The organism is Pandoraea anhela (genome assembly GCF_902459655.1).
Lineage (GTDB): Bacteria > Pseudomonadota > Gammaproteobacteria > Burkholderiales > Burkholderiaceae > Pandoraea > Pandoraea anhela.
Window position 1 is genome coordinate 1 of the sequence record NZ_CABPSB010000028.1, and the last position, 50563, is coordinate 50563.

Sequence of the window (50563 nt, forward strand, 5' to 3'; positions counted from 1 at the left end):
CGCTGTCGTTGCGAGAGACGAGATATTAGTGAAAACCCCGAACCTTGGCAAGCGCTTTGTGAAAATAATTTGAAAAGCTATGAAAAAGCCCCGTCGCGACGGGGCTTTTTCATTTCACACGGCACCTGCCGGCGCCGTGTCGTGCCTGGCATCAGGACTTCTTCTTGCCGAAGTAACGCTCGTAGATCGCGTCATAGGTGCCGTCCGCCTTCACCGCGTCGATGCCCTTGTTGATCTTGGCCAGCAGTTCGGCGTCACCCTTACGCACAGCGATGCCGTAATACTCCTTCGGGAAGTTGCTGTCGGCGACCGTGCGAAGCTTGGCATTCGGATTATTCGCAATGAAATTCACCACGACACCGTTATCTGCGACCACCGCATCTACCCCCCCCGCCTCAAGCTCCTTCATCGCGAGCGGCGTGCCTTCGAAGCGCTTGACCGACGGATTGTTCTTGCCCATCAGCTTCTGCACGACTTCATCGCCGGTCGTCGCCGTCTGTACGCCCACCTTCATCGACTTGAGGTCGTCAAACTTCTGCACCGTGGAATTCGCCGGCACGGCGATCAGCTGCGACGCTTCGAAGTACGGCGTCGAGAAATCCATCTGCTTGCTGCGCTCGTCCGTAATCGTGATCGCCGAGATGAGGATGTCGCGATCGCCCTGCACGAGCGAATTGAAAATGCCCTCGAACGGCGTATTGATGAAACGGATGGAGATGCCCGCCTTATCGGCGACCGCTTTCATCACGTCGATATCGAAGCCGGCGATCTGACGATTATCGGTTTCGTATTCGAACGGCGCATAGGCGGCGTCCGACCCGACGACGTACACAGGTTGCGAGCCATCAGGCCCCACAGACCGGCCCGCAGCCGATTCTTCCTTTTTCCCGCAGGCACTTAACAGCAGCCCGGAGGCCATCACCAAGGCCAGCGCAAATGCACGTCGTTTCATCGACATCGTTTCGTCCCTTGCGTAAAAAACCGGCAGACTATCATAGGACGGCCTCCTCGCAGCAGGCCGTCCCGGTTTTTTCCAACAGATCAACGATGTTTGAAAACCGGCTTGCGCTTCTCGACGAACGCCGCCATGCCTTCCTTCTGATCTTCCAAAGCGAACAGCGAATGGAACATGCGGCGCTCGAATTGCACGCCCTCGTCGAGCGTCGATTCGAAAGCGCGGTTGACGGACTCCTTCGCGGCCATGACAACCGGCAACGAGAATTCGCAGATGGTGTTAGCCGCGCCGATCGCTTCGTCGAGCAGTTTCTCGAACGGCACGATGCGCGACACCAGGCCTGCGCGCTCGGCTTCGGTGGCATCCATGAAGCGCGCCGTCAGGCACATATCCATCGCCTTGGCTTTCGACACTGCGCGCGTCAGGCGCTGCGTGCCGCCCGCCCCCGGAATCACACCGAGTTTGATCTCCGGCTGACCGAACTTCGCGTTGTCGGCCGCGATGATGAAGTCGCACATCATCGCCAGTTCGCATCCGCCCCCAAGGGCAAAACCCGACACAGCCGCGATCACCGGCTTGCGGATGCGGCGCACCGTCTCCCAGTTACGCGTGATGTAGTCGCCCTTGAAAACGTCGGCAAAGGTGTACTTCGACATCATGCCGATGTCTGCGCCCGCCGCGAACGCCTTCTCGCTCCCGGTGATCACCATGCAACCGATGGCTTCGTCCGCATCGAATGCGGTGAGCGCTGCGCCCAGTTCGTCCATCAGCGCGTCGTTCAGCGCATTGAGCGCTTTCGGACGATTCAGCGTGATCAGACCGACGCGGCCGCGCGTCTCCACCAGAATGTTCTCGTACGTCATCCTTTTACTCCTCCAGTCAAAGTCTCGTCTTGTGGTTCGGGGGCAGGCGCACCTCCCGGCACGACAGCATCGTGCCCGGACGAGCGCCGGAAACGGTTAAGGCGATGGACACGCCATCGGTTCGCAACGGCGCGGCGGCGCACACGGCAGCCAGGGTAGACGGCTCGCCGGGCGTCGACTGTAGTGGTTAGGCATGATGCCATCGATCCCCAGGGCACGCACCTTCCGTTCCGCCACGCAGATCGACCACCGTAGCGCGCGTCGACACGGCAACACCACGCTGAATATTCTTATATAGAGGGACCCTCCAATCGGCCAGACCGGCCGCCAATCTCAAGTCCGTTCTCAAGCCAGTTCATCCGTCCGGGAAAACCCGGCGTCGTCGTGCGCCACGCCCGGAAGATTTGGTGCTATATTAACAAACCAACCGGTCGGTCAATTAATGTCGACAAAACCTGATTGAGACGAACCGGTGCCGTCTCCTGCGTCTTGCCGCGCGAGCCACGAACTTGCCCGCAGGCACAGACAGCGAATCCGCCAGCCGCATCCCGATACGGACAGATCCACGACCATGACTCATCCCCTCTTCGCCAAGCACCAAGAGACTCTCGAGCGCGCCCTTCAGGCCATCGCCACGCGTGGTTACTGGAGCCCGTTCACGGAAATGCCGAGCCCCCGTGCTTATGGCGAGACGGCTGCCGCCGACGGCGAAGCCGCTTTCCAACAGTATCTGAACGCCGCTTTCCCGCTGGAACAGCGCGGCAGCACGGGCAACGTCGGCCAGGAGGCGTCGCCGTTCGGCTTCGCGCTCGGCACGACGTACCCCGGTTTCGAAATCGACGCCCTGCTCGCCCGCGTGAGCGACGCCCACAAGTCGTGGCGCGCCGCGACCCCTGACGCCTGGGTCGGCGTCTCGCTCGAAATCCTCAAGCGTCTGAACGCGCGCAGCTTCGAGATGGCCAACGCCGTGATGCACACGACGGGGCAGGCATTCATGATGGCCTTCCAGGCAGGTGGCCCGCACGCCCAGGATCGCGGCCTCGAAGCCGTCGCCTATGCGTGGGACGAACTGCGCCGCATCCCCGCAAACGCCTACTGGGAAAAGCCGCAAGGCAAGAACCCGCCGCTGGCGATGGAAAAGCGTTACACCGTGGTGCCGCGCGGCGTGGCGCTGGTGCTCGGTTGCTGCACGTTCCCAACGTGGAACGGCTACCCCGGCCTGTTCGCCAGCCTTGCGACCGGCAACGCTGTCATCGTCAAGCCGCATCCGGGTGCGATCCTGCCGCTCGCCATTACCGTGAAGATCGCCCGTGAAGTGCTGAAGGAAGCCGGTTTCGATCCGGACGTCGTCACGCTCGCCGCCACCGATCCGAACGACGGCGCCATCGTTCAGCAACTGGCGACCCGTGGCGAAGTGCGCGTGATCGACTTCACCGGCAGCACCGCCAACGGCGACTGGCTCGAGACCAACGCCCGTCAGGCGCAGGTCTACACGGAGAAAGCCGGTGTGAACCAGATCGTGATCGACTCGACGGACGATCTCAAGGGCATGGCCCGCAACATCGGCTTCTCGCTCGCGCTGTATTCCGGCCAGATGTGTACGGCGCCCCAGAACATCTACATTCCGCGTGACGGCATTCGGACGCCGGACGGCGACGTGTCGTTCGACGAAGTCGTTGCGGCCATCGTAGGCAGTGTGCAAAAGACATGCAGCGACCCGGCCAAGGCCGTCGAACTGCTCGGCGCGATTCAGAACGAAGGCGTACTCGCCCGGATCGACGAAGCGCGCAAGGTCGGCCGCGTCGTACTCGACAGCCAGACGCTTCAGCACCCGGCGTTCGCCGAGGCTCGCGTGCGTACGCCGCTGATCGTTGCCCTGGATGTCGCCGACAAAGCCACGTATACCCGCGAATGGTTCGGCCCGATCACGTTCGTGATCGCCGTCGACAGCAGCGCGCAAGCGTTCGCACTGGCCGGACGTACCGCCGCCGAGCATGGCGCCCTCACGCTGTCGGCCTACACGACGTCCGCACAAGGCGAAGCACAAGCGCTCGACGCCGCCGTCGAAGGCCGTGTCGCGCTGTCGCTGAACCTGACGGGCGGCGTGTTCGTGAATCAGTCGGCGGCGTACTCGGACTACCACGGCACGGGCGGCAACCCGGCCGCGAACGCCAGTCTGGCCGACGCCGCATTCGTCGCGAACCGTTTCCGCGTAGTGCAAAGCCGTCATCACGTGCCGGCCAAGTCCGAAGCGGGCGCCGCCTGAGTCCGACGTCAGATCCAACATCCAGATAGAGAGGACGGGAAACCCCTCACGCCAGCGCGACGGTAAGTCACTACTATAGTCACTCGCCGTCGCCGGTCGCTTCGCATCATCACGCTGCGGCCATCGTGCCGCCCGGCCACGCGACCGGCCTTCCCGCCCCAACGCCAAGACAGGAAAACGAAACACCATGACCGAAGCCTTCATCTGCGACGCGATCCGCACGCCCATCGGCCGTTACGGCGGTGCACTGAAAGACGTTCGCGCCGACAACCTCGGGGCCGTTCCCCTCAAGGCGCTGATGGCGCGCAACCCGAACGTCGACTGGACGCTGATCGACGATGTCATCTACGGTTGCGCCAATCAGGCAGGTGAAGACAACCGCAACGTGGCCCGCATGGCGTCGCTGCTCGCCGAGTTGCCGATCGACGTGCCGGGCGCCACCCTCAACCGCCTGTGCGGTTCGGGCATGGACGCCATCGGCACCGCCGCGCGCGCCATCAAGGCCGGCGAAGCGGGTCTGATGATCGCCGGCGGCGTGGAGTCGATGACGCGCGCACCGTTCGTGATGGGCAAGGCCGACAGCGCGTTCTCGCGACAGGCCGCGATCTTCGATACGACCATCGGCTGGCGCTTCATCAACCCGCTGATGAAAGCCCAATACGGTGTGGACTCGATGCCGGAGACGGCCGAGAACGTGGCCGACGACTTCAAGATCAACCGCGAAGACCAGGACCGCTTCGCGCTGCGCAGTCAGGAGAAGGCCGCACGCGCACAAGCCGACGGCACGCTCGCCCAGGAAATCACGCCCGTGTCCATCGCCCAGAAGAAGGGAGATCCGGTCGTCGTGGAACATGACGAACACCCGCGCGCCACGAGCATGGAGGCACTCGGCAAGCTCAAGGGCGTGGTGCGCACGGACGGCACCGTCACCGCCGGCAACGCCTCGGGCGTGAACGACGGCGCGTGCGCCCTGCTGCTCGCGAGCGAAAGCGCCGCCCGGCTGCATGGCCTCACGCCGCGCGCGCGCGTGCTCGGCATGGCGACCGCAGGTGTCGCGCCGCGCATCATGGGCATCGGCCCGGCGCCGGCCACGGTCAAGCTCCTCAAGCAACTGAACATGACGCTCGACCAGTTCGACGTGATCGAACTGAACGAGGCGTTCGCCAGCCAGGGGCTGGCGGTGCTGCGTCAACTCGGCCTCGCCGACGACGACGCCCGCGTGAATCCGAATGGTGGCGCGATTGCGTTGGGCCACCCGCTGGGCGCGTCGGGCGCGCGTCTGGTGACCACGGCGATGTATCAGTTGCACCGTACGGGCGGCCGCTTCGCGCTGTGCACGATGTGTATCGGCGTGGGTCAGGGCATCGCCATCGCCATCGAACGCGTCTGATCTCACGTCCCCCAGAGGAAACCCCGCCATGACGACCACCGCCACGGTTCAACTCACGCACCAGGATAACGTCGCGACGATCACGCTCAACCGTCCCGAGAAGCTCAACAGCTTCACACGGCAGATGCATGCGGAACTGCGTGACGCCCTCGATACCGCGCAGGCGCAAGGTGCCCGCGCCATTGTGCTCACCGGGGCCGGACGCGGCTTCTGCGCCGGTCAGGACCTGGCGGACCTCGACTTTACCCCGGGCGCGTCCACCGATCTCGGCGCACTGATCGACGAGAACTTCAATCCGCTCGTCCGAAAGCTGCGCGCCCTGCCGATGCCGGTGATCGCTGCCGTGAACGGCATCGCCGCCGGCGCGGGCGCGAATCTGGCGCTCGCCTGCGACATCGTGCTCGCAGGGGCGTGCGTCAACTTCATTCAGGCATTTGTGAAGATCGGCCTCGTGCCCGACACCGGCGGCACGTGGTTCCTGCCGCAACGCATCGGCATGGCCCGCGCGATGGGCCTGGCGATGCTCGGCGACAAACTGTCGGCCGAGCAAGCGCAGCAGTGGGGCCTGATCTGGCGCTGTGTCGACGACGACGCCCTGCTGCCCGAAGCCCAAAAGCTCGCCGCGCAACTGGCCACGCAGCCGACGAAGGCGCTCGCGACCATCAAGCATGCGCTTTACGCGTCGACGACCAACACGCTCGATCAGCAGCTCGACCTCGAGCGCGACGGACAACGCTCGCTGGGCGCGTCCTACGACTACGCGGAAGGCGTGAACGCGTTTTTCGAAAAGCGGGCGCCGAAGTTCGAAGGCCGCTGATCGGCACAAGCAGTGCAAGCAGTGCAAGCAGTACAAGCAGCTAAAGCGGCACAAAGGACGTACACGACAGCAGGACCAGGGAAAAGCAAGACAACGCAGCGACGACGCACATCAGATGCCAAAACCACGCGCTGCGCGAGAGACGCACAACATAACAAGACGAGAGACAACGAGGAGCCCCCGATGAGCCAGACCTCCACCGCCGCCAAGGCCGTCAGCGAGATGACACCGGAAGAACTCGCCCATGCCACGGGCGCGGCCATGTACAGCACGGACCGCGCGAGTCAATGGCTGGGCATGGAGTTGCAGGAAGTGCGCCCCGGTTATGCCCGCATGACCATGCGCATCCGCGACGAATTCCTCAACGGTCACGCCATCTGTCACGGCGGCCTGATGTTCACGCTGGCGGATTCGACCTTTGCGTTTGCCTGCAACAGCTACAACGTCGTCACCGTGGCCGCAGGGTGCAGCATCGAGTTCCTCAAACCCGTCTCGGGCGGCGACACGCTCACCGCAGAGGCGCAGGAGCAGGTGCGCTCGGGACGCCACGGCATCTACGACATCCGTTTGACGAACAATGCCGGTGAAGTCGTGGCGATGTTCCGCGGCAAATCCGCACAGATCAAGGGCACGGTCGTCTGACGTGACCCGGCAATACGCGCGTCCGGGCACGGACATGCGAGACAGAAACGTAACAAGCGTAAGCAGCAAGCCCCAAGGAGACAGTCATGACCACCGCCCTGCCGCTCGAGCCGATCGAGAAAGCGAGCCTCGACGAATTGCGCGCCCTTCAGCTCGACCGTCTGAAGACGACGTTGCGGCATGCCTATGAGAATTCGCCGGTGTATCGCCGGAAGTTCGAAGAGGCCGGCGTCCATCCGGACGATCTGACCTCGCTGGCCGACCTGGCCCGGTTCCCGTTCACGACGAAGCAGGATCTGCGCGACAGTTATCCCTTCGGCATGTTCGCGGTACCGATGGAACAGGTCTCGCGCGTGCATGCGTCCTCGGGCACGACCGGCAAGCCGACGGTCGTGGGCTATACCGCCAACGACATCAGCACGTGGGCCGATCTGGTCGCCCGCTCGATTCGCGCCTCAGGTGCGCGCCGCGGCGACAAGGTGCACGTCAGCTACGGTTACGGTCTGTTCACGGGCGGGCTCGGCGCGCATTACGGTGCGGAGCGCGCGGGCCTCACGGTCATTCCTTTCGGCGGCGGTCAGACGGAAAAGCAGGTCCAGCTGATTCAGGACTTCAAGCCGGACATCATCATGGTGACGCCGAGCTATATGCTCGCGATTGCCGACGAGCTTGAGCGCCAGGGCGTCGTGGCCGCCGAATCGTCGCTGCGCATCGGCATCTTCGGCGCCGAACCGTGGACGAACGACATGCGTACGGCCATCGAGAAGCGCATGGGCATCGATGCCGTCGATATCTACGGTCTGTCGGAAGTGATGGGGCCGGGCGTGGCGTGCGAATGCGCCGAGACAAAGGACGGCCCGACCATCTGGGAAGATCACTTTTACCCCGAAATCATCGATCCGGAGACCGGCGAAGTGCTGCCCGACGGCGAATTCGGCGAACTGGTGTTCACCTCGCTCACGAAGGAAGCGCTGCCGATCATCCGCTATCGCACGCGAGACCTCACGCGTTTGCTGCCAGGCACCGCACGCACGATGCGTCGCATGGAGAAGATCACCGGCCGCTCGGACGACATGATGATCATTCGCGGCGTGAACGTCTTCCCGTCGCAGATCGAAGAACTGCTGCTGCGTCAGCCGGTGCTCTCCCCGCACTACCAGATCATTCTGGACAAGGAGGGCCCGATGGACACGATGGCGGTGGACGTCGAAGCCGCCGTCGGGTGCGACGACGCCGCCGCGCTGCAATCGGCCGGCAGCGAACTCAAGCGCGATATCAAGACACTCATCGGCGTGTCGTGCGCGGTACGCGTGAAACCGGTCGGCGGCATCGAGCGCTCGGTCGGCAAAGCGCGTCGCGTCGTGGACAAGCGTCCGCGCTGAGCGAGACCGACGTCGTAAAAAAGCCCGCGAATTCGCGGGCTTTTTCTTTGCCGTTCGGCCGGATCGCGCCCTCCATACCCGCCTGCCGGCGCAACGTCGCCGATGTCAGAGGCTCGTACCGCCGTCGACCTTCATGTTCGCACCGGTGATGAACTTGGCCTCGGGTCCCGCGAGAAACGCGGCCAGCGACGCGACATCCTCCACCTCGCCATAGTGCCCGAGCGCAATGGATGCGCTGAGCCGCCCGGCCATCGGACCGTCTGCGGGATTCATGTCGGTGTCGATTCGGCCGGGCTGAATGTTGTTGACGGTAATGCCGCGCTTGCCGAGGTCTCGCGCCAATGCGCGTGTCATGCTCGCCACAGCCCCCTTGGTCGTGGCATACACGCTCGCACCGGCAATCGGCACGTAGTCGCTGGTAATACTGCCGATATTGATCACGCGCCCGCCGTCAGGCATGAAGCGCAGCGATTCCTGGATCGCGACGAACACGCCGGCCACATTGACGGCGAGCATGCGTTGCATCGTTTCGATCGGGAAATTGTCGATGGTGTCGACGTGCAATATGCCGGCGTTATTCACCAGAATGTCGATCTTGCCGAAGTGCTGCGCTGCGAGGCGAATCGCGCTTTGGATCGCCGGCATATCGGCGCCTTCCGCCTGCAACGCGAGCGCCTGGCCACCCTCTCGTTCGATGTCGGCGACCAGCGATGCCGCCTCTTGCGAAGACGTCACGTAAGTAATGCACACCGCTGCGCCCTCGCGCGCGAAACGCCGGGCGATGGACGCACCGATACCTCGGCCGCCGCCGGTGATGAACGCCGTCTTGCCCGATAGCGAGGGGGGAGACACCGCGAGGGCATGAGCCTCGTGACGGGACACTTCGGGGAGATTTTGTTCTGACATTTGACGAAGCTTCGAGGAGGCGCGGAGGCGCGGACGACGGAATGAAATCGGGCAAGGGCGAGCGACAGTTCAAGCCAGGCTGGCCAGACGTCATCCCTCGTCCCGGATCCCGCTCTGCGCCGCGCTTGCTGCGGCCAATGTTGAATTGTTGTTTTTTTCCCGACGCCCGGGTAACGGCGATGCGAACCTGTTGCCGCAAAAGCACAGGAAAGCGCGTCAAGCTTCATGCGCTGCCGCGCTTCGGGATGGCCCCCCCCATCCAAGACATCGCCGCTCTGGCCCGGCGGGTCGTGACTAAACCTCAACGCATCGGCCGCGACGCACACATCGATGTCGACAGACGAAACAAAAAAATTCACGTGAAGTTGCGCGCAATGCAACCTTGAGGCAACTTGCCGTGCGCACGTGGCGCGCAAAAAAAAGCGCGGCCGCAGAGGGACACTGCGGCCGCGCTTTTCATCAGGAATCAGGCGTCGGAGCGTCGCCGACGCTTACTGGTTAGGCAAAAACACCCACATCCGGCCGCTCTGGCGCATGCGTCCGGCAAGATCGCCGGCGTCGTCGCCCAACCCCCAGAAGAAGTCGGCCCGCACGCCGCCCTTGATCGCACTGCCAGTGTCCTGCGCGAACATCAGACGGTTGATCGGCGCATTGGCCTGGGGTCCGAAAGGCGGACGCGTCGTCGACAGGAACACCGGGCTGCCCAACGGAATCGAGGTCGGATCCACGGCAATCGAGCGCTCCGCTGTGAGCGGCACGCCCAATGCGCCGATAGGTCCTTCGATGCCGCCCACGCCGTGATTCGGCATCTCGCGGAAGAAAACGAAACGCGGGTTCACGTCGAGCAGCGCATCGACGCGAGACGGGTTGGCCCTTGCCCACGCACGAATGCCTTGCATCGTCGCCTGTGCCGCCGTGATCTCACCGCGGTCGATCAGCCAGCGGCCAATCGACTTGTACGGCTGATCGTTGTTGCCCGCGTAGCCCACCCGCATGACGGTGCCGTCGTCGAGCAACACCTGTCCCGAGCCCTGCACTTGAAGGAAAAACGCCTCGATGGGGTCGTCCACATAGACCAGTTCGTAGCCGCGCAGCATGCCGCTGCGCATCAGTTCGGCGCGCGCCGGCAACGAGCCGGCGTTGCGGCCGGCGGGCCATTTGTAGAGCGGCGTCTGGTAGACCCCGCTTCGCACGCGCGAGCCATGCAGCAGCGGTTCGTAGTAACCGGTGATGAGGCCGGTCTGCGTGCCGTCGGAGTTCGCGATACGGAACGGCGTAAAGTACTGTTCGAAGAACTGACGAACGGAGGCGGCATCGAGGTCGTCGAGCTGTTCCGACGCGCGACAGGCGGGCTGCCACTTGGTCTGACGGCCCAGCTTCACGCAGGTTTGCGCAAGCGCCAGACGTGCGCCGATCAGGGAGTCGTCCTGCCAGCCGTCAACGTCGGCCCACGAGACGGCCTGCATGCGCCCCGTGCCCGACGGGGGGGTTGCCACATTCGAAGGCGGAACACCTGGACGCGGCGGGGTCGACGGAGGCACACTCGAACAACCATAGAGCAATACGGCAAACGCGGCGAGCGCCAGGCCCCGGCCGGCTCGCCACCGCCCGAACACATTCAGGAAGAGCGTCATGAGTAATCTGTTCGATGAATATCCGGCGTTGCTGGTCTTGCCGGAGGTGTTGCTGGCGATCGTGATCGTCGCCGCTATCGTCATTCTGCGACGCAAGCCGTCGCCAAGGCGCCGTGTCCGCCAAACGCGCGCAATCCGCCCGATGCCGAGCGATACCGTCGATCCGATCGACCCCTCCGGCACACCGTCCGACGATCCGCTCAAACGGGAAGACTGGTCGGACGACCGGCGCTGACGTTCCGGCGTTGCGCGCATGCCCCGGCTCAATGCAGCGTGCGCGGCATGGTGAGCGCGAACTCGGCAATCGGCACTTCGAAACGCGTGCCGTCTTCCGCCACGCAAAAATACTCGCCGCGCATGGTGCCGACAGGCGTGCCGACCATCGCCCAGCTCGTGTACTCGAACTGCTCGCCGGGCTGAAGGAACGGTTGATGACCGACGACACCCAGCCCGTTCACTTCCTGCACCTTGTTGTCGCCGTCGGTAATCACCCAGTGACGCGAAATCAACTGCGCCGGCACCTCGCCACTATTGCGGATCGTGATCGTGTAGGCGAAAGCAAACTGCCGCCGGTCCGGCTCCGACTGTTCCGGCAGGTACTGCGGGCGCACGGTCACGGTAAATTCGTACTGGCTCATCGGATGTTCCTGTTGCGCATGCTGGCTCTCTGATGTCGTTCTGGTCTGATAATGGGTTGGCTTTTCGTCCGATGCTGACGGGACGACGGCGCGCTCCGGCATGGTGACAGGCGTTAAACACAAGCGTTGTCCCGTTTTGCAAGGCATTCTGCGGCAAGTTGCGGCGGGTCGCAACCGGCAAACACCCCGGCAATCGCGACCGTAAGGCCCCCCGCCCCGACACCTGCGGCGGCCCGACGCGCGGGATTGCCGAAAGGTTTCCCGTCGCGGCAATCCGACACACTGCGGGCAGGTGTCATGTGAAAGCTTTAAAATAACGCTTTTGACGCCTTCCCCCCTGCCCCGCCATGACGCAATTCTGTATCGCCCCCAGTATCCTGTCCGCCGACTTTGCCCGGCTGGGCGAAGAAGTCCGTAACGTCGTGGCGGCAGGCGCCGACTGGATTCACTTCGACGTGATGGACAATCATTACGTTCCCAACCTGACGATCGGCCCGATGGTCTGCGAGGCGATCCGCCCGCATGTGGACGTGCCCATCGACGTGCACCTGATGGTGCGTCCGGTCGATCGGATCGTGCCGGACTTCGCCAAGGCCGGCGCGAACCTCATCACCTTCCACCCGGAAGCCTCGGAACACGTGGACCGTACGCTGGGCCTGATTCGTGACAGCGGCTGCAAGGCCGGCCTCGTCTTCAACCCGGGCACCCCGCTGCATTACCTCGATCACGTGATGGATCGCCTCGACATGGTGCTGATCATGTCGGTCAACCCGGGCTTCGGCGGCCAATCGTTCATTTCGGAAGCCCTCAACAAGCTGCGCGCCGTGCGCGCCCGTATCGACGCCTACACCGCCGAGACCGGCCGTGAGATCCGTCTGGAAATCGACGGCGGCGTGAAGGTCGACAACATCGCGGAAATCGCCGCAGCCGGCGCCGACACGTTCGTGGCCGGTTCGGCCATCTTCGGCAAACCCGACTACAAGGCGGTCATCGATCAGATGCGCGCCCAACTCGCGAGCGTCGCATGATCCAGAATCCCCACCTCCGGCTCGACGGCATTCGCGCCGTACTGATCGACCTCGACGGCACGCTCGTCGACACGGCAGGCGACTTCGGCGTGGCGCTCAACGCCATGCTGGCCGACCTCGGCGCCGAGCCGGTGCCGGTCGAGCGCCTGATGACGTTCGTGGGCAAAGGCACTGCCAATCTGGTGCGCAAGACGCTGGCCGAGCGCTTCCCCGAGGGTGAAATCGACGCCCTGTTCGCGCGCGCACAGGCCAGGTATGAAGCCGTCTACACGTCGATCAACGGCGAGAACACGGTGCTCTACCCGGAAGTCCGCGAGGGGCTGGCGGCCTTGCGCGAAGCGGGCCTGCCGCTCGCTTGCATCACCAACAAGCAGCATCGCTTCGCGGTGGCATTGCTCGAACACTACGGCCTCACGGATCGGTTCGACCTCGTGTACGGCGGCGACTCATGGCCCAAACGCAAGCCGGACCCGATGCCGCTCGTCAAAGCCTGCGAAGCGTTCGGCGTGACGCCGGCGCTAGCCGTCCTCATCGGCGATTCGGGTAACGACGCGCAGGCCGCACGCGCCGCAGGCTGCCGGTCGCTCACGGTGCCGTACGGCTACAACCATGGCGAATCTATACAAACGATCGACACGGATGGTATAGTCGGCTCAATTCTGGGCGCTGCCCGGGCGATTCTGCCCAAGGCGACGTCCGCTCTGGCGAGTTGAATTCGCCGTCTTCCACACTGCATTCAAGCGCAATGTTCCTGAACAAGAAACGGAGTCTTAGCGTGATCGACCGGGGGGCCTGGCCCTGGCGACGCTGGTCCTGCTGAACCCTTCCCAAAGGGGTGGCCGGGACCGCTGAAGTTCGTCTTCAGCAACCCGTTTCTTGCATCGTTGTTGTTCCCAAGAAGTCATCTATCGGCGTGCCGCCACCGCGGCGCGCGGATTCGTCGAGACGCATCGTCGCCGTCGCCTTCGGGCGCGCGCGCTCGTGGCGGCCAGACGTGGGTCAGCACATCCACCCCCGACATGACTCAGGTATTCTCAACGCCAATCCACGCCGATTCTGCGGGACCGCCCGCCGGCAACCCACTTGCAGGCAGAGTGCAACATGACCGAACTCGAATTCAAATCGCTGGCCAATCAAGGCTTTAACCGCATTCCGCTGATCGCAGAAGCCTTTGCCGATCTCGATACCCCGCTCTCGCTCTATCTGAAGCTGGCGCTGGGCGACCGCCGCGGGGCCAACACCTTCCTGCTCGAATCCGTGGTCGGCGGCGAACGCTTCGGCCGCTACTCGTTCATCGGCCTGTCCGCGCACACGCTGCTGCGCAGTTTCGGCCCGAAGACCGAAGTCGTGCGCGACGGCACGGTCGTCGAGACCCACGAGGGCGATCCGCTCGAATTCATCACCCAGTTTCAGGCTCGCTTCAAAGTCGCACTGCGCCCGGGCATGCCGCGCTTTTGCGGCGGCCTCGCCGGCTACTTCGGTTACGACGCCGTGCGCTACATCGAGAAGAAGCTCGCGCACACCACGCCGCGCGACGATCTGCACCTGCCGGACATCCAGTTGCTGCTCACGGAAGAACTCGCCGTGATCGACAACCTGACCGGCAAGCTCTATCTCATCATCTACGCCGACCCCACGCAGCCGGAAGCCTATTCGAAGGCACGCCTGCGCCTGCGTGAACTGCGTGCCCGCCTGAAGGCGCCGGTGGACGCGCCCGTCACCTCCGGCAGCGTGCGCACCGAGACCTTCCGCGAATTCGCCAAGCCGGACTATCTGGCTGCCGTCGCGAAAGCCAAGGAAGCCATTGCGGCCGGCGAACTGATGCAGGTGCAAGTCGGCCAGCGTCTCATCAAGCCGTATCGCGACGCCCCACTCTCGCTCTACCGGGCGCTGCGCTCGCTCAATCCGTCGCCGTACATGTACTTCTACAACTTCGGCGATTTTCAGGTCGTGGGGGCGTCGCCCGAGATCCTCGTGCGGCAGGAACGTCGTCAGACGCCGGACGGCGAGCAGGAAATCGTGACGATTCGCCCGCTGGCAGGCACGCGTCCGCGAGGCGCTACCCCGGAGCGCGATGCGGAGCTGGCGAAGGAATTGCTTGGCGATCCGAAGGAAATCGCCGAACACGTGATGCTGATCGATCTGGCGCGCAACGACGTGGGTCGCATCGCGCAGACCGGCACCGTCGAAGTCACCGACAAGATGGTCATCGAGAAGTACTCGCACGTGCAACACATCGTAAGTTCGGTCGAAGGACGTCTGCAACCCGGCCTGTCGAACATCGACGTGCTGCGCGCCACCTTCCCGGCCGGCACGCTCACCGGCGCACCGAAGGTCCGCGCCATGGAACTCATCGACCAGCTCGAACCGGTCAAGCGCGGCCTGTACGGCGGCGCAGTCGGTTATCTGTCGTTCGGCGGTGAAATGGACGTGGCCATCGCGATTCGCACCGGTGTCGTCAAAGACGGCAACCTCTACGTTCAGGCCGCTGCCGGCATCGTTGCCGACTCCGTGCCCGAATCCGAATGGCAAGAGACGGAAAACAAGGCCCGCGCCGTGCTGCGCGCCGCCGAGCAGGTACAGGACGGACTCGACGCCGAGTATTGATCGCCGAGTACCGATCCGCAAGGCGCGTCTGTCGCCTCACCGACGACCGACGCGCCGCCGCACCAATGTAATGCATGTTGCAGCTTGGAACGCTACGCCCTCCCCGCTAAGGCATGCCGTCGTGCCACATCGCGAAAGGCCTCGAATCGATGCACCAGTCGATTCGGGGCCTTTGTTGATTTAGCACAACCGTTCGCTTTTTTCGACCACTCCGGTATACGCCGATTGACGTCACTCAAGATATAGTTAGGTGTCCGTCGGGAGGTCGAAGCTTCTATGGCGAAACCATGCAATCCACGTATGCGTTCCGGTATCGCGAATATCCTTGCGATACCTCTAACACCGATTCGGCCCATCACAACCATAGCGGCTGTGCTGGTCGTGACCGGACTTGGCGGCTGCATATCGATGGCGCCGTCTTACGAGCGCCCTGCCGCCCCCGTGGCCAACGTGTGGTCACCGGATGTGAGCACGTTACCGGCCACCGCTGCCGCGCAACCGGCTTCCGCGCTCGATTGGCGCGAGTATTTCGCCGATCCGCAACTACGCAGCCTTATCGAAACCGCGCTCGCCAATAACCGCGATCTGCGCGTTGCCCTGGCCCGCGTAGAACAGTCGCGAGCGGTGTATGGCATTCAGCGCGCCGATCTGTTTCCTGCGGTGGGTGTCGGGGCGAGCGGAACACGGCAGCGTCTGCCGGGCGATCTGAGCCTCACCGGCAACCCCTACATCAGCAGCCAGTATCAGGTGGGGCTCGGCCTGTCCACCTGGGAACTCGACTTCTGGGGGCGCATCCGCAATCTGAAGGATGCCGCACTCGACGATTATCTGGCGTCCGATGCATCTCGCCGCGCACTCGAACTGAGCCTGATCTCGCAAGTCGCGCAAACATGGCTGAGCCTGCGCGAATACGACGAGCGCATTGCGTTGGCGCAACAGACCGTCGACAGCCGCGCCGAGTCGCTACGGATTTTCACGCGACGCGAGCAAGTCGGCTCGACATCCAAACTCGACCTCACCGAAGTCACCACGCTCTGGCAACAGGCACGCGCGCTCGTCACGCAACTCGAACAACAGCGCGCCACCCAGGCCCACGCCTTGCAGGTGCTCGTGGGCGTGCCCATCGACACCTCCCCGCAGGCGCTCGACCGCATGGCCGACGATGCGAGCCTGATGCGCGATCTCGACCCCGGCCTGCCATCGTCGCTGCTGGAAGACCGCCCCGACATCATCGCGGCCGAGTATCAACTGCGCGCGGCGCACGCGAACATCGGCGCGGCGCGTGCGGCGTTCTTCCCGCAGATCACGCTGACAGGCTCCGTCGGCACCGCGAGCAGCGCGCTCGATGGTCTGTTCAAGGCAGGCAGCGCCGCGTGGACGTTCACCCCGAGCATCAGTATTCCGATCTTTCAGGGCGGACGTCTCGTGAACAACCTCGACCTGGCCGAGGCGCGTCGTATCGAGTCGGTCGCGAACTACGAGAAAACGATTCAGAGCGCATTTCGCGATGTCGCGGACGCCCTGAGCGCACGCCGCTGGCTGGCCGATCAGGTCACGATTCTGCAAGCGACGCAAGACGCACAAGCCGAGCGCGCACGCCTTGCGAAACTGCGGTACGACCACGGTGCGGCCGCTTTCCTCGAGGTGCTCGACGCGCAGCGCGACCTCCTCGCCATCGAACAACAAACGGTCCAGACGCGCCGCGCATTGCTGTCCGCACGCGTGGCGCTTTACACGGCGCTGGGCGGCGGCAGCCGCCTCATGCCCGCCGCCGACGCGCCGGCCGGCCCGTTCGCGCGCACGCCACGCGTCGTCGAACCGACGCCGCCGGCATCTCCCGCCTCGGCCCAGACCGTCCAATAAATTCAAAAGGTCAACGAACATGACGCTCCCTAAAGCGAAGCAACTCGTGCCGGCCCTGATCGTGCTCGCGGTGATCGGGCTGGGTTGGTACGCATGGAAGACGTACAGCAACACCGGCCCCGGCGACGGTTTCGCCAGCGGCAACGGGCGTATCGAGGCGACCGAAGTCGATATCGCGACCAAGATGGCCGGACGTGTCGACGCCATCTACGTGCGCGAAGGCGACTTCGTGAAGGCCGGTCAGGTGCTCGCCAAGATGCAGATCGACACCCTAACGGCACAACGCGACGAAGCGCGGGCCCAATATCAGCAGGCCGTGACCAACGTCGCCGCAATTCAGGCGCAGGCCGCCGCGCGGCTGTCGGACAAGGCGACTGCCGAGGCAAACGTCGCCGCGCGCGAAGCCGAACTCGACGCCGCCCAGCGGCGTCTGTCACGCTCGGAAACGCTCTCGAAGGAAGGCGCCTCGTCGGTGCAGGAACTGGACGACGACCGCGCCCGCGTGCGCAGCACACGGGCCGCCGTCACCGCCGCCCGCGCGCAGGTCGCGGCGGCCCAGTCGGCCGTGGAAGCGGCGAACGCGCAAGTCACCGGCTCGAAGTCGACGGTCGAAGCCGCACAGGCGACCATCGCGCGTATCGAAGCCGACATCGCCGACAGCGAACTGAAAGCCCCGCGCGACGGCCGAGTGCAGTATCGCGTCGCGCAACCGGGCGAAGTGCTGGCAGCCGGTGGCAAGGTGCTCAACCTCGTCGACCTGTCGGACGTGTACATGACGTTCTTCCTGCCCGAAGCCGTTGCGGGACGCCTCGCCATGGGCGCCGAGGCCCGCATCGTGCTCGACGCCGCGCCGCAGTTCGTCATCCCGGCGAGCATCTCGTTCGTCTCCAGCACCGCGCAGTTCACGCCGAAGACCGTGGAGACGGAGAGCGAGCGTCAGAAGCTGATGTTCCGCGTGCGCGCACAGATCGCGCCGGAATTGCTGCAACAGCATCTGAAGCTCGTGAAGACCGGTCTGCCCGGCGTGGCGTGGGTGAAGACCGACAGCAAGGCCGAATGGCCGGCCCAGTTGCAGACGAAGCTCCCGCAGTGAGCCGCGCATCATGACGGCGACTCCGGCCCCTCCCGATCACCGTGCCCCGCCCCCCGGGCATGGCGTGCCGCCTGTCGTTCATGTGGTCGACGTCACACTGACGTACGGTCGCAAGACAGTGGCGCTCGACAACGTGGCGATCGACATTCCGGCGAACCGCATGGTCGGGCTGATCGGGCCGGACGGTGTCGGCAAATCGACGCTGCTTTCGCTGATCGCCGGTGCCCGTGCGGTGCAGACGGGCGTGGTCGAAGCGCTGGGCGGCGACATGGCGAGCAAGGCGCACCGCGACCTCGTTTGCCCGCGCATCGCTTACATGCCGCAAGGGTTGGGCAAGAACCTCTATCCCACGCTCTCCGTCGAGGAGAATCTGCAATTCTTCGCGCGACTGTTCGGTCACGACGCCGCCGAGCGTCGCCGTCGCATCGACGATCTCACGCGCAGCACCGGCCTGCATCCGTTCCTGGACCGCCCGGCCGGCAAGCTCTCGGGCGGCATGAAGCAGAAGCTCGGCCTGTGCTGCGCGCTGATTCACGATCCGGACCTCCTGATTCTCGACGAGCCGACCACCGGCGTGGACCCGCTCGCCCGCGCGCAATTCTGGGATCTGATCGCGCGCATCCGGCGCGAGCGTCCGGCCATGAGCGTGATCGTCGCCACGGCGTATATGGACGAAGCGCAGCGCTTCGACTGGCTCGTCGCCATGGACGCCGGCAAGGTGCTCGCCACCGGCACACCGGCCGAACTGCTCGCGCGTACGCATCGCGATAACCTCGAAGCAGCCTTTATCGATCTGCTGCCGGAGGAAAAGAAGCGTGGCTACGAGCCGGTCGTGATCCCGCCGTTGCATATCGACGAACACACGGAGATCGCCATCGAAGCCAAGGGGCTGACAATGCGCTTCGGCGATTTCGTCGCGGTCGATCACGTGGATTTCCGCATTCGTCGCGGCGAAATCTTCGGCTTCCTCGGCTCGAACGGCTGCGGCAAGTCCACCACGATGAAGATGCTCACGGGCTTGCTTCAGGCAAGCGAGGGACAGGCGTGGCTGTTCGGTCACGAAGTCGACCCGAAGGACATCGACACCCGACGCCGCGTGGGCTACATGTCGCAGGCGTTCTCGCTCTACACCGAACTGACGGTGCACCAGAACCTCGTGTTGCACGCGCGCCTGTTCCATGTGCCGGAAGTGGAAGTCGATGCCCGCGTCGCGGAAATGGTGCAGCGTTTCGATCTTGCCGAGGTCATCGACGCCCTGCCCGACAGCATTCCGCTCGGCATGCGTCAGCGCCTCTCGCTGGCGGTGGCGATGGTCCACAAGCCCGAGTTGCTGATTCTCGACGAGCCGACATCGGGCGTCGATCCGGTGGCGCGCGACAACTTCTGGCGCCTGCTGGTCGAACTCTCGCGCCGCGACCGCGTGACGATCTTCATCTCCACGCACTTCATGAACGAGGCCGACCGCTGCGACCGCATCTCGCTGATGCACGCCGGGCGCGTACTCGTCTCCGATCCGCCCGCGAAGATCACCCGGGACAAAGGGGCAGACACGCTCGAGCAGGCGTTCATCGAATACCTCGTGGAAGCGGGTGGCGGCACGCCCGAAGCCCCGGAGACGCCCAAGTCGGACACCCCGCCCGTCGAGGCCGCCCATGCGACGCACAGGGGCTTCTCGCTGAGCCGCATGATCAGCTACCTCTGGCGCGAGACGCTGGAGTTGCAGCGCGACCCGGTGCGCGCCACGCTCGCACTCGTCGGCTCGCTCGTGCTCATGCTCGTGATGGGCTACGGCATCAGCATGGACGTCGAAGACCTGCGCTACGCCGTACTCGATCGCGACCAGACGACCCTGAGCCAGAACTATGCGCTCAACATCGCCGGCTCGCGCTATTTCATCGAGCAGGCGCCGATCACCGACTACGACGACATGGACCGTCGGCTACGCGCCGGCGAACTGGCGCTGGCCATCGAGATTCCGCCGGGCTTCGCGCGCGACGTCGCACGTGGCAAGGCCGTGCAGATCGGCGCCTGGATCGACGGCGCGATGCCGATGCGCGCGGAAACCGTGCAAGGCTACGTGCAGGGCATGCATCAGAACTGGCTTGCGGATCAGTCGTTGCGCCGGCTCGGCGTGAAGCCCACGGCGTCGCTCGATATCGAGACGCGCTACCGCTACAACCCCGACGTGAAGAGTCTGCCCTCCATGGTGCCGGCCGTGATCCCGCTGCTCCTGCTGATGCTGCCCGCCATGCTCACCGCGCTGTCGGTCGTGCGCGAGAAGGAGTTGGGGTCGATCCTGAACCTGTACGTCACGCCGGTCACGCGCACGGAATTCCTGATCGGCAAGCAGATTCCGTACGTGGCGCTCGCCATGCTCAACTTCCTGCTCATGGCGCTGATCGCCGTGACGCTCTTCGGCGTGCCTATCAAGGGAAGTTTTCTGACGCTCATCACCGCCGTGTTCATTTTCAACGTGGTCGCCACGGGCATCGGCCTGCTCGCGTCCACCTTTACCCGCAGCCAGATCGCGGCCCTGTTCTTCACGATGATCGGCACGATGATTCCGGTGATCCAGTTCTCCGGGATGATCACGCCGGTGCCGTCGATGGAAGGCTCGGGCCGGTTCATCGGCGAGATCTATCCGGCGACTTACATGCTGATCATCAGCCGGGGCGTGTTCAACAAGGCGCTCGGCTTCGGTGATCTCGGCAACGCCTTCTGGCCGATGCTCGTCGCCGTGCCCGTGATTCTGGGCACCACGATCCTGCTGCTCAAGAAACAGGACAAGTGATGGTCAGCCCGAGCACACCGAACGCCTCTGCCCCGACGGCGCCCACCTCACCCGCAAGCGCCGCGCCGCCGCACCGCCGGCATCCGTGGCTGCGCCACCTCGCGAACATCTACCGGCTCGGTGTGAAGGAGCTTTGGAGCCTCGCGCGCGACCCGATGATGCTCGTACTCATCATCTACACATTCACGGCTTCGGTGTACTCGGCCGCGACCGCACAACCCGATACGCTGCATCTGGCGCCCATCGCCATCGTGGACGAAGACGCCTCGCCGCTCTCGCAACGCATCGTCTCGGCGTTCTATCCGCCGCAATTCAGCATGCCGCAGATGATCACGGCGGACGCCGTTGACCGGGGAATGGACGAAGGGGCGTACACCTTCGCACTGAACATTCCGCCGAACTTCCAGCGCGACATACTGGCCGGCCGCGCGGCCGAAGTGCAGCTCAACGTGGACGCCACGCGCATGAGTCAGGCGTTCTCCGGCAGCGGCTACGTGCAGCAGATCGTGTCGGCGGAAGTGCGCGAATTCCTCCAGCGATACCGGGCAACGGCCGAGCTTCCCGTCGATCTCGCACTGCGTGTGCGCTTCAACCCGACGCTGGAGCGCGCGTGGTTCGGCTCGCTCATGCAGATCATCAACAACATCACCATGCTGTCGATCATCCTCACGGGCGCGGCGCTCATCCGCGAGCGAGAGCACGGCACCATCGAGCACTTGCTCGTCATGCCGGTGACACCGTCCGAGATCATGCTGGCGAAAGTCTGGTCGATGGGACTGGTGGTGCTGATCGCGGCCGCCATGTCGCTGTGGCTGATCGTGAGCGGCGCGCTGCACGTGCCGATCGGCGGCTCGGTGGCGCTGTTCCTGCTCGGTGCGACGTTGCATTTGTTTGCGACCACCTCGATGGGGATCTTCCTCGCGACGCTCGCGCGCTCGATGCCGCAGTTCGGCATGCTGCTGATTCTGGTGCTACTGCCGCTGCAAATGCTCTCGGGCGGGAACACGCCGCGCGAGAGCATGCCGAAGCTGGTGCAGGACGTCATGCTCGCCGCGCCCACGACACACTTCGTCGAACTGGGTCAGGCAATTCTGTTTCGTGGCGCCGGGATCGGCGTCGTGTGGGTGCAGTTCGTGGCGCTCGCCGCCATCGGTGCGGTGTTCTTCGCCGTTTCGCTGCGGCGTTTTCGACGCACGCTCAGTTCGATGGCGTAGCGTCTGTCGCGCCCGGTGGATTGGCCGGTCTACGGCCCAAACGCCGCCCCTGGTGCGGCGCCTGCGATGTTTTGCAACGCGTACGACGCTTGCGACATTTCCGTCGTTCACGTCATTCACGTCATTCGCGCCCGGCATGCCAGTCACGCCGTGCCGGGCGTTCGCCAACGCTGTCATGCCGGATCTGAGAGGTCATTACCATGCCTGCCAAATCGTCCGCCGCACTCGAACGCAACGCTTCCCGACGCGCGAGCGCGTCCACGCCAGCCGCCCCCGCCGGCAACGCACCGTGGCTCGCCGCCAATCCGTGGCTGGCCAACCTGCCATGGATGGCGGCCGCCGCCGAATACGCCGTCGACGCGTGGCAGCGCAGCGTGCTGTTCGCCGATGTCATGCGTCAGCGCGGCAATCAGTATCAGGCGCATCTGGCCGAGTCCGCGCCGAACGTGCTGGACTTCGCCTCGGAAGTGATCCTCGACGGACACGAACTGCAGCGCCCCTGCAACTACAGCCTGATGCGCATTCTGCCGCTCGAGGACACGCCGACGCAGCCCAACGCACGGCCGTTCGTCGTCGTCGACCCCCGCGCCGGACACGGCCCGGGCATCGGGGGCTTCAAGCCCGACAGCGAAATCGGCGCGGCGCTGCGTGCCGGACATCCCTGCTATTTCGTCGGCTTCCTGCCCGATCCGGTGCCGGGACAGACGGTGGAAGACGTCATGCGCGCGGAAGCGGCCTTTCTCGAGAAGGTGATTTCGCTGCACCCGGAAAGCGCAGGCAAACCGGCCGTCATCGGCAACTGTCAGGCCGGGTGGCAGATCCTGATGACGGCAGCGATGCGTCCGGAGCTGTTCGGACCGATCATCGTCGCCGGCGCGCCGCTGTCCTATTGGGCAGGCTGGCGCGGGCGCAACCCCATGCGTTACTCGGGTGGACTGCTCGGCGGCAGTTGGTTGACGGCGCTCACGAGCGACCTCGGCGACGGCCGGTTCGACGGCGCGTGGCTGGTCGAGAACTTCGAAAACCTCGATCCGGCGAACACGTTGTGGCGCAAGAAATACCACCTGTACGCCAACGTCGACACCGAGGCGCCGCGCTATCTCGGTTTCGAGAAATACTGGGGCGGACATGTTTTCCTGAATGCGCAGGAGATGCAGTACATCGTCGACAACCTCTTCGTGGGCAACCGGCTCACGAGCGCGGAGCTCATTACGAGCGACGGCATTCGCCTCGACCTGCGCAACATCCGCTCGCCCATCGTCGTGTTCTGCTCGTACGGCGACAACATCACGCCGCCACCACAGGCGCTCGGCTTCATCACCGACATGTACCGCGACGACGCCGAGGTGCTCAGTCACGATCAGACCATCGTGTACGCCACGCACGACAGCATCGGCCACCTCGGCATCTTCGTCTCGGGCAGCACAGGCCGTAAGGAACATCGCAAGTTCGTCAACAACATCGATCTGATCGACGTGCTGCCCGCCGGGATCTATCAGGCGCAGATCGCCGACAAGACCGACGACACGCTGCACGGTGAACTGGCGGACGGCGATTACGTGATGTCGATTCAGCGACGCAGTGTGGAGGACGTGCGCGCCATCGTGCAGCCGGATACCGAGAGCGACCGGCGTTTCGCGGCGGTCGCCCATCTGTCGGACATTCACCTCGGCCTGTATCGCAGCCTCGTGCAGCCCTGGGTGCGCGCGGCAGTGACGCCGACGTCCGCCTACTGGATGCGTCTGCTCCATCCGTTGCGCGTGAGCTACGAGCTGTGGTCGGATCGCAATCCGTTCGCCGTGCCGTTCGCGCAAAAGGCGGAGCGCGTGCGGTCGTCGCGTCATCCGGTGTCTGCCGACAACCCGTTCCTCGCGCTGGAGACGGCCGTCTCGACGGCCATCGAACAGTCGCTGAATTTCTATCGCGACGTGCGCGACGACGGTTATGAGAAGGCGTTCGAGCTGATTTACGGTCAGCCGTGGGTGCAGGCGCTGGCGGGACTGCACGGCAGCGACGGCGCGGCGGTGCGCGTGCACCCGGGCACGTCGCCGGAGCACGTGGCGTTCGTGAAGGAGGCGCTGGCGCGCCGGCGTCACGAATTGCATGAGGGCGGCGTGCTCGAAGCGGGGATTCGCGCGCTGTTGTGGGTGCATCGCCTGCATGGCGAAGCGGACGAGCGTCAGTTCAATCTCGCGCGCTCGCTGCCGCGCGGCGACGCCGAGATTTCCATCGAGCGGTTCCGCGAAATCATCCGGCGTCAGGCCGGGTTGCTGCGCATGGCGCCCGATGCCGCGATGGCGGCGATTCCCGACATGTTGGCCCAGGCGTCGCCCGAGCCTATCCGTCTGGTGGCGAAGGCTGTCAGAGAGTTGAGCTTCGCCGTGCCGTTGCAGGACGGCGAGCAAAACGACCTGGAACGCGTGCTCAGCGTGTTCGAACACGCGGCGCAGAAGCGGCAAGCCGAAGCCGGCGGCGGCGCGAAACCGCGTGCGCGCCCGACACGTGCTGCCGCGAGCCGCAAGGCTGCAACACCCGAAACACCCGCCGCCCCGACGCGCAAGCGTGCAGCGGCGGCGAAAAGGGCAGGCGTCGCAGCGGGGAAAGGGATGAAGGCGGGATGAAGGCGGGATGAAAGCCATCAAATCGACGAAGACAAAGACGAAGGAGACGACCTGAGGGCGATGCGGCGCTGACGCGCGGTTCGGCGCCGCCATCGTGCTATCCATTGCCGCTGACGGCGCCAGCGCCTGCGGCAACACCGGCAGGCACATACAACCGCGCCAGCAAACCGCCGCCCTCGCGCGGCGCGAACTCCAACTGCGCATCGAACCGTCTCGCGATCGCCTGCACGATGGAAATTCCCAGACCCGCGCCCTCACCCTGCTGGCGTCGCTGATCGCCGCGCCAGAATCGTTGTCCGAGTCTCGCCGTTTGCTCGGGCGCCAGCCCCGGCCCCCGATCGCCCACTTCGATGCAGTAGCGACGATTTGTCTCATCGGCGTGCACAGTCAGCGTGATCTCGCTGTCGGCGGGGGAGTATCGCATCGCATTGTCGACGATGTTCCTCACCGCCGTGCCGAGCATCGAGCGCGGCAACACCGAGCCGCTGTCCACACCCGCCATCCGGAAGACGAACCGGTCCGTGTCGCCCCATTCGCTCAGCACGTCGTCGATCACACTGCCGACCGACTCGCATTTGTCCTGTGCATGCACCGGCGCTTCGGCCTGCGCCAGCGTCATCAGTTGATCGAGCGTGTGCCGCAAACGCCTCACCCCCGCGCCGGCCTGCTGCAACGCAAGCTTCGACGCGCGCCCATCGGTCATCTCCGCTACCTGCAAATGCGTATCGATGGCGGTGAGCGGCGTGCGCAGTTCGTGGGCCGCACCGTCGGTGAACGCCCGCTGGCCCGCCAGCGTCGTCGCCAGACGCTCCAGCCATGCGTTCAGTGCGCCGACAACCGGCTGCAACTCGGTCGGCGCGCGGCCGATATCGACGGGTGTCGTATCGTCGGTCCTTTTGCGACGCAGCGCGGCGCGCAAGCGCTCCAACGGCTGAAGTCCGCGTCCGATGCCGATCCACAGCGCGAGCAGGCCACCCACCACCGCAATCAGGAACGGCACGCCCGCCGCGCGCAGCATGTCGCGCGTGAGCACCGCGCGCCGGTCCACGCGGTCGGCTGTCATCACCTGATAGCCGCCTGCGTCCTGCAACACATAAATGCGCCAGCGCCGGCCGTCGATCTCGCGCGTGCTGAAGCCGGTTGGCAACGCGAGCGACGACGATTGCGGCCCACCATCGGTATGCGCGAGCACCGCGCCCTGCAACGAGCGGATCTCGCAGGCGATGCCGTCGCTCGCCCCCGTGCGGATCACGTCCCCCCAATCCCGCGTCTCCGTGTGAGGCGAGAACGCCGCGCGCGCCATCAACCCGGAGACCATCGTCGCCGACATTGCGAGACGTTCGTCGAGCGCATCGTCCAGGCTTGCGCGAACCCCGCGCATCATCCAGCCCGCCGCCGCCATCCACAACACGATCAGCGCCACGCCGGCAATCAGCACCGCCCGCAGTCGAAGACTCATGACAAGCTCCATCCCAACCGGTAGCCGAGGCCACGTGCAGTTTGAATGGCGTCGCCCCCCAGCTTGCGACGCACGTTGTGAATATGCACGTTCAGCACATTGCTGTTGACGCGCTCGGTCATGCCATACAGGCGTACGTGCAGCATGTCGGGCGACAGCCAGCGCCCCCGGCTGCTCGCGAGATAGGCGAGCAGGTCGACTTCGCGGCGGGAGAGTTCGACGGGCGCGCCGTCGAGCCATGCAAGGCCGCTCGCCGGGTCGAGACGCAACGGCCCGGCTTCGATGACCTGCGCCGCACGGCCGTTCGTGCGCCGCACCAGCGCATGCAATCGCGCCGCCAGCTCGCGCAGGTCGAACGGCTTGACCATGTAATCGTCGGCGCCCGCATTAAGGCCCGCGATGCGATGCTCGATACCGTCGCGCGCAGTGAGGATCAGCACGGGCACGTCCGGCTCGACCGCGCGCACGCTGGCAATGATGTCCAGACCGTCGCCATCGGGCAAACCGAGATCGAGCACGAGCGCGTCGAACGTGTTTTCCGCGTGTGCGGCAATCGCCGCTTCACCGCAGGCGCTCGCTTCGACGTGAATTCCCAAAGTCGAGAGCCCCGCGACGATGCCGCTCGCAATCAGAGGATCGTCCTCTACCAGCAGTACTCGCATTGATGCACGCCTCTTGTCGACTGTTGTACGCACCATGACATGTTACGTATTTCGTGAATTCGGGTGATACGCCGTTGCTCGCCCGGTCGCGCGTTAACTCTCAATTAATCGTCCTCGGCCACGCTCTGTCTCGCTTCGACTGATTCAGGGAGGACAGATTGGTACGTCGAATCGTTTTCATCTTTGTGATTTTGCTTGGCGCGTTTGGTGCGCTTCGCGTCACCCCGGCCCTCGCCGCGCTGCCGTGGCAATCCGGCACGCAGGTGCTCGAAGCGTCTCAGGTGCTGCGTCTGGAGCCCCCTCGCCATGAGGACGGCGGCATCACCATCGGCAGCAAGATTGCTAAGGACCACTATGTTTATCGCCACTCGCTGCGCGTGGAAGACGATGCAGGCAATCCGGTCGCGGTGACGTTGTCCGACGGCACGCGCCATTCCGACGAATTCTTCGGCGAATCGGAGATCTACTATGACGTCGATCTGCTGCTGAAGTTGCCGGCGCTCAAGTCGAAGTACGCCGTGCTTCACTGGCAGGGCTGCGCGCAGGCAGGCATTTGTTATCCGCCGCAGACCATCAGGATTACGCTGCCCGACACCGCCTCTGCGGCCACGTCGGACGAGCCCGCGCCGGCATCCGCCGCCCCGCTCCCGGAGACACCCGAGGCCGATGCCCCGGCTGCTGCGGCCACGGCGCAGAACGATGCTGCCGGCGAAACGCCGCTGGCGGCCGATCAGGAGACGGCCAGAAAGCTCGCCACGCTCGATCCCATCACGGCCAAGTTGCTGTTCTTCGGGCTTGGGCTCATGCTGACTTTCACGCCCTGCGTGCTGCCGATGATTCCGATCGTCTCGACGATGATCGTGGGCAATCGCCCGTCGCCGATGCGGGCGCTGGGCCTGTCGTCGGCTTACGTTCTGACGATGGCGCTCACCTATGCGAGCGTGGGCGTGGCTGCCGCGCTCGCGGGCGCGAATCTGCAAGCCACGCTGCAAGCGCCGTGGCTGCTGAGCGCGTTCGCCGCGTTGTTTCTGGTACTTGCGGCGTCGTTGTTCGGGCTGTTCGAGATTCGCTTGCCGTCGTTCATCGTGAATCGGCTGGATGCTGCCGGACGTCAACGCACCGGCGGCAGTGTGTTCGGCGCCGCCGCGCTGGGCTTTCTGTCCGCGTTGCTCGTCGGCCCCTGCATGACCGCACCGCTCGCGGGCGCCCTGCTCTACATCAGCCAGACCGGCAATGCGTGGATGGGCGGTGGCGCGCTCTTCGCGATGGGCCTCGGCATGGGGACACCGCTGCTCGCGATTGCGCTGTTCGGGGCGCGCATTCTGCCGCGTCCGGGAGCGTGGATGGTGCGTGTGCGTATCGCGTTCGCCTACGTCATGGTCGGTATGGCCGTGATGATGCTGAGCCGCTTCCTGCCGGGGCACGTCAGCCTCGCGATGTGGGGCGCCCTCGGCCTCGGACTGGCCGTTGGCGTCGCCGGCTGGGCATGGGCGATTCGCGGCAAAACGGCCGGCTGGGCGCTGGTTTTCCTGGCGACGCTGACCGGCCTGTGGTCGGTCATGCTCCTCGTGGGGGCGGCGGCCGGCAGCGACTCGCTGATGCGGCCGTTGGCCCAGGCGAATATCGGCAACGGCGGGGGCCGAGGCGGGCCCGAAGCGGCCGGGGAACGAAAGACGGGACCGGTCGATTACGTGAGCGTCAAATCGGCGCAGGATGTGGACGCGCGCATCGCACAGGCCGCCGCCAAAGGGCAATGGACGCTCATCGACTTCTATGCCGACTGGTGCGTGAGTTGCCATGTCATCGAGCGCAACGTGTTCGCCAATCCGGCCGTCGCCGCGCGCCTCGCGCAAATGCAGGTGCTGCGACCGGACGTCACGAAAAACGACCCCGTCGACCAGGCACTGATGAAGCGGTGGGGCGTGATGGGGCCGCCCACGCTCATTCTCGTCGACGCCACGGGCAAGGAGGTTCGCGAGCACCGCATGGTCGGCGAGATGAGCGTGGCGGCGTTCCTCGGTCGTCTCGATGCGGCGCACATGGCGCACAGGGCGCGGCAGTCCCCGGAGACACCCGAGGCGCAGGAGGCGCAGACGTCATGATCGGACTCGGCCCTTTCCCGATGAAAACGGCCGCCCTCGTGTCGGCGGCGGTGCTCGCGTGGATCGTTGCACGCTATGTGCTGCGCAGCGCGGACGCCGCATCGCGTCGCGCCGCCGCGAGCGTGCTGTTCGACGCGCTGGCGCTTGGGCTGCTCACCGCGCGTGTCGTCTACGTGCTGCGCTGGTGGCCCGACTACGCAGCGGCACCGGCGTCGATCATCGCCATCGGCGACGGTGGCTTCGACGTGTGGGCCGGCATTCTCGCTGCGCTGGCTTGGGCCTACTGGCGTACGCGCCAAAGGCCGGCGCAACGACGCCCGATGTTCGCCGGCATGGCCGTCGGACTGGCGATCTGGGGCGTGATGCAGGTCGGTCTGACCTTCATGCTTCGCGAGGCGCCGCCCTTGCCCACGCTCACCCTCACGGACATCGCCGGTCGGCCGGTGCCGCTGGAGCGGTATCGCGGCAAGCCCATCGTGATGAATCTGTGGGCGAGCTGGTGCCCGCCCTGCCGTCGTGAAATGCCCGTGCTGGCGCAAGCGCAGGCGGACTATCCGGAGGTACGGTTCCTGATGATCAACCAGGGCGAGGCGGCCCCCACGGTCGAGACGTTCGTGAAGTCGCAGGGACTGGCGTTCGATCACCTGCTGCTCGATCCCGAGTCGCAGACCATGCGCGCCGCCGAGACGCGCGCCCTGCCCACCACGTTGTACTTCGATACCAACGGCCGTCTGGTCGATGCCCATCTGGGCGAGCTGACCGCTGCGCGTCTGCGTGACACGCTGCACGGCCGACTCAAGCAAACCCCTTGACCCGCCCCGCCACCTCTTAGGCATCTTCCCTCTCCAAGGAGTCATTCATGTCGGTTCGCAAGCGTCTCGCTTTCATCCTCGGCCCAATCACCGCACTCGCCCTCTCGACACCCGGCGTCGCAGCCGATGCAGCCCCCCCGGCATCCGCGGCAGCGCCCGGCGCCCCCGCCGCGGCGTCATCGCCGAAGCCCGCTATCCTGCAAGCACTGGCGCGCGAAGGCGTCACAGGGTTACAACCGTTCGACACGGGGACCCGGGACCTGAGCGGCTTCGCAGGACTTGCCGGCCAGCAGCCCGTGGCCGTCTATGTGCTGCCCGACGGCAACGGCATCGTCGGCACCCGCATCGGTGCGGACGGCAAGCCGCTGGATGTCGAGCGCGTAACTCATCTGATCGAGAAGCCGCTGGGCGACGCGATCTGGTCGAAACTCTCGGCTTCCACCTGGGTGCTGGACGGCAAGCAGGACGCGCCGCGCATCGTCTATACCTTCAGCGACCCGAACTGCCCGTACTGCAATCGCTTCTGGGAATCGGCACGCCCGTGGGTCGATGCCGGCAAGGTCCAGTTGCGGCACGTGCTCGTGGGGGTGATCAAGGCCGACAGCGTGACGAAGGCGGCCGCCATTCTCGGCGCCTCGAACCCGTCTGCCGCGCTCTTGCAGAACGAGCAGAAGTTCAAGCAAGGCGGCATCAAGCCGGCTCGCAGCGTGACGAAAGCCATCGCGCAGAAGCTCCAGACCAACCAGATGCTCATGGCCGAACTCGGCTTCCGGGGCACCCCGGGCATCATCTATCGCAACGACAAGGGCATTGTGGAGCGCGCCAACGGCATGCCGCCGCCGGATGCGCTCACGACCATTCTCGGCGCGCGCTAAGCGCGACACACGCCAGGGGGGGTCCGGGCGGCCCCGTGGGGTCGCCCGGCGGCCATCCGCCCCCAGCCTGCGTTGCAGAATCGTCGACTGGCCGACACGGCAACGCGCAAATTATTGCGAGAAACGGGCGGATGACGCGCAAAATACGCCGAATGACCGCTTTTTGCGACACGCGTCCACGACCCGGCGCAGATGCTGCTACAATCGCCTCACTATGAAGTCGCATCAGTCTTCCTCCCTCCTCTGGTCGCCCCTGACCGCTGCCCTGCGCTGGTGGCGGTAACCCGCCACGTCTATCTCATCCCCATAGCGCCCTCCCCCGCGGACCGCGAAGTCAATGTGGGGGCACGCTCAGGGGACACTCGCAAATTCCACGCGTTCGACAACCTTTGTCACCAGACGAACAGAGACCATCATGCTGCTGATGATCGACAACTACGACTCGTTTACCTACAACATCGTCCAGTACTTCGGTGAACTGGGCGAAGACGTCCGGGTCTTCCGCAACGACGAAATCACGCTCGACGCGATTGCCGCGTTAGCCCCCGAGCGTATCTGCCTCTCGCCCGGCCCAAGCTGCCCGGCCAACGCCGGCATTACCCTGGACGTGCTCAGGCGCTTTGCCGGCGAGATCCCGATTCTGGGCGTGTGCCTCGGCCATCAGGCCATCGGCGAAGCCTTCGGTGGGAACGTGGTTCGCGCTCAACAGATCATGCACGGCAAAGTGAGCGAGATCGAAACCACGCAACAGGGCGTGTTCGCGAATCTGCCCAAGCGCTTTACCGTCACGCGTTATCACTCGCTCGCCATCGAGCGCGCGTCGCTGCCCGAATGCCTCGAAGTCACCGCCTGGACGGACGACGGCGAGATCATGGGCGTGCGGCACAAGACGCTCGACGTCGAAGGCGTGCAATTCCACCCCGAGTCGATTCTGTCGGAGCATGGCCACGCCGTGCTGCGCAACTTCCTGCAAGCGGCGCCGCGCACCGCCATCGCCGCCTGATGGCGTCCGTCGATATCACGGAACCAGCCCACACCGACAGAGGAGAAGACGACCAATGATTACCCCGCAAGAAGCGCTTCAGCGCACGATCGAACACCGCGAAATTTTCCACGACGAGATGCTGCATCTGATGCGTCTCATCATGAAAGGCGAGATTTCGCCGGTCATGTCGGCCGCCATCATCACCGGCCTGCGTGTGAAGAAGGAAACCATCGGCGAGATCGCCGCCGCCGCGCAGGTCATGCGCGAGTTCGCGAATCATGTCGACGCGCCGTCCGATGAGCATTTCGTCGACATCGTGGGCACTGGCGGCGATGTGTCGCATACGTTCAACATCTCTACGGCGTCGATGTTCGTGGCGGCCGGCGCGGGCGCAAAGGTCGCCAAGCACGGCAACCGTGGCGTGAGTTCGAAGTCGGGCAGCGCAGATGTGCTCGAAGCCCTCGGCGTGAACATCATGCTCAGCCCCGAGCAGGTGGCCGAGTGCCTCGGCGCCGTGGGCATCGGCTTCATGTTTGCACCGAACCATCACCCGGCGATGAAGAACGTGGCGGCCATCCGCAAGGAGATGGGCGTGCGCACGATCTTCAACATTCTCGGCCCGCTCACGAACCCGGCCGGCGCGCCGAATCAGTTGATGGGCGTGTTCCACCCGGATCTGGTGGGGATTCAGGTGCGCGTGATGGAGCGCCTCGGGGCAGAACACGTGCTCGTGGTCTACGGCAAGGACGGCATGGACGAGGTCTCGCTCGGCGCCGCTACGCTCGTGGGCGAACTCAAGGACGGCAAGGTCACCGAGTACGAAATTCACCCGGAAGACTTCGGCTTGCAGATGGTGAGCAACCGCAGCCTGAAGGTCGGCAGCGCCGAGGAATCGAAGACGATGCTGATCGAAGCGCTCGACAACACGGTGGGCGTCGCCCGCGAGATCGTGACGCTCAACGCCGGCACCGCGCTGTATGCGGCCAACCGCGCCGCGTCGATCGGCGACGGGATCGAGATGGCGCGCGAGTCCATCGCCAGCGGCGCAGCGCGCGACAAACTCCACGAATTCGTCACATTCACGCAGCGCTTCAAGGCCTAAGTTTTCGCATCGGAGCAACGCCGCAGCGCCTTATGCGGCATCATCGCGAAAGACCTCGAAGCCATCACGATAACAACGGACCTGTCGGCCACGACGTCCGTCACTTGCAGCTGCACCGGAATATCGATATGTCTACCGTTCTCGACAAGATCCTGGCCGTGAAGGCCGAAGAAGTCGCAGCCGCCAAGCGCGTGCGCGACCTCGCGAGCCTGCGCCGCGACGCCGAAGCGACCGTTGGCGACAGCGCGCTGCGCACGCGCGACTTCGTGGGCGCATTGCGCACGAAGATCGACGCGGGCCTGCCCGGCGTGATCGCCGAAATCAAGAAGGCCAGCCCGTCGAAGGGCGTGATTCGCGAGCACTTCGTGCCGCCGCAGATCGCCGAGTCGTATCAGCAAGGGGGCGCGGCATGCCTGTCGGTGCTGACCGACGTGCAGTTCTTTCAGGGCTCGCCCGCGTATCTGAAGGCGGCGCGCGCGGCGTGCGATCTGCCGGTGCTGCGCAAGGACTTCATGATCGATGCCTATCAGGTCTACGAAGCCCGCGACATGGGCGCCGACTGCATTCTGCTGATCGCCGCTGCCATGAGCTTGCCGCAAATGCGCGATCTCGAAGCGCTCGCGCACGAGCTTGGCATGGCGGTGCTCGTCGAAGTGCACGACGGCAAGGAACTGGATGCCGGTCTGGCGCTGCGCACGCCGCTGCTGGGTATCAACAACCGCAACCTGCACACCTTCGAAGTCTCGCTCGACGCGACGCTCGGCCTGCTCAAGCACATCCCGCAGGATCGTCTGGTCGTGACGGAGTCGGGTATCCTGTCGCGTGACGACGTGGTGCGCATGCGCGCGGCCAACGTCAATGCCTTTCTCGTCGGCGAAGCCTTCATGCGTGCGCCCGAGCCGGGCGATGCGCTCGCCACGCTGTTCGACATGCCCCGCTGATTCGTCTCGCAACGCATCACACCGGCCTTTGCCCAGCGAACGATGGCGCGGTGTCCTGCGCAGGACACCGTCCGGGATCGGGAGACGCGTCGCACCGGCACGGGTTGCGACGCGGACTTGCCCGGCGGTCCCCTTCACAGGAGCGGCCCCATGGCCATCGAACGCGAACTCAAACTTGCCCTTCCCGGCGACCTCCCCGCCTCGCGCGCCGACGCGCTGATTTCCCATCTCGACCATTTGCCCGGCGCGCAAGCCCGCGGCGAGCGTCATCTCATCAATCGCTATTTCGATACGCCGGACCTGGCGCTTGCCCGCGCCAAAGCGGCGTTACGCCTGCGTTATGTCGCCCGCGAAGGCCACCCCGGCCAATGGCTGCAAACGCTCAAATCGGTCGGCGAAGCGCGCAACGGGCTGCATGTGCGGCACGAGTGGGAACAGGCGGTGCAGGGCGAAGCGCTCGAACTCGCGCCGCTGATCACTGCCTGCGAGATACCGGCGACGGCAGCGTTGCTGCGGGATGAAGGGGCGAAAGTCGTCGCGCAATTCGAGACGAATTTCTTGCGACGCCTGTGGCGCTACGTCGCGGGCGACGGCACCGCCGTGGAGATCGCCTTCGATCGGGGTGACGTGGCGGTGCAGGCAGACGGCGTGCGTCACACGGAGCCGCTGATCGAGGTGGAACTGGAACTGCTCGACGCCCCGGACGACGATCTCGGCGCTCAGGCAGAGCGCATCCTCAACGCGCTGGCGCAGGATCTGCGCGCAGTGCTGCCCGAACTGCACAGCGACGACGTCAGCAAGGCGCAGCGCGGCTATCGTCTGCGACAGAAGGTGCTGGGCGGCTAAGCGGTCTCTCAGATCGGGCCAAACTGTTTGCCCACATTTTTTCCCACATATTTCGCTGACGTATCGCGCGCACGTCGCCGACGTCACACACCCGCACATCCAAGAAGACTCGAAGCATGGCATCACGCTCACGCAAGGCACTGCAATCCGCTTCCGCCCCGCCCTCTCACGAGGCCCGGCAGCGGTCGTTGTTCGATCCTGTCGATGCGCCGGCACCGGTTGCCGCCACGGACCCCGTAAGCGCCCCCGAGGCGGCGACCGACGGTCACGACGTTGCCGGCCCGCTCAAGGGCCGCGTCGAGGATCAATTCGACGCGTTGCCTGACGCATGGAAGGCGCTGGTCGCGCCGTTCGTGCACAGCGACGCGTATGCCCCGCTGTGTCGGTACGTCGACGCCGAAGTCGAGGCGGGCAAGACGGTCTATCCGGCGGACATTTTCCACGCGCTGCGCATGACGTCTCCGACCGGCGTCAAAGTCGTCATCCTCGGACAGGACCCCTATCACGGCGACGACCACGGCATCGCGCAGGCGCACGGCATGGCGTTCTCGGTACAGCGAGGCGTGCGTGTGCCGCCGTCGCTGCGCAACATCTACAAGGAAATCGAACGGGATCTCGGCATCGCCCCGCCGTCGCACGGCAATCTCGACGCCTGGGCGAAACAGGGCGTGCTGCTGCTGAACACGACGCTGACGGTAGAGGCGGGCAATGCGGCGAGCCATGCAAAGCCGTTCAGAAAAGGCGGATGGCAAGCCTGTACGGACACACTGCTCACGGGGCTCGCCGCCCAGCACGGGCCGCTGGTGTTCATGCTGTGGGGCAGCCATGCGCAGGCAAAGGCGCCATGGCTGGCGGGCCAAGGCCACCTGTTGCTGGAAGCGCCTCACCCCTCGCCTTTGTCCGCCCATCGCGGCTTCCTCGGTTGCGGCCACTTCAGCGCCGCCAATGCCTTTCTGAAGTCACACGGCAAGCCGCCGATCGACTGGCATTTGCCGGCGTAATCCATGCGTTGTCGTAGCCGCAACATCGAAGACGGCGCGACATGGGAGGTGATCGATCGGCGGCGGTCGTTCACCGAAGCCTGATTTCAAACATCCGCTTCACCTCCCCCGCGTCATTGTCTGCCCCCTATATGCGTGCCATCATGGCGCCGCGCCACCGAACGGACGCCATTCGAGTGTCCACACCGCGCATCAAAACAATTAGAAGACGTTCGTCATCACGCAGTTTTGCCTATTCGTACGGGGGTTCGAGATGGCAAATCGGGGAGTCGCTGTCACCGCGTGGGCTGCCGCCGCGCGGTCGTTCGTTGTCGTCGTGGCCATCGCCGCACTGGCGGGATGCTCGGCCATTCAGTTCCGCAGTAAAGACACGCTGCAAAGCGCTGCCGATGGCTTCGACGCGGCGGTGAAAGCGTCGGCGGGCGCCTTCGACACGGAGCTGAAATCGCGCCCTCGCGTGCGACGCATCGAGGCCGTCGAGTATTACGTGCAGACACGTCGGGTCAAGGCGGGCGAAGTTCGCGTCTTCGACATCGACGCCGACGACCCGCTCGGCTCCTTCTCCCGCTTCGTTTGTGCTGGCACCGACGACTTCGTCCGGGAACGGGCTGCCATGGCGTTCGACACGGCCTATTCCAGCGGCCTGAAGCAGGTACTCGCCGAGGGCGACGATTCCATCGGTGGTCAATGGGCGAGGTTCCAGGCGCTTCGCAAGCCGATCAAGGTCCCCGGGCTACCCGACGGCACGATTCCAAAAAATGCCGTGAAGGCATGTGCCGACGACCTGGAGCAGCGACTGCTTGCCTGGGATAAGGGGCGTGCGTCGACAGAAGTGTCGTCCGAAGCGATTACCGCCGTGATACCGGAAGCTGTCGCTGCCTACAAGGCGCTTGCCGCGCTCTTTCAGACCGGGCTGAGCGCCTACAACGACATGGCGGCGAAAGAACGCTTCGGTAAGTATGTGCGGGAGTTCCATGACAAGTTCGAGGTCGTGATGAACAACGACTTCACGGAGTCGACCGTCGCCAGCGCCTGGAATCGGCGTCAGATCGCTTCGCTGCAACGTCCGCTCGCGACGTTCCGCAAACTGCTTCTCACACCGGCCGGTATCACAGTGGCGGATGACGACATCCGCATTCGGGAACTTGGCATGTTGGCGAACGAACAACTCGCCGAATACGACGCTTTGCATGCCAGCCCCTCGCCTGTGGAATTGCGCACGAAGCTCGTCGAAGCCGAGGCGCAATTGTTCACGCTCGTCAACGACAAGCACGTTTCGATCGCTGACCTCGTGGAATTCTTCAAGGAACTCAAGGACGACTTCGACAAGGCCAAGACGCAGTATGCCGCCGCCGATGCAGCGGTACGCGCCGTTCCGGAGGCTTGGAAACCATGAGACGCCCCTCCTTTTTGATCGTGATGGGCACTCTCATGGCGGGCTGCGCCTCTCACGCTACGGCACAATCCCAAGCCGTGAGTGTTGCCACTCCCGTCGTCACTCAGGCGTTGCAGGAAGCGACCTCGCTTAACGTTAGAGCACAGTTGATAAAGCAGGATCAGGCGCTGCAAAAAGAGGAAGCCGCGTGGAAGAAGAACGTCCAGTCGTCGGCCGTCACCGCGAAGGTTCAGGACATCGGTGAGGCCCGAGAGAACATTGCCGCAGCCACACGTGCCCTGCAAGGGGATACGCCGACATCGCTCTCTGAATTGAAGAAGACGGCGGAAACGATCCGTGCCGTGACGCGCCCCGTGTACGGGTTATGCTCCGGCGCACCGTGGGCGGACGACAAGATGATGGCCTGGAACAGTTGGCGCGACTACATCAGCGACGTGGCGTCCCCTCTCGTCACGGTCGCCCGCAGTGTGGGCGTAATCTTCCAGTATTACCAACCAAGCGCCAACGCCAAACCGGAATACATGAGCGTTGGTGCGACCGCCTTCGTCGTGGGCAAATCGCACATTCTGACGAATCGACACGTGCTGAAAAAGTACGCGTACATCGACAGTCAGGGGAAGTGGCGTCTGTATGACAAGCAGTTGCTTCTCGTATCGTTTCCGCTGGAGTATTCGAGCTGCGCGGCTCGCACGCCGCCACGAGATGTGCGCATCGTGGCCATCGAAGCCGTCGGTGAAGACGGGGAAAACAACGATTACGCCATTCTGCGCACTGAAGACAACGCGCTGCCGCCCGCAGCGCCGATGGCGCCCAAGTTCAATCTGACAGAAGGCTCTCGTGTGGCCGTGATCGGCTACCCGGCGCGCCCCGTGAGTTGCTCCGGCGCTGAAGCCGGCGAGGACTGCACTTATCTGTCGGAAAAGCAGATCGACACCATGTTCAAGCTTCCGGACAGTCAGGTTCCCTTCCCCGCCGAACGCATTGCACCGGGTATGCTGCTGGTCAATCCCAGCCTTGATCCGCAGCAATTCTCGTACGACGCGTCGACATGGGGAGGCAATTCAGGCTCGCCTATCGTACGGCTGTCGGACGGCATGATCGTCGGGTTGCATTACGGCGGTGTTGGCGGCGATACGGAAAAAGCGACATACAACAACGCCATCAAAATCGACCGCATCCTCAAGGCACTCGCCGACGCTGGCGTCACGCAGTGATATCGCCGCCGTGACGACACGGTGCCGGCACACGATAGCGATGCGTTTCTCAACGCCTTTCGTCGTCGGTCGGACGTATTGCCAGGGATGATGATGGGGTTATCCGTGTTGCTCGCACACCGGCCCCAACACCCCCATCGCCCCTTGCTGATAGCGACGCGTCAAAGCGACGAGATCCCCCTCGTCGCGCGCGGCGAAGTTGCCGCGATAGACCACGGGTTCGCCCAGCGGCTCACCGCCGGCGAGCATCAGCCGCGCACCGTTGCGTCCAGCCAGTTGCCAGACACCCGGCGGTAACGACAACGCTTCAGCGCCCCCACCCTCCGCGCGCATCGCATGACCGGCGACCGCCGCTTCGCCCTGTGCGATCAAGGCCACCCACCGGCGGCCGTCGCAAGGAATCTCGAGCGTGCGCAGCGCGTCCGCGTGCCAGTCCAGTTGCAGCAATGTGGTGCGCGCGCCTTGATCGGTGCCCTCACGATCCCCATGCGCCGTTTCACGATCGCCCCAACGCCCGCAAACCAGCGTCAATGCAACGTCGCCCTCGCGCCACCGTGGCATCGCATCCGCCGGCACGACCGTCTGTGACGGCGCACCATGCGAATGACGCCCGGCACGATTGACGATCAATCGCACTCCCCGCACCGACGCGCTCGCACTTTCGGGCGCTTCTTCGTGCACCGTACCGCAGTTAGTTTCGAGCCAGAGCAGATCGCCGGGATGCAGCAGGTCGTCGCCACCATGGGCATGACGGCAGCGCAACGCGGCCGTAGCGTCGGCAAAAAGATAGGTCGCCACCACACACCCGGCATGCGGATGCGGCGGAATACACGCGCCCTGGCGACGGAAGACATCGAGCGAGAGGAACGGATCCGTGTGCTCGACCTGATCGAAAACCCCCGCTCCCGCCGCGGCCGCACAACGACCGGGACGAGAGACGGGAAGCACGCGCGGCATGGCGCTCGCGTCGGCATGGGCAGCCGGACGTCGGGTCGGACGCGGGTGCCGCGGCGTCGGATCGGCCATGAGAGGACCTGCGCGTGCGGGAGACAGCGACGACGATTACAGGGCGGCGATCGCTTCGCGAGCCCCTGCGAAGGCGGCGGCAGCCGATTCCGGGCCGCGCGACAGGCCTTCGGCGAAGATGAACGTCACGTCCGTCATGCCGAGGAAACCCAGAATCGTCTTGATGTACGGGGTCTGGCTGTCGGCAGGCGTGTCCTTGTAGTTGCCGCCGCGCGCGAATGCCACGATCACCTTCTTGCCCTGGATCAGGCCTTCCACGCTGCCGTCTTCACGGTAGCGGAAGGTCACGCGGGCACGGGCGATCCAGTCGAAGTACGACTTCAACTGCGTGGGCACCTGGAAGTTGTAAAGCGGCACGCCGAACACGACGTAGTCGGCTGCCTGAATTTCGGCAATCAGTTCGTCGCTGCGGGCGATGATGGCCTTATGCGCATCCGAGCGCTGCTCTTCCGGCGTGAAGAACGCGCCGATCACGGCTTCGTCGAGGTGCGGCACGCCGTCGGCCAGCAGATCGCGCACGACGACCTTGGCGCCGGGGTGCTTGGCGACCAGTTGTGCAACGGATTCGTTGGCGAGCGTGGTCGAATTGGCGCCTTGCGAACGGGCGGCGGAGTTGATTTGCAGAATCGTGGTCATTTCACTGGCTCCAGAGCCGGGGGTGTTCCCGAAAGTTCGAAAAATCCGTGCGCGCCAGGCCCCCGTTCGGGGGTGCCGTGAATCACGCGGCGGCTTGAGATGAATTCTAGTTACCCCGAAAAATGAAACAAGCCGGTAAAATCGAATTGTTTGTTCCTATTTTGGAACAATGCCCGGCAAATGAAATTTCGATGAATGACCGCGTCACCAAGGAGCGCGCGCGATGATTGACGATCTGAATGACATGCTGATCTTCGCGGAAGTCGTGCGCTCGGGCAGCATCACGAGGGCGGGCGAGCGGCTCGATTTACCCAAGGCGACGGTGAGTCGCCGCCTCTCGCGGCTGGAGTCGCGCCTCGGCACGAAACTGCTTCACAAGACGACGCGCCGGCTGGAGCTCACGGAAGTCGGCGAAGCCTATTACGAGCGCTGCCTGCCGATTCTGGAGGAGGTGGAAGAGACGCGGGACTTCGCCTCGCAAATGTCGAGCAAGCCGCGCGGGCGCCTGCGCATCACCGCACCCGCCGACTTCGCTGCCCAGTGGCTGGCCGTGCCGCTTGCGACCTTCTGCACCGCCTTTCCTGAAATCACCGTGGACGTGGACCTGAGTTCGCGCCATGTCGACCTGATTGCCGAGCGGGTGGATGTCGCCATTCGCGCCGGCCAGCTCTCCGACTCTACGCTCGTGGCGCGTCCGCTGCTGCGGCTCACGCGCAGCCTCTATGCAAGCCCGCTTTATCTGAGCGGCACGGGCCTGCCCGGCACGCCGGACGAACTGGCGGGCCACCGCTTCGTCATCCTGCAAGGGGCCCGACGGCTGTTCAACACCGACACGCTGCACAAGGGCCGCCAGCGCATGGACATCACCATGCACGGCGCGATTCAGGTCAACAGCATGGGGATGGTCAAGGAGATGGCGCTGGCGGGCAGCGGCATCGCGGCGCTCACGGACATTCTGGCCGAGGACGCATTGCGCTCCGGTCGTCTGGTGAAAGTGCTCCCGGACTGGTCGCTGCCGGAGAGCCCGGTGCATCTGGTCACGCCGTCGCGGCGCTTTCTGCCGCGCAAGACCCAGGCCTTCATCGAGCATATGCTCGCCGTGGCGCGGACTTGCCCGGAAGACAATCGCGACCCATCGGTGCCGGGGCCGGCGCAGGCTTGAAACCTCGCGCTCAGAACACGCGCGAGGCAAGCCTTCGAATCAGACGTTCATCGTGACGGCAAGCCTCAGGCCGTCAGCCATTTCTCGCGACGCTGCGCGGCGGCGCGATCGCGTGTCTCGGTAAGGCGATACTGCGTAATCTCCGGCGCGTCGAGCGTGAGCGAGATCTCGCGCAACTCGTCGCGACGAAAAGCGTGCACCGTCACCCGGTCCCCCGGACGATAACGTTCGAGCAGCTTGTCGAGGTTGCCCGACGTCACCCGTAAACCGTCGATGGCCACGAGCGAATCGCCCGCCGACAGGCCGGCCGCTTGTGCCGCGCCCCCGTCGAGCACTTGCGCGAGCGTAACGTCGTCGCCTCGCTTGCCCGTCTTGACGCCCAGCGCCGGGCGTGCGTTCTCGGGCGTTACCGCCTCCAGCGTCAGACCGACGCGTTCGAGCACCGCCGCCAGCGGCAGATCGCGCGTGCCGTGAATCGCCGTGGCGAAGTATTCCGACAGATCCAGCCCGGTGACTTCCTCGAAGAACGGCTGCACGGCATCTTCCGCAATGCCCACCGGTGAGCCGCGATAAAAATCGCGGCCATAGCGTTGCCAAAGCGCGCGCATCACATCGTCGAGCGACTTCTGGCCGCGTGTCTGCGAGCGGATCGTCAGGTCCAGCATGAGCGCGACGAGCGAACCCTTGGTGTAATAACTGACGATGGCGTTCGGCGCGTTTTCGTCCTGGCGGTAGTATTTCGTCCACGCATCGAACGAGCTTTCGGCCACCGTCTGCTTGAGGCGTCCACTGCCGCGCAACACGCTCGCCACCGTCTTGGCGACGAGGTCGTAGTAGGCCGCCGGTGCAATCACGCCGCTGCGCACGAGCATCAGATCGTCGTAATACGACGTGAAGCCCTCGAACAGCCACAACAGGCGCGTGTAATTCTCCTGATCGAGCGAGTACGGCGCGAACACCGCCGGTTTGATGCGCTTGACGTTCCACGTGTGGAAGTACTCGTGGCTCACCAGACCGAGGAAACCGCGATAGGCGTCGCTCATGCGCGCCTGCCCCTGCACGGGTAAATCGTTGCGGCTGGCGAGCAGCGCGGTCGACGCGCGATGCTCCAGGCCGCCGTAACCGTCGCCGACGGTCATGAGCAGGAAGACGTAACGCGACATCGGCACGCGCGAGCGCGAACTTGCGCCCGGCTCGAACAGGCGGATCTGCGCCTCGCAGATCTTTTTCATGTCGCGCAGCAACCGATCCAGATCGAGGTTCGGCACCGGTCCCGTGATGGCGACCTCATGCGTCACGCCGCACGCCTTGAAGGTGCCGTGCACGAACGTTCCCATTTCGACCGGCGAATCGATCAGCTCGTCGTAATCGACCGCCAGATAGCGCCCGAAATCGAGCGCCGCCGTGCCCTCGGCAGGTGCCAGCGCAGTCGCCACGCGCCATGCCTTGAATGCAGCGCCGCGCGGACGCAGGATATCGACCTCGCAAGGCGCGTGTGCCTGCCCTTCCACACGCAGGAACACGCTGGTGCCGTTGAAGAAGCCGTGCGTGTCGTCCAGATGCGCGGCGCGAACGGACAGGTCCCAGGCGTAGACCTCGTAGGTCACGATCAGGGTGCCCTTGCAGGGCGCGGCCTGCCAGGTGTGTTTGTCGAGCTTGTCGAGCGCGATCTTGCGGCCACGGCACGTTGCGCCGATCGTCACGATATGGCGGGCGAACTCGCGCACCATGTAACTGCCCGGGATCCATGCCGGCAGCGTGAAGCGCTGGCCTTCGGGGGCAGGGTTCGAGACCGTGACGGTCACTTCGAACAGATGGGCGGCGGGCGATTTCGGAACGATCGCATACCGGACGGCGGGTTGAGCGGACGGGGCTGTCATGAGGTGGCGGCGTCTTGATGGGGGAAAGGTCGGGCAGTCGGCCCGACCCGGGTCCGGTGATTACTTGACGGCGGCGAGCGCCTTTTCCAGATCCGCGGCGGGCACGGCGCCCGGCAGGCGACGGCCGTCGGACAGAATGATCGTCGGCGTGCCCGTGATGTTGAGTTCGTGACCCAGCGCGAAGTTATCCTTGACCGGCTTGTCGTCGCACTTGGCCGTCGGGACCGGCGGCGCCTTCTTGTCCAGCATCCAGTCGTGCCATGCCTTGAGGCGGTCCGGCGCGCACCAGACCGCTTTCGACTTGGCGTCCGAATCCGGGCCAAGCACCGGGTAGAGGAAGGTGTAGACGGTGACGTTGTCGATCGAATTTTTGAGCGTTGCTTCGAACGCCTTGCAGTACGGGCAATTCGGGTCCGAGAAGACGGCGATCTTGCGGCTGCCGTTGCCCTTCACGTACTTGAAAGCACGCTCGAACGGCAGCTTGCTGAAGTCGACCTTGTTGAGTTCCGACTGACGCGCTTCCGTCAGGTTCTGGCGCGTTTTCGTATCGATCAGATTACCGCCGAGGATCACGTATTGCGCCTTCTCGTCGGCATACATGATCTCGCCGCCGACGGACACTTCGAACAGGCCCGGGATCGGTGTGCGCGCCACCGATTTGACCGGGGCGTCGTCGCCGAGCGTTTTCTGCACGGCCGCCTTCACGTCGTTGAGCTTGGCGTCGGGCTTGTTTTGCGCGACGGCAGGCGTCGTGAAAGTCGCTGCGCAAACGGCGGCGAGGGCCAGCCCGGCAAATGCCGCGGCGCGATAACGTTGCAACATCGAATATCTCCAGAAGTGTGTCGATCGAGAGGCGCGGCCGACGCTTCCGGTCATCACCGGAAGTGCCGGCGCTCACGCCCGAAGGGGTCAGCCCAGGGCGCGGCCGATCAGGAATTTCTTGACGAAGGGCAGCATGTTCACGCTGTCGAGCCCCGCGTTGCGTACGAACTTCGCGAGCGGGCTGCTCGTCGCGAACAGCTTGTGCAGGCCGTCGGTCGTGAACGCCATGCTGCCGATATCTTCCTTGCGAGCCCGTTCATAACGACGCAGCACCGCCGCATCGCCACAATCGCGGAACGATTCGCGCGCGGCGAGCGCGTCGCCGAGCGCCGCCACATCGCGCAGACCGAGATTCATGCCTTGCCCGGCGAGCGGGTGCACGACGTGCGCCGCATCGCCGACCAGCGCCACGCGCTGCGCGATCAGCCGTTTGGCCTGCGCGAGCACAAGCGGAAATCCCTGAGCGCGCGCTGAGACCGGCGTGAGGCCGCCGAGTTCACTGTGGGAGAAGGTGCCGACGCGTTCGGCCAGCACTTTGGGCTCAAGCGCCAGCAGATGCTTCGCATGATCGTCGGCAGCGGACCAGACCAGCGACACGTGCTGATCGGGCAGCGGCAGGAGCGCGATGATCTCGCCGTCATGGAACCATTGGAACGCGGTATCGCGATGAGGACGTTCCGCACGGAAGTTGCAGACCACACCGAGTTGTTCGTAGGGACGCACCGAGCCGTCCAGTCCCGCGGTGCTGCGTACCCACGAGCGCGCGCCGTCCGCGCCGACCACGAGCGAGGTGCGCAGCGTCTTGCCGTCCGACAGACGGACCGACGCGGCGGCGGCGTCGACTTCGAGCGCCTCGGCGCGGGCGTCGAGCCATTGGACTTGCGGGGAAAACCGCAGCGCCGCGTCCAGTGCGCGCTCCAGGTTCGACGACTCCGCAATCCACGCGAGTTGCGGCACTGCGGCCTGATACGCGGAGAAATGAAGGCTGCCGCGCTCGTCGCCGAACACTTCCATGTCGTAGACGGGATTCACGCGTGCAGGATCGACAGCCTGCCAGACGCGCATGCGTTCGAAGAGCGCTTGCGAGCTCGACGACAGGGAATAGATACGGGCGTCCCACCGGTCCCCTGCGCTCGGCGCGGGCGCGGCCGGCTGCGCGAGCAAGGCGACGGACAGGCGAGCCTGTGAAAGGTGCAAGGCGGCGGCCTTTCCGACCAGACCGCCACCGACGACGACAATGTCGTGGGTCAGATTTTGGGACATGCAAGGCAATCGGCGGCGACAAAGCGCGCACGATCCGTGTTCAGGTCGAGGAGCCGTATTGTCGCATGCGGCGTGACACCGGGGGCAGGCCCCGCCCGGCGCAACTGTCAAGGATGACAGTTGCTGCCCGCCGCCCCGGCGCCTAAGGTGAGGAGGGTGAGAAGGGTAAAAAGCGTGGGAAACCTCGAAAAACGTAGCGAGAAACCCCGCGAACGGCGCATCGTACGAGGGCTGACACCATGATTCCGCCAACATCCGCCAAAGCCGTTGTCGAAACCGGGCCGATGCGCCACGCGCGCGCCGGCCACACCGCCATTCGCACGCAGGATGGCGGCGTCATGGTCACGGGCGGCGCCGACGGCGTGCTCGCCTGGGACCCGGTGCACGGGAGCCGCCAAGGATCGGTCAACGCCACGCTGAATTCGGCTGAGCGTTACGACCCGACATCCGGGACATGGGCACTATTGGCGCCGATGCGCACGGCGCGCAGCGGTCACGGCATGGCCGTGCTCCCGTCCGGCGAGTCGATCGCCATCGGGGGCGACGATGGCACGGGCGCGTCTCAACGCAGTGTGGAGCGCTACGACCCGGCCTCCGACACGTGGACTGCCGCCGGGTCCATGACAGACCCACGCTTTTCGTTCGGCACCGTGACGCTCGGCAACGGCGACGTATTCGTATGCGGCGGCAACCATCTCCGGGATGGTCAGGGACACGTGCTCGACGGCGCGGAGCGCTACGATGCGGGCGACGGCCTCTGGCATCGCGCAGCGCCGATGCGCCATGCGCGCATGAACCACACGGCTACGCTGCTGCTCTCGGGCATGGTGCTGGTGGTCGGCGGCTATCGGGGCACGGATGCCGTTGCGACAGCCACCGTCGAAATCTACGATCCGGTGCGCGATACGTGGCGCGATGCGCTCTCGCTTCCGCGAGGCCGCATGCAACATACGGCAACACGGCTGCGCTCCGGCAAGGTGCTGATCACCGGTGGCGCGTTCGCACCGTTCGACCCCGGCATCGCGTCGTCGATCGTCTACGATCCTGCTACCGACCGTTGGGAGCCGGCGGTCGAAATGGCGTATGGCCGCGTGGCCCATTCCACGTCCCTCCTCGTCTCCGGGCGGGTGCTGGTTGCCGGCAACGCCTCGATCGGCGACCCCGTTCCCGCACGCACCACCGAAATTTACGACCCGGACACCGGCCGGTGGGAAATCGGCGTCGACCTGCCTGAGCCCCGCTTCACCCACTCGGCCACGCTTCTCGACGACGGCGATCTTCTCCTCGCAGGCGGACGGTTGCCGGTGAGCCACCCGGTCGCCCTTTGCACGGCGGCCTTGTATCGCGAGTGACGGCGTGCTCGAACGCGGGGCGTCGTTCGGGAAGTGACATTAGGGCGTTGCTATACTGCAAAACGATGCGCGGCGGCGTCGTTCGTCTGCGCCGGTCCGGTCAATTTTCCTGCGGAGCCAACGTCGTGCGCCTCGACAACGAACAAGACAGTCAGAATGTGGAGGACCGCCGGGGAAGCGGTTTCGGCGGACGCACGACCATCGGCATCGGTACGATCGTCGTGGCACTCGCCGCCTCGTATTTCTTCGGGATCGACCCGCGCGTGGTCATTCAGGGCTCACAGATGATTCAGGGGCAGACCCAGTCACAGGCCCCGTCCAACCCGAATGCCACGCCGGCCAACGATCCGAAAACGGTCTTTACCCGCAAGGTCCTCGGCAACATCGAGCGCACCTGGGCAACGGTGTTCCCGCAACAGATCAGTCGTCAATATGTCGCGCCGAAGCTGGTGCTGTTCTCGGGCGCGACGCCTACGGCCTGCGGCACCGGTCAGACGGCGATGGGGCCGTTCTATTGTCCGGGCGACAGCAAGGTGTATATCGACCTCCAGTTCTACGACGAACTGCGTCAACGCTTCGGCGCCGGCGGCGACTTCGCGCAGGCCTATGTGATTGCGCACGAAGTGGGCCATCACATCCAGAATCTGCTCGGGATTTCCGAGAAGTTCGACGAAATGCGACGTCGCGTGAGCGAAGCACAGGCCAATGCGCTATCGGTGCGGCTGGAGTTGCAGGCCGACTGCTTCGCGGGCGTCTGGGCGAGCAACGCGGCCAGGGCCAACGATCAGTTGCTGGAGCCGGGAGACATCGAGCAGGGCCTGCGGGCGGCGGCGGCCATTGGCGACGACCGTTTGCAGCAGCAGTCGCAGGGTCGCGTGGTGCCGGAGTCGTTCACGCACGGCACGAGCGCCCAGCGGGTGCACTGGCTGCGGCAGGGGCTGCAAACGGGCGACATGCGCAGATGTGACACCTTCTCGGCGAAGCAATTGAGCTGACGTGCCCGGGCGGGGCTGACGGCGAGCGCCGACGGCGCGGATGGCTGTCGGGGGGAGGCCGTCCTGTCCGGACGGGGCGGGGGGCGGGCGCCGCGGGGCTGACCGATAAAGGCGCTGTTGGAGGTAGAACGGGTACAATAGCGGACTTTCCGCGACGCAATCACTAGCCCGCTCAAGGGTGCCCACGGTGCATTTGTCGGCGCGCATTTATCGGACCAGACAGGATTTAGCATGAGCCTCAAATGCGGCATCGTCGGTTTGCCCAACGTCGGCAAGTCGACCCTTTTCAACGCGCTGACCAAAGCGGGCATTGCTGCCGAAAACTATCCGTTCTGCACCATCGAGCCGAACGTCGGCGTGGTGGAAGTGCCGGACCCGCGTCTGGCCAAGCTGGCCGAGATCGTCAAGCCGGAGCGCATCATGCCGGCGACGGTCGAGTTCGTGGACATTGCCGGCCTGGTGGCTGGCGCATCGAAGGGTGAAGGGCTGGGCAACCAGTTCCTCGCCAACATCCGCGAAACGGACGCCATCACGCACGTTGTGCGCTGCTTCGAAGACGAGAACGTCATCCACGTGGCCGGCAAGGTGAACCCGATTTCGGACATCGAGGTCATCAATACCGAACTGGCGCTGGCCGATCTGGGCACCGTCGAAAAGGCGCTGCAACGCTATTCGAAGGCGGCGAAGTCGGGCAACGACAAGGAAGCGGCGAAACTGGTGGCGGTGCTGGAGAAGGTGGTGCCGGTGCTGAACGAAGCCCGCCCGGTGCGCTCGCTCAAGCTGTCGGACGATGAATTGGCGCTGATCAAGCCGTTCTGCCTGATCACGGCCAAGCCGACGATGTATGTCGCGAACGTGAAGGACGACGGTTTCGAGCACAATCCGCATCTGGACGCCGTGCGCAAGTACGCCGAAGCCGAAAACGCACCGGTCGTTGCCGTTTGCGCTGCGATCGAGGCGGAGATTGCGGACATGGAAGATGCCGACAAGGCGGAATTCCTGGCCGACATGGGCATGGAAGAGCCGGGGCTCGACCGCGTGATCCGCGCGGGTTTCAAGTTGCTGGGCTTGCAGACGTACTTCACCGCAGGCGTGAAGGAAGTGCGCGCGTGGACGATCCACGTGGGCGACACCGCCCCGCAGGCGGCCGGCGTGATCCACACCGACTTCGAGCGCGGTTTCATCCGCGCGCAGACCATCGCGTTCGACGATTACCTCCAGTACAAGGGCGAGCAAGGCGCGAAGGAAGCGGGCAAGATGCGCGCCGAAGGCAAGGAATACGTGGTGCAGGACGGCGACGTGATGAACTTCCTGTTCACCCGCACATAGAGCGGTATAGACATCCCCCCCAGAATATCGGGAGGTATGGACATCCGACACGGATAATGAAGCCTCCCCTGTCCTGTCATGCCGCGTTGCGGTTTGATAGGCCCTCGTGTTGGTTGGGTTTATCCAAATTGCATACCTTCCGCGACCAGATTCAACGCCACATTGCCCGGCACGTGGCTCTACCGCGTAAAACTAAAAAACGAATAACGCGGCAACACTGACGCATCCAACCCGAGTGCGCGCAAATTCGGAACCGCAGACGGACGAAGGCCGATTTCCTGACACTGAGGGCACTGAAATCGGTCGCATAACCAAGGGCAACGCAGGTCAACGGGGTTAGCCCCCTAGCATAACGGGCAAAAAAATGCCTATGACCGGACTAAGAGCCTTTTATGCAGCAGATATCTGCCTGTAGTTGCTGCTGGATTTTTGAGCGTCACAGGTCACTATTGTGTCGACTAGGGCACCAGTCGATTGCAATGACTGAGCGATATTTGAAGTATCGCTCCCGGATGACAATGGTCCGTGCCGCCCAAGACGGCTAGGAGTCAGCGCTTCGAGATGTCGCGTTGCAGGCGTGCACTCACACATGCGCGGGCATGGATAGTCACCCGTCATAACCCGCCGAGTCAGTTCTGCCGCAGCATCGTGTTTCCGGTGCCTGTTGTTTTGGGCTTGGCGTAAAACTTCACGAGAAATGCCGCGGGGATAGGTGCGATGTTCTGGGCTTGCCCGAATGTGAGCAAGTGTCGCCAAATCGCGGCCCTATGAAATCCACCTAATGGAAATGAGGCCTGTATTCGTGCCACCACATCGCCTGGCATGGCAGCTAACTGTGCGTTTGTTGTCTCTCTCGCACGGTCTAACCGCCCTGCTAGTTCCAGCACGCTAACGGAAGCAAAATTCTCACGCGTGGCCGAAATGATGTCTCGCATAACGGCTCGCAACGACTCGGACTTACCAGTCTCCCTGGCCTCAAAAAGCAGTTCTGCGCTCACGTCCACGGGGAGTTCGATGGCCTGGCATGCTCGTATGATTTGGCGAAGGTCAGTAGCTGTCTGCCCTAGGTGCTCAGTTGCGTGTCTATGAGCGTGCTGCCAGAGCGAGTGGTAGTCCGTGAACAGTACCGAGCCCGTTAGCGCCGCGAAGAACATCCCCGATTCAAGCGCAAATCCCTTTTGTACAAGGAAGCTTCCACGCTTGTTATCCGCGCAGGGCACCAGCACGGCGTATGGGTCGTCGGCAATCATTTCCTTCGCAGCAGTGACCAGCGCTTCGATTTCTTCTCGGGACGCTCCGCGCTGCTCGGCTCTGAAATGAGCCGCCAATGCTCCTTCGGGCATTCGATTTAATGCGACCAAGGTCTTGTATTTCATCGACCACATTCGGCGGAGGTCTTCTCGGGCAACGACCTCATCAGGTCCCTTAGTCCGCTCCTCCGCAGCTTTCATCGAGGCCCGTGCGAATTCCACGTCGTAGTCACCAATGTCCGGGACCACATGGACGATGCCGTGAGCGATAAAGGGCCAAAGCGCGAGCATTAGCAGAACATTCTCAACCGTATTGACTTTGTGTGAGTCCGGCGATTTGGTCGGACTGAATTCGGGTTGAAGAATTGCAGGATTCTGGAAGGGATTCGCTATAACAATTTCGTCGAAGAAGCCCAGCATGCCTACGACCGTACTATTCGCCGACCGCGCTTCGAGTGCCCCCATGTAGACGGCCCGAAATGTGTCCGAACGAGGCCGGGGTAACAATTCTGACAAATTGGTATCAATCGGCCATAAGTCGGCTACGACCTGGTGGATTTGTTGGACCTGCTCGTCGCTAATGGTCGCTCGCACGTCGTCCCACGTCTTGTCAGCATCGAGTTCCAAGATGTGTTCCATTGCCCGGCAGAACATCAAATTCCGCTCATGTATTGACCCAGTGAAAACCTGCTCAAGTCATAATCGAGGAAAAGACGATGAGCAAGGCGATGGAAGAAGACATC

At 64.4% G+C, this 50563-nt stretch carries 42 protein-coding genes; 29 read left to right on the plus strand and 13 right to left on the minus strand.

All coding sequences use genetic code 11. The features are described 5' to 3' along the window. Positions 1–151: 151 nt before the first annotated feature. Together PAN31108_RS24200 and PAN31108_RS24205 are read right to left on the minus strand one after the other, a co-directional pair. Positions 152–958 (minus strand): basic amino acid ABC transporter substrate-binding protein, encoded by an 807-nt coding sequence (locus PAN31108_RS24200; protein WP_150671308.1) that lies wholly within the window; start codon positions 956–958, stop codon positions 152–154. Positions 959–1041: 83 nt separating this feature from the next. Then, complete coding sequence (locus PAN31108_RS24205; protein WP_150671309.1) at positions 1042–1818, minus strand: enoyl-CoA hydratase; 777 nt, start codon at positions 1816–1818, stop codon at positions 1042–1044. A gap of 571 nt (positions 1819–2389) precedes the next feature. Here PAN31108_RS24205 and paaN point away from each other — a divergent pair. From paaN to paaK, 5 genes are all read left to right on the plus strand, one after another. Beyond that, complete coding sequence (gene paaN, locus PAN31108_RS24210) at positions 2390–4084, plus strand: phenylacetic acid degradation protein PaaN (protein ID WP_150671310.1); 1695 nt, start codon at positions 2390–2392, stop codon at positions 4082–4084. Positions 4085–4271: 187 nt separating this feature from the next. Continuing rightward, entirely contained in the window at positions 4272–5474 is a 1203-nt protein-coding gene (gene pcaF / locus PAN31108_RS24215; protein WP_150671311.1) for a 3-oxoadipyl-CoA thiolase, read from the plus strand. A 28-nt stretch (positions 5475–5502) separates the two neighbouring features. Next, positions 5503–6291, plus strand: coding sequence for a 2-(1,2-epoxy-1,2-dihydrophenyl)acetyl-CoA isomerase PaaG (paaG, locus tag PAN31108_RS24220; protein ID WP_150671312.1), 789 nt, complete (start codon positions 5503–5505; stop codon positions 6289–6291). Between the two features lie 183 nt (positions 6292–6474). Continuing rightward, positions 6475–6933 (plus strand): hydroxyphenylacetyl-CoA thioesterase PaaI, encoded by a 459-nt coding sequence (gene paaI / locus PAN31108_RS24225; RefSeq protein WP_370819725.1) that lies wholly within the window; start codon positions 6475–6477, stop codon positions 6931–6933. A gap of 86 nt (positions 6934–7019) precedes the next feature. After that, complete coding sequence (paaK, locus tag PAN31108_RS24230) at positions 7020–8315, plus strand: phenylacetate--CoA ligase PaaK (RefSeq protein ID WP_150671313.1); 1296 nt, start codon at positions 7020–7022, stop codon at positions 8313–8315. A 105-nt stretch (positions 8316–8420) separates the two neighbouring features. Here paaK and PAN31108_RS24235 read toward each other — a convergent pair whose 3' ends face one another. Beyond that, positions 8421–9221, minus strand: coding sequence for an SDR family NAD(P)-dependent oxidoreductase (locus tag PAN31108_RS24235; protein WP_150671314.1), 801 nt, complete (start codon positions 9219–9221; stop codon positions 8421–8423). 41 nt (positions 9222–9262) lie between these two features. Between PAN31108_RS24235 and PAN31108_RS24240 the strand changes: the two genes are divergently transcribed. Continuing rightward, entirely contained in the window at positions 9263–9607 is a 345-nt protein-coding gene (locus PAN31108_RS24240; RefSeq protein ID WP_150671315.1) for a hypothetical protein, read from the plus strand. A 105-nt stretch (positions 9608–9712) separates the two neighbouring features. Here the strand turns inward: PAN31108_RS24240 and mltA are convergent, their stop codons facing one another. Continuing rightward, positions 9713–10855 (minus strand): murein transglycosylase A, encoded by a 1143-nt coding sequence (gene mltA, locus PAN31108_RS24245; protein WP_370819726.1) that lies wholly within the window; start codon positions 10853–10855, stop codon positions 9713–9715. Between mltA and PAN31108_RS26545 the strand changes: the two genes are divergently transcribed. Then, on the plus strand, positions 10854–11090 hold the full coding sequence (locus PAN31108_RS26545; protein ID WP_174995132.1) for a hypothetical protein: 237 nt from the start codon (positions 10854–10856) through the stop codon (positions 11088–11090). The genes mltA and PAN31108_RS26545 overlap by 2 nt on opposite strands. 28 nt (positions 11091–11118) lie before the next feature. Here PAN31108_RS26545 and apaG read toward each other — a convergent pair whose 3' ends face one another. Next, the gene (gene apaG, locus PAN31108_RS24250; RefSeq protein WP_150671316.1) at positions 11119–11493 is read right to left on the minus strand and encodes a Co2+/Mg2+ efflux facilitator ApaG/CorD; all 375 of its coding nucleotides are present in this window, start codon (positions 11491–11493) and stop codon (positions 11119–11121) included. A 347-nt stretch (positions 11494–11840) separates the two neighbouring features. On the opposite strand from apaG, the gene rpe reads away from it, so the two are divergent. The 8 genes from rpe (at position 11841) to PAN31108_RS24290 (ending at position 24710) form a co-directional block, all read left to right on the plus strand. Beyond that, the gene (gene rpe / locus PAN31108_RS24255) at positions 11841–12521 is read left to right on the plus strand and encodes a ribulose-phosphate 3-epimerase (protein ID WP_150671317.1); all 681 of its coding nucleotides are present in this window, start codon (positions 11841–11843) and stop codon (positions 12519–12521) included. Beyond that, positions 12518–13234, plus strand: a complete 717-nt coding sequence (locus tag PAN31108_RS24260) for a phosphoglycolate phosphatase (protein ID WP_150671318.1) — start codon at positions 12518–12520, stop codon at positions 13232–13234. Before rpe ends, PAN31108_RS24260 begins: the two co-directional genes overlap by 4 nt. Positions 13235–13622: 388 nt before the next feature. Continuing rightward, complete coding sequence (gene trpE / locus PAN31108_RS24265; RefSeq protein WP_150671319.1) at positions 13623–15128, plus strand: anthranilate synthase component I; 1506 nt, start codon at positions 13623–13625, stop codon at positions 15126–15128. Between the two features lie 300 nt (positions 15129–15428). Beyond that, positions 15429–16991, plus strand: coding sequence for an efflux transporter outer membrane subunit (locus PAN31108_RS24270; RefSeq protein ID WP_150671320.1), 1563 nt, complete (start codon positions 15429–15431; stop codon positions 16989–16991). 19 nt (positions 16992–17010) lie between these two features. Next, entirely contained in the window at positions 17011–18084 is a 1074-nt protein-coding gene (locus tag PAN31108_RS24275; protein WP_150671321.1) for an HlyD family secretion protein, read from the plus strand. A 10-nt stretch (positions 18085–18094) separates the two neighbouring features. Beyond that, positions 18095–20875: a ribosome-associated ATPase/putative transporter RbbA gene (rbbA, locus tag PAN31108_RS24280; RefSeq protein ID WP_150671322.1), complete on the plus strand. Its 2781-nt coding sequence runs from the start codon at positions 18095–18097 to the stop codon at positions 20873–20875. Between the two features lie 89 nt (positions 20876–20964). Continuing rightward, positions 20965–22089, plus strand: coding sequence for an ABC transporter permease (locus PAN31108_RS24285; RefSeq protein ID WP_150671348.1), 1125 nt, complete (start codon positions 20965–20967; stop codon positions 22087–22089). Positions 22090–22289: 200 nt separating this feature from the next. Continuing rightward, on the plus strand, positions 22290–24710 hold the full coding sequence (locus PAN31108_RS24290; protein WP_150671323.1) for a DUF3141 domain-containing protein: 2421 nt from the start codon (positions 22290–22292) through the stop codon (positions 24708–24710). A gap of 97 nt (positions 24711–24807) precedes the next feature. On the opposite strand, the gene PAN31108_RS24295 is transcribed toward PAN31108_RS24290, so the two are convergent. Both PAN31108_RS24295 and PAN31108_RS24300 read right to left on the minus strand, forming a co-directional pair. Beyond that, the gene (locus PAN31108_RS24295; protein WP_150671324.1) at positions 24808–26169 is read right to left on the minus strand and encodes an ATP-binding protein; all 1362 of its coding nucleotides are present in this window, start codon (positions 26167–26169) and stop codon (positions 24808–24810) included. Next, the gene (locus PAN31108_RS24300) at positions 26166–26831 is read right to left on the minus strand and encodes a response regulator transcription factor (RefSeq protein WP_150671325.1); all 666 of its coding nucleotides are present in this window, start codon (positions 26829–26831) and stop codon (positions 26166–26168) included. Before PAN31108_RS24300 ends, PAN31108_RS24295 begins: the two co-directional genes overlap by 4 nt. A 158-nt stretch (positions 26832–26989) precedes the next feature. Between PAN31108_RS24300 and dsbD the strand changes: the two genes are divergently transcribed. The 10 genes from dsbD (at position 26990) to PAN31108_RS24350 (ending at position 38105) form a co-directional block, all read left to right on the plus strand. Further along, positions 26990–28933 (plus strand): protein-disulfide reductase DsbD, encoded by a 1944-nt coding sequence (dsbD, locus tag PAN31108_RS24305; protein ID WP_150671326.1) that lies wholly within the window; start codon positions 26990–26992, stop codon positions 28931–28933. Next, positions 28930–29745, plus strand: a complete 816-nt coding sequence (locus tag PAN31108_RS24310; protein WP_150671327.1) for a TlpA disulfide reductase family protein — start codon at positions 28930–28932, stop codon at positions 29743–29745. The genes dsbD and PAN31108_RS24310 overlap by 4 nt, the downstream gene beginning before the upstream one ends. A gap of 47 nt (positions 29746–29792) precedes the next feature. Further along, the gene (gene dsbG / locus PAN31108_RS24315; RefSeq protein ID WP_150671328.1) at positions 29793–30620 is read left to right on the plus strand and encodes a thiol:disulfide interchange protein DsbG; all 828 of its coding nucleotides are present in this window, start codon (positions 29793–29795) and stop codon (positions 30618–30620) included. Between the two features lie 415 nt (positions 30621–31035). Beyond that, the gene (locus tag PAN31108_RS24320) at positions 31036–31623 is read left to right on the plus strand and encodes an anthranilate synthase component II (protein ID WP_150671329.1); all 588 of its coding nucleotides are present in this window, start codon (positions 31036–31038) and stop codon (positions 31621–31623) included. Positions 31624–31678: 55 nt separating this feature from the next. After that, positions 31679–32707, plus strand: a complete 1029-nt coding sequence (gene trpD, locus PAN31108_RS24325) for an anthranilate phosphoribosyltransferase (protein ID WP_150671330.1) — start codon at positions 31679–31681, stop codon at positions 32705–32707. 128 nt (positions 32708–32835) lie between these two features. Then, positions 32836–33648 (plus strand): indole-3-glycerol phosphate synthase TrpC, encoded by an 813-nt coding sequence (trpC, locus tag PAN31108_RS24330; RefSeq protein ID WP_150671331.1) that lies wholly within the window; start codon positions 32836–32838, stop codon positions 33646–33648. 150 nt (positions 33649–33798) lie between these two features. Continuing rightward, the gene (locus tag PAN31108_RS24335; RefSeq protein WP_150671332.1) at positions 33799–34494 is read left to right on the plus strand and encodes a CYTH domain-containing protein; all 696 of its coding nucleotides are present in this window, start codon (positions 33799–33801) and stop codon (positions 34492–34494) included. A 116-nt stretch (positions 34495–34610) separates the two neighbouring features. After that, complete coding sequence (locus tag PAN31108_RS24340) at positions 34611–35495, plus strand: uracil-DNA glycosylase (RefSeq protein WP_150671333.1); 885 nt, start codon at positions 34611–34613, stop codon at positions 35493–35495. 253 nt (positions 35496–35748) lie between these two features. Next, positions 35749–36891, plus strand: a complete 1143-nt coding sequence (locus PAN31108_RS24345) for a hypothetical protein (RefSeq protein ID WP_150671334.1) — start codon at positions 35749–35751, stop codon at positions 36889–36891. A gap of 77 nt (positions 36892–36968) precedes the next feature. Next, positions 36969–38105: a trypsin-like serine peptidase gene (locus PAN31108_RS24350; protein ID WP_174995133.1), complete on the plus strand. Its 1137-nt coding sequence runs from the start codon at positions 36969–36971 to the stop codon at positions 38103–38105. 99 nt (positions 38106–38204) lie between these two features. Here the strand turns inward: PAN31108_RS24350 and PAN31108_RS24355 are convergent, their stop codons facing one another. After that, positions 38205–39131 carry a pirin-like C-terminal cupin domain-containing protein gene (locus tag PAN31108_RS24355; protein ID WP_150671336.1) on the minus strand — a complete coding sequence of 309 codons (927 nt, stop codon included), beginning with the start codon at positions 39129–39131 and terminating at the stop codon, positions 38205–38207. Between the two features lie 36 nt (positions 39132–39167). Beyond that, the gene (locus PAN31108_RS24360; protein ID WP_150671337.1) at positions 39168–39767 is read right to left on the minus strand and encodes an FMN-dependent NADH-azoreductase; all 600 of its coding nucleotides are present in this window, start codon (positions 39765–39767) and stop codon (positions 39168–39170) included. 223 nt (positions 39768–39990) lie between these two features. Between PAN31108_RS24360 and PAN31108_RS24365 the strand changes: the two genes are divergently transcribed. After that, positions 39991–40929, plus strand: a complete 939-nt coding sequence (locus PAN31108_RS24365) for a LysR family transcriptional regulator (RefSeq protein WP_150671338.1) — start codon at positions 39991–39993, stop codon at positions 40927–40929. Between the two features lie 65 nt (positions 40930–40994). On the opposite strand, the gene PAN31108_RS24370 is transcribed toward PAN31108_RS24365, so the two are convergent. The 3 genes from PAN31108_RS24370 to PAN31108_RS24380 all read right to left on the minus strand — a co-directional run bounded on the left by PAN31108_RS24370 (position 40995) and on the right by PAN31108_RS24380 (position 44894). After that, positions 40995–42809 (minus strand): M61 family metallopeptidase, encoded by a 1815-nt coding sequence (locus tag PAN31108_RS24370; protein WP_150671339.1) that lies wholly within the window; start codon positions 42807–42809, stop codon positions 40995–40997. A gap of 60 nt (positions 42810–42869) precedes the next feature. Next, entirely contained in the window at positions 42870–43631 is a 762-nt protein-coding gene (locus tag PAN31108_RS24375) for a DsbC family protein (RefSeq protein WP_150671340.1), read from the minus strand. 87 nt (positions 43632–43718) lie between these two features. Beyond that, positions 43719–44894, minus strand: a complete 1176-nt coding sequence (locus PAN31108_RS24380; protein ID WP_150671341.1) for a UbiH/UbiF family hydroxylase — start codon at positions 44892–44894, stop codon at positions 43719–43721. Between the two features lie 239 nt (positions 44895–45133). Between PAN31108_RS24380 and PAN31108_RS24385 the strand changes: the two genes are divergently transcribed. From PAN31108_RS24385 to ychF, 3 genes are all read left to right on the plus strand, one after another. Next, positions 45134–46246 (plus strand): Kelch repeat-containing protein, encoded by a 1113-nt coding sequence (locus PAN31108_RS24385; RefSeq protein ID WP_150671342.1) that lies wholly within the window; start codon positions 45134–45136, stop codon positions 46244–46246. 125 nt (positions 46247–46371) lie between these two features. Beyond that, a complete protein-coding gene (ypfJ, locus tag PAN31108_RS24390; RefSeq protein ID WP_150671343.1) occupies positions 46372–47241 on the plus strand; it encodes a KPN_02809 family neutral zinc metallopeptidase in 870 nt (289 codons plus the stop codon). A gap of 231 nt (positions 47242–47472) precedes the next feature. Next, on the plus strand, positions 47473–48570 hold the full coding sequence (gene ychF, locus PAN31108_RS24395) for a redox-regulated ATPase YchF (RefSeq protein WP_150671344.1): 1098 nt from the start codon (positions 47473–47475) through the stop codon (positions 48568–48570). Between the two features lie 629 nt (positions 48571–49199). Here the strand turns inward: ychF and PAN31108_RS24400 are convergent. After that, positions 49200–50447 (minus strand): hypothetical protein, encoded by a 1248-nt coding sequence (locus PAN31108_RS24400; protein WP_150671345.1) that lies wholly within the window; start codon positions 50445–50447, stop codon positions 49200–49202. Between the last annotated feature and the right edge of the window lie 116 nt (positions 50448–50563).

Bases quoted from the DNA above. Each gene is read 5' to 3' on its own strand.
- PAN31108_RS24200 (WP_150671308.1), bottom strand. From the start codon at position 958: ATGTCGATGAAACGACGTGCATTTGCGCTGGCCTTGGTGATGGCCTCC.
- PAN31108_RS24205 (WP_150671309.1), bottom strand. From the start codon at position 1,818: ATGACGTACGAGAACATTCTGGTGGAGACGCGCGGCCGCGTCGGTCTG.
- paaN (WP_150671310.1), top strand. From the start codon at position 2,390: ATGACTCATCCCCTCTTCGCCAAGCACCAAGAGACTCTCGAGCGCGCC.
- pcaF (WP_150671311.1), top strand. From the start codon at position 4,272: ATGACCGAAGCCTTCATCTGCGACGCGATCCGCACGCCCATCGGCCGT.
- paaG (WP_150671312.1), top strand. From the start codon at position 5,503: ATGACGACCACCGCCACGGTTCAACTCACGCACCAGGATAACGTCGCG.
- paaI (WP_370819725.1), top strand. From the start codon at position 6,475: ATGAGCCAGACCTCCACCGCCGCCAAGGCCGTCAGCGAGATGACACCG.
- paaK (WP_150671313.1), top strand. From the start codon at position 7,020: ATGACCACCGCCCTGCCGCTCGAGCCGATCGAGAAAGCGAGCCTCGAC.
- PAN31108_RS24235 (WP_150671314.1), bottom strand. From the start codon at position 9,221: ATGTCAGAACAAAATCTCCCCGAAGTGTCCCGTCACGAGGCTCATGCC.
- PAN31108_RS24240 (WP_150671315.1), top strand. From the start codon at position 9,263: ATGAAATCGGGCAAGGGCGAGCGACAGTTCAAGCCAGGCTGGCCAGAC.
- PAN31108_RS26545 (WP_174995132.1), top strand. From the start codon at position 10,854: ATGAGTAATCTGTTCGATGAATATCCGGCGTTGCTGGTCTTGCCGGAG.
- mltA (WP_370819726.1), bottom strand. From the start codon at position 10,855: ATGACGCTCTTCCTGAATGTGTTCGGGCGGTGGCGAGCCGGCCGGGGC.
- apaG (WP_150671316.1), bottom strand. From the start codon at position 11,493: ATGAGCCAGTACGAATTTACCGTGACCGTGCGCCCGCAGTACCTGCCG.
- rpe (WP_150671317.1), top strand. From the start codon at position 11,841: ATGACGCAATTCTGTATCGCCCCCAGTATCCTGTCCGCCGACTTTGCC.
- PAN31108_RS24260 (WP_150671318.1), top strand. From the start codon at position 12,518: ATGATCCAGAATCCCCACCTCCGGCTCGACGGCATTCGCGCCGTACTG.
- trpE (WP_150671319.1), top strand. From the start codon at position 13,623: ATGACCGAACTCGAATTCAAATCGCTGGCCAATCAAGGCTTTAACCGC.
- PAN31108_RS24270 (WP_150671320.1), top strand. From the start codon at position 15,429: ATGCGTTCCGGTATCGCGAATATCCTTGCGATACCTCTAACACCGATT.
- PAN31108_RS24275 (WP_150671321.1), top strand. From the start codon at position 17,011: ATGACGCTCCCTAAAGCGAAGCAACTCGTGCCGGCCCTGATCGTGCTC.
- rbbA (WP_150671322.1), top strand. From the start codon at position 18,095: ATGACGGCGACTCCGGCCCCTCCCGATCACCGTGCCCCGCCCCCCGGG.
- PAN31108_RS24290 (WP_150671323.1), top strand. From the start codon at position 22,290: ATGCCTGCCAAATCGTCCGCCGCACTCGAACGCAACGCTTCCCGACGC.
- PAN31108_RS24295 (WP_150671324.1), bottom strand. From the start codon at position 26,169: ATGAGTCTTCGACTGCGGGCGGTGCTGATTGCCGGCGTGGCGCTGATC.
- PAN31108_RS24300 (WP_150671325.1), bottom strand. From the start codon at position 26,831: ATGCGAGTACTGCTGGTAGAGGACGATCCTCTGATTGCGAGCGGCATC.
- PAN31108_RS24310 (WP_150671327.1), top strand. From the start codon at position 28,930: ATGATCGGACTCGGCCCTTTCCCGATGAAAACGGCCGCCCTCGTGTCG.
- dsbG (WP_150671328.1), top strand. From the start codon at position 29,793: ATGTCGGTTCGCAAGCGTCTCGCTTTCATCCTCGGCCCAATCACCGCA.
- PAN31108_RS24320 (WP_150671329.1), top strand. From the start codon at position 31,036: ATGCTGCTGATGATCGACAACTACGACTCGTTTACCTACAACATCGTC.
- trpD (WP_150671330.1), top strand. From the start codon at position 31,679: ATGATTACCCCGCAAGAAGCGCTTCAGCGCACGATCGAACACCGCGAA.
- trpC (WP_150671331.1), top strand. From the start codon at position 32,836: ATGTCTACCGTTCTCGACAAGATCCTGGCCGTGAAGGCCGAAGAAGTC.
- PAN31108_RS24335 (WP_150671332.1), top strand. From the start codon at position 33,799: ATGGCCATCGAACGCGAACTCAAACTTGCCCTTCCCGGCGACCTCCCC.
- PAN31108_RS24340 (WP_150671333.1), top strand. From the start codon at position 34,611: ATGGCATCACGCTCACGCAAGGCACTGCAATCCGCTTCCGCCCCGCCC.
- PAN31108_RS24345 (WP_150671334.1), top strand. From the start codon at position 35,749: ATGGCAAATCGGGGAGTCGCTGTCACCGCGTGGGCTGCCGCCGCGCGG.
- PAN31108_RS24355 (WP_150671336.1), bottom strand. From the start codon at position 39,131: ATGGCCGATCCGACGCCGCGGCACCCGCGTCCGACCCGACGTCCGGCT.
- PAN31108_RS24360 (WP_150671337.1), bottom strand. From the start codon at position 39,767: ATGACCACGATTCTGCAAATCAACTCCGCCGCCCGTTCGCAAGGCGCC.
- PAN31108_RS24365 (WP_150671338.1), top strand. From the start codon at position 39,991: ATGATTGACGATCTGAATGACATGCTGATCTTCGCGGAAGTCGTGCGC.
- PAN31108_RS24370 (WP_150671339.1), bottom strand. From the start codon at position 42,809: ATGACAGCCCCGTCCGCTCAACCCGCCGTCCGGTATGCGATCGTTCCG.
- PAN31108_RS24375 (WP_150671340.1), bottom strand. From the start codon at position 43,631: ATGTTGCAACGTTATCGCGCCGCGGCATTTGCCGGGCTGGCCCTCGCC.
- PAN31108_RS24380 (WP_150671341.1), bottom strand. From the start codon at position 44,894: ATGTCCCAAAATCTGACCCACGACATTGTCGTCGTCGGTGGCGGTCTG.
- PAN31108_RS24385 (WP_150671342.1), top strand. From the start codon at position 45,134: ATGATTCCGCCAACATCCGCCAAAGCCGTTGTCGAAACCGGGCCGATG.
- ychF (WP_150671344.1), top strand. From the start codon at position 47,473: ATGAGCCTCAAATGCGGCATCGTCGGTTTGCCCAACGTCGGCAAGTCG.